We start from the raw sequence: 54720 nt of genomic DNA, 5'->3' as shown, positions 1-54720 counted from the left end.
TCCGTTACGCCGGGCGGCGCAGGCCGTTGCGAGCCTGGTCGAGGCGGACCGGCTGGTCGGGAATGGTGACGGCGAATGTGGTGCGGCCGCCGATGCTTTCGACCAGCTCCACCATGCCGCCATGGGCGCGGATCAACTCGTGGGCGATCGCCAGGCCAAGGCCGGTGCCGCCGCTGCGGGCCGAGCCGCGAAATGCCGCGAACAGGTTTTCGCGCGCTTTTGGCGGCAGGCCCGGGCCGGTGTCGGTGACAGTGATGCGGCTGACGCTGCCGATGCGCTCGGCCGACACGGTCAGCCGGCGCACCACGGCGCTCTCGGTGTCCGCCGCCATCGCCTGCACGGCGTTGCGGCTAAGGTTGGTGAGCACACGGAACAGCTGGTCGGAATCAGCGTCGACCTCGAGCACCGGATCGACGGCATTGACGAATTCGATGCCGCAGTCGATGTCGAGCAGGCCCTGGACGTCTTCGACCAGCTGGCGCAGCCTCAGCCTGCGGCGCGACGGCGGCGGCTCCTGCGTTCGGCCATAGGCAAGCACGCCCTCCGAGTAGGACACGGCGCGGTCGAGCGCGCGCAGCAGCTTCGGCGCGAAGGCCTGCACGGTCGGGTCCTTGACCTGGCGCAGGCGGTCCGACATCAGCTGCGCCGAGGCGAGGATGTTGCGCATGTCGTGGTTGATCTTCGACACGGCGAGGCCGAGATCGGCCAGGTGCTTCTGCTCGGACAGCATCTTCTGCAGCCGCTCCTGCATCTGCGACAGCTCGCGTTCGGCGACGCCGATCTCGTCGGCCCGGGCGGCAGGATGAATGATGCGGCCGGGGTCGTCCGGCGCCTCGGAGAAGGCCAGCATCGAGCGTGTCATCGTCCTGATCGGCCCGATCATGATCAGGTCTATCGCGGCATAGACCAGCATGGCGGTGAACAGCGAGATCAGCAGCGAGACGAAGGCGACGTTGCGCGAATAGATCAGCATGGCATTGCGCAGGCGGTGGTCGGGCATGATCAGCTCGAACTCCTTGTCGCTGTCGCCGACCGGCCCGAAAACGCGCAGCATCCGCTTGCCGCCGAAAAACAGCGTGTCCAGCGCGCCGGTCATGCCCTTGATCATGCCGACATTGGCGATATCGATATGGTCGTCGACCTGCGGCGGCATTTCGGCCACGACCAGAAGGCGTGAGACGCCGCCGTCACGCACGGCGATCGCCTTGGCGCCGATCGCCATCAGCACGTCGTTCTGGGCGGCACGCGACAGCGAGGCAGGCTCGCCCTGCACCAGGACGATCGAGACCGCAGCGGCAGTGCTCAGCCTCTCCTTCAGCCAACTCAGCCGGTAGCTGGCGATCCAGGGGACGAAGATGAGAATTTCGGCCAACAGCACGAAGACGATGGTGAGCAGCAGAAGTTTGGTCGACAGGCCACGCGCCAGCGGCACCCTGCGGGTGGCGGCCTGCGCCTGGGCGACGCTATCGTCCATGGGAGGGACTTCACTCATGCTTGTCGTCACGGCTGCCTGTCTTCGGCTGCTTGTCTTCACGGCCGCTTGTCTTAGCGGCTGCCCGTCTTAGCCGCTGCTTGTGTTCACGATCGCTTGATCGGGTGAGATTAGGCGATTGCGGCTTTTTTGCCAAATTCATCCTTGGTCGGAATCGTACAAAGGGCCGCAAGACTTCCCTGCCAGTCGGACAACGCCGGCCCGACACGCTGGATTGACTTCCAAAACCCTTCTTTCTATAAGCCCGCTCACGCTCGGGCCATTCGTCCCGGCGCGGTTTCGATCGCGCCAAAACCGGCCCGGCAAAGCTCCTGTTACAAAGTGACAGAATCAAGAAGGGCCGCACCCCGCGGTATTTAAACAAATGAAGCGTACTTACCAGCCGTCCAAACTCGTCCGCAAACGCAGGCACGGTTTCCGTGCTCGCATGGCCACCAAGGGTGGCCGCGGCGTCGTCGCAGCCCGCCGCAACCGCGGCCGCAAGCGTCTCAGCGCCTGAGCACCAAGCGAGAGACAAGATCGTTGCCCGCAACCGGCAAGCCAACGGGCCCCCATCCCAAGCGGCTTCTGAAGCGCGCGGAATTCCTGGCCGTCCGCCGTGGCGAAAAGCGCCGTGGGCGGCTTTTCCTCGTCGAGGTTCTAGATCGCAGTGACAGCGAGGCGCCGCGCGTCGGCTATACGGTCACCAAGAAGGTCGGCAATGCCGTCGTTCGCAACCGCGTCCGGCGGCGGCTGAGAGAGGCCGTGCGCACGCATGCCGCGGATGACATGGCGCCCGGCAATGATTATGTCATCGTCGGGCGTGAAGACGTGCTTACCACTCCGTTCGGCCAGTTGAAGGCCGAACTCTCCCGCAGATTGCGTGGAACACGATAGGCCAAGGGCTTCGATGGAAAACAACCGCAACTTCTTCATCACCATCGCACTGTCGGTGCTGATCCTGGCGCTTTGGCAATATTTCTATGTGATGCCACGCAGCGAGATGCAGCGCGAAGCCGCCCGCATCGAAGAACAGCGCGTGGCCGAGCAGAAGAAGGCAGCCGAGGGCGCCACTCCCGGCGCCAGCGAAACGCCGGTGCAACCGGGCGCCATTCCGAACGCGCCCGGCGGCGACGCCGTGACGCCGGCCGGCCGCGACCAGGCACTTGCCTCGACCACGCGCGTGAAGATCGACACACCGAGCCTCGAAGGCTCGATCAACCTCACCGGCGCCCGCCTCGACGACCTCCGGCTCAAGCACTACAGGGAGACGGTCGACAAGACCTCGCCCGAGATCGCGTTGCTCAACCCAGCGTCCCTGCCGAACGGCTATTTCGCCGAGATCGGCTTTTCCGGCACGCCGGATGTGGGCAGGCTGCCGGGGCCCGACACGGTCTGGCAGACCGACGGCAATGCGGCGCTGACCCCGGCGACGCCGGTCACCCTGACCTTCACCAACGACAAGGGCCTGACCTTCAAACGCACCTTCTCGGTCGACAGACAATATATGTTCACCGTGTCCGACACGGTCCAGAACGGCGGCTCGGCGCCGGCGACGTTATCGAACTATGGCCGCGTCACCCGTTTCGACAAGCCGGCTATCGCCAGTACCTATGTGCTGCATGAAGGCCTGATCGGCGTTACCGGAAGCGAGGGCCTGCAAGAATACAAATACTCCAGCGTCGAATCGAACAAGGAATACAAACCAGGCAAGTCGACCGACGGCTGGCTCGGCATCACCGATAAATACTGGGCGGTGACCCTGGTGCCGCCGGGCGGCCGCGAATTTCAACCCAAATTCTCTTACTTTGAGTTCAAAAGCGGACCTCACCCGCACAGCTACCAGTCCGATTTCCTGTCCGATCCGGTCACAATCGCTCCCGGGCAGTCGACGACCGTCGAGTCGGAGATATTCGCCGGCGCCAAGGAAGTCTCGACGATCAACGCCTATGAGAAGGACCGTCATATTCGCCAGTTCGACCTGCTGATCGACTGGGGGTGGTTCTATTTCATCACCAAGCCGATGTTCTGGCTGATCGACACGCTCTACAAATTCTTCGGCAATTTCGGTCTGGCGATCCTCGCCACCACCGTCATCGTCAAAGCGCTGTTCTTCCCGCTCGCCAACAAGTCCTATGCGTCGATGGCGAATATGAAGAAGGTGCAGCCCAAGATGCTCGAGATCCGCGAGAAATACGCGGACGACAAGATGAAGCAGCAGCAGGCGATGATGGAGCTCTACAAGACCGAGAAGATCAATCCGCTTGCCGGCTGCTGGCCGGTGGCGTTGCAGATCCCGGTGTTCTTCTCGCTTTACAAGGTGCTCTACATCACCATCGAGATGCGGCACGCGCCGTTCTTCGGCTGGATCCAGGATCTGGCGGCGCCGGATCCGACATCGATCTTCAACCTGTTCGGGCTGGTCCCCATCACCTTGCCGCATATGCTGATGATCGGCGTCTGGCCGCTGATCATGGGCGTGACGATGTTCCTGCAGATGCGCATGAACCCGACGCCGCCCGACCCGACGCAAGCTGCGATCTTCACCTGGATGCCTGTGATCTTCACCTTCATGATGGCGGGTTTTCCGGCCGGCCTCGTCATCTACTGGGCCTGGAACAACACGCTGTCGATCCTCCAGCAGGGCGTGATCATGAAGCGCCAGGGCGCCAAGATCGAATTGTGGGACAATCTGGTCGCGCTGTTCCGCAAGAAACCGTCGCCGGCAGAATAGCCGGCGCTCCGATAATGCGAAACCAAAAAGCCCCGGTTCGTCCGGGGCTTTTGCACAAGCTGCCCGCCTAGACCAAGCGAGCCTGGACTAAGCGATTGGTACCGCGGACGGATCGCGCTATTTTGACCTGCCTGGCAGTTGCTCGACGGACCTCGATATGACCGGACCCAATCCATCGATCAAGCATCCGATCCCGTTGCACACACGCGTCGGCTTTCTGAAACCGCTGGTGACGGCGCCGAACATCGAGATCGGCGACTTTACCTATTATGACGATCCGGACGGGCCCGACAAATTCGCCGAAAAATGCGTGCTGCATCATTATCCGTTCATCGGCGACAGGCTGGTCATCGGCAAGTTCTGCGCCATTGCCGAGGGCGCGCGCTTCATCATGAACGGCGCCAATCACGCCATGTCCGGCTTTTCGACCTATCCGTTCAACATCTTCGGTCATGGCTGGGAAGAGGGTTTCGACCCGGCGACATGGTCGAAGGAATTGCGCGGCGACACAATCGTCGGCAACGACGTCTGGATCGGCATGGAAGCGGTGATGCTGCCCGGCGTGAAGATCGGCGACGGCGCCATCGTCGCGGCAAAGTCGGTGGTGACGCACGATGTGCCAGCCTATGCGATCGTCGCCGGCAATCCGGCCAAGGTGGTAAAGATGCGCTTCGACGACAGGACCATCCGGCGGCTCCTGGCGCTGGCGTGGTGGCACTGGCCGGTGGAAAAAATCAGCCGCAATCTCGATGCCATTCGTGGCAGCAACATTTTTCTTCTGGAGGCAGCGGTTTGAACGCGTTGAACAAGACCACGATCGGCATCGAATTGTTCACGCGAGCCTGGATTTTCATCCGCGGCGTGCCGGCGATGAAATTCCTTCCGCCGGAAGGACCGCCCGAGATCGCCTTTGCCGGCCGCTCCAATGTCGGCAAATCGTCGCTGATCAATGCGCTGGTCAACCAGAAGGGACTGGCGCGCACCTCCAACACGCCGGGGCGGACGCAAGAGCTCAACTATTTCGTGCCGGGCGGATTTTCGGGAGAAGGCGCCGACCTGCCGCCGATGGCGCTGGTCGACATGCCGGGCTATGGCTACGCCACGGCGCCCAAGGAAAAGGTCGACGAGTGGACAAAGCTCGTCTTCGACTATCTCAAGGGCCGGGTGACGCTGAAGCGCGTCTACGTGCTGATCGATGCCCGTCATGGCATCAAGGCCAAGGACGACGAGGTGCTGTCGTTGCTCGACAAGGCGGCGGTGTCGTATCAGATCGTGCTGACCAAGACCGACAAGATCAAGGCTGCCGGGGTGCCGCGGCTGATCGAAGAAACGCTGGCGAAAATCAAGAAACGCCCGGCGGCCTTTCCCTTCGTGCTCGCCACGTCGTCAGAAAAGAGCGAGGGCCTCGAGGAACTGCGTGCGGCGATCGTGCTCGCCGCCAACGGCGGATAAGGTCTTTACGCGTCCAGGCAGGACGCACGGCACTGTCGCGTCAGGCGGATTTTGAAGCGCTTTCTTCGGCGGCAAGCTGTTCGGTGCCGTAGGCCTTCAGGAACACGTCGACGCCCGACCTGACGATATGCTCGATCTCGGCCGCACTTGGCGCCTTGGTGCGATAGGCGAATATGCATTGGCGGAAAAGGCCGGCCAAGCATAGCTCGGTGAACTGATAGGCGGCAAGCTCGACGTCATCGATCTTCAGCAGGCCGCGTTCGATAGCCATGTTGAGGAAAACCACAACCTTGTCATGGCCACGCTTCGGGCCGCGTTCGTAAAACCGCGCGCCAAGCTCCGGGATTCGTTCCGACGCGCCGATGACCGTACGCTGCGCCAGGATGACCCTGGCCGAGGTGATCTTCACGGACAGCACAATGCCGAACTTCACCAGCGTCGCGCGAAGATCGCCGATCTGGTCGAGCACTTCGTACATGTTCTTGAAGATCGTGCCGCGCTCTTCCTCGATCAGCGCTTCAAACAGTTCTTCCTTATTGGCGAAATAGACATAGATGGTGCCCTTGGACACGCCTGCCTCGCGGGTGATGTCGTTCATCGACGCCGCTTCGAAGCCCTTGTCGATGAAGACACGGCGCGCGCCGTCGATGATCTGGCTGCGCTTGACCGGGTCCTGGCCCGCAGCCGGGCGGCCGCGGGGCAGACTGTCCAGCAGGTCGCACTGATCCTTGCCAGTGCTGGGCAATAGGCCTGAATCAGGCAAAGGAGCGGCCTTGGGGGCTTCGGCCATAATGTCACACCTCGTAAAATAATTCGAACCATCCGGTTCGATTGCTCTTGATATGGGCCTCTTTAAGCGCTAAGTCAACGTCAAGATCGAACCGAACGGTTCAGTCTGACAAAATTCAGCGCCAGTTAATTTAGAGAGATATCATGTCCTCGAACGCGCCCACCAGTGCCGAAGTCCGCCCGTTCCCCAGTGCCAAGGTCCAGCCTGCGATCGAAGCGCCGGAAGCCCCTGCCAACCCCGCCGACGTCACCCCGCTGGCTCCCGCCAAGAAGAAGCGCTCGATGCGCTCGATGTTGCTGCCCATCATCGGCCTGACCCTGCTGGGCGCCGGCGCCTGGTATGGCTATGATTATTGGACCGACGGGCGCTTCATGATCACGACCGACGACGCCTATGTTCAGGCCGACACGGCGTTCATCTCGCCAAAAATCTCGGGCTATGTCGATCAGGTCAAGGTGACCGAGAACCAGCAGGTGAAGGCCGGCGACCCGCTGCTGGTGGTCGATGACGGCGACTACAAGATTGCCGTTGCCCAGGCCGCGGCGCAGATCGCCACGTTGACCAAGACGCTCGACCGCATCGATGCCCAGACCGAGGCGGCGCGCGCTTCGCTCAAGCAGGCGCAGGCACAGAAGACCGCCGACCAGGCCGCGGCCGACAATGCGAAGCGGGTTCAGGTCCGTGCCGCCCAGTTGCTCAAGACTCGCGTCGGTACCCAGGCCCAGTTGGACGATGCCCAGACGGCGGTCGAGCAAGCCAATGCCGCACTAGCCGGCGCCGACGCGCAGATCGCGGCGGCCCAGGCCAATATCGGCGTGCTCCAGGCGCAGCGGGCGGAATCGGCCAGCACGCTGGCCTCGCTGCAGCTTGCCCACGACAAGGCGGTGCGGGATCTGTCCTTCACCGTGCTGCGCGCACCCTATGACGGCGTGGTCGGCAACCGCTCGGTCGAGCAGGGCGACCTGATCAGCCCCGGACAGAAGCTCGCCGTCATCGTGCCAATGGACAAGCTCTACATAGTCGCCAATTTCAAGGAGACGCAACTTGCCCGGCTGGTGCCTGGTGAAAAGGTCAGGGTGTCGGTCGACGCGATCGATGGCCAGGACTTCGAGGGTACCGTGTCGTCGCTGGCGCCGGCTTCCGGAGCAGTGTTCTCGCTGCTGCCGCCGGAAAACGCCACCGGCAACTTTACCAAGGTCGTGCAGCGCGTCCCGGTTCGCATCGACGTCCCAGCGGAGGTGCTGAAGACGGGCAGGCTGCGCGCCGGCTTGAGTGTCGTCGTCGCCGTCGACAGCCGCACCGCGCCTTCGGCGTCGAAGTAACCGGGACCATCGGAGCAACGTCATGGCGACCGCAACCGTGACTGCAGGATCGGCGCCGGCGCCAGCCATTCGGGCGCCGGTCGACCACATCTCGACGCGCCGCGTCATCGCCTTCCTGGCGATGGTGTTCGGCATGTTCATGGCGATTTTGGACATCCAGATCGTCTCGGCCTCGCTGGCCGAGATCCAGGCGGGCTTGAGCGCCAGTTCCGACGAGATCCCGTGGGTGCAGACGGCCTATCTGATTGCCGAGGTGGTGATGATCCCGCTGTCCGGCTTTCTCAGCCGTATGCTGTCGACGCGCGTGCTGTTCACGATTTCGGCGGCGGGGTTCACCGCGGCCAGCGCACTGGCGGCGACCGCAACCAACATCGACCAGATGATCGTCTACCGCGCCGTGCAGGGCTTCATCGGCGGCGGCATGATCCCGAGCGTCTTTGCAGCCGCCTTCACCATCTTCCCGCCGTCGCGTCGCGCCATCGTCTCGCCGATGATCGGCCTGGTGGCGACGCTGGCGCCGACCATCGGCCCGACCGTCGGCGGCTCTATCAGCCATGCCATGTCCTGGCACTGGCTGTTCCTGGTCAACGTCGTGCCCGGCATTCTGGTGACGACGGCCGCCTGGTCGCTGATCGACTTCGACAAACCCAATCTCAAGCTGTTCAGCAAGTTCGACTGGTGGGGGCTTGCCGGCATGGCCGCCTTCCTGGGCTGCATGGAATATGTGCTGGAGGAAGGTCCGAACAATGACTGGCTGCAGGATCAGGCGGTGTTCATCTGCGCCATCATCATGACCTTCGGCGCAGTGCTGTTCTTCTGGCGCGTGTTCACCGCCGAGGAGCCGATTGTCGATCTGAGGGCCTTCAGCAATATCAATTTTGCCTTCGGCTCGCTGTTCTCCTTCGTCGTCGGCATCGGCCTCTACGGTCTGACCTATCTTTATCCCGTGTTCCTCGGGCGCATCCGCGGCTACGATTCGATGATGATCGGCGAGGCGCTGTTCGTCAGCGGCCTGGCCATGTTCTTCACCGCGCCGATCTCCGGCATCCTGTCGAACAAGATGGACCCGCGCATCATGATGATGATCGGCTTCTTCGGCTTCGCCACGGGCACCTGGTGGATGACGCATCTCACCGCCGACTGGGATTTCTATGAGCTGCTGATCCCGCAGATCCTGCGCGGCTGTTCGATGATGCTGTGCATGGTGCCGATCAATAACATTGCGCTCGGAACCCTGCCGCCGGAGCGGTTGAAGAACGCGTCGGGCCTGTTCAACCTGACCCGCAATCTCGGCGGCGCCGTCGGCCTGGCCGTCATCAACACGGTGCTGATCGACCGCAATGCCTTCCACTACGCCAGGCTCTCCGAGCACGTGCAATGGGGCAGTGCCGCGGCGCAGCAGAAGCTGCAGAACATGACGCTCAACTTCGAGCAGACTGCCGGGCTCGACGCCTCCAAGGCGGCCATCTCCAAACTGTCAGGCATGGTCCAGCAGCAGGCATCGCTGCTGTCGTTCATGGACGTATTCTTCATGCTGACGGTTTTGTTCGCGACGCTTGGGCTCTTCACCCTGGTGATCCGCAAGCCAGTCGCTCAGGGCGGCGGTGGCGGACACTGATTCGCAAACGTGGCAGCGGTTTCGGGGACGTTCCTCCAGTCCAAGCCCGGAAAGCTCTGACCACGCAAAAACTCCGGGCCGCAAGCCCGGAGTTTTTTCGTATGCTAGTTGGTTCGTATGCTGGTTGGATTTGTCAGGCCGTCGCCGGCTTGAAGGTCAAGGCGACGCCGTTGATGCAGTGCCGCAAGCCGGTCGGCGGCGGACCGTCGTCGAAGACATGGCCGAGATGGCCGCCGCAGCGGCGACAGTGGACCTCGGTGCGGGCCATGCCCAGAGACCTGTCCACGGTCTTGCCGATGGCGTTGGGGATTTCCTGCCAGAAGCTCGGCCAGCCGGTACCGGAATCGAACTTCGTTTCGGAGGAATAGACCGGCAGGTCGCAGCCGGCGCAAGCGAAGATGCCCTTGCGGTGCTCGTTGAGCAGCGGACTGGTGCCTGGATATTCGGTGCCCTCCTTGCGCAACACATTGAAGGCGGCGTCGGACAGGATGGCGCGCCACTCGGCCTCGGTCTTGGTGACCTCGAAGGTCTCGGCCGCGCTCGCATCCTGGGCTCCGCCCATGCGCAGCGCGGTGGCGCCTGCGACAACGCCAATGGCTGCCGCTCCACTCAAAAGAAGCTCGCGACGGTTCATGGCCATTCCTCCTGTCATTGCTTGTGCCAAATTCGACCGCCACATGGAAATCAAAAGCCGGTGACGATCGCTGTCCTCAAAGCGGGAACTCCGCGCCTTTCCACGTCTGGCGTGAACGGCGCGGAGTGTGCGCAGGGAGGCCTTAGCGATATCTTCGCTGGTCGCGCCCGTTTTGTTACATCTTCGGCAGGAGAACCTTGTCGACGACGTGGATGACGCCGTTCGACTGCTCGACATCGGCAATGGTCACATTGGCGATATTGCCGTTCTCGTCGGTCACGGTGACCTTGCCGCCGTCGGTCTTGAGCGACAGTTCGCAACCGCCGACCGTCTTGACCTTGTGCGCGCCGCCGTCGGCCTTGACCATCTTAGCGACGTCGGTCGCCGTCGCCTTGGCGCCGATGACGTGACAGGTCAGGATCTTGACCAGCTTGTCCTTGTTTTCAGGCTTGAGCAGCGTCTCGACCGTGCCGGCTGGAAGTGCCGCAAAGGCCTCGTTGGTCGGCGCGAACACGGTGAAGGGGCCGGCGCTCTGCAGCGTGTCGACCAGGCCGCCAGCCTTGACGGCGGCGACCAGCGTCGTGTGGTCCTTCGAGTTGACGGCATTCTCGACGATGTTCTTCTTCGCATACATGGCGGCGCCGCCGACCATCGGATTTTCGGCATAGGCAGCAGTGGCGAGCGCGGAAATGACGATCGTACCGGCAAGCAAAAGGGTGGCTAATTTACGCATGGTGTCAGACTCCTCTGGTTGTCTTTCCCATCTTTGGGGAACGCAAGGAGATACGGGGCAGAAATGCGGGAGTTTCGCTCCCTTCGGAAAAAACATTGTCTTGTTGAAATTTGTTCAGCGCAAATCGCTCGCCGCCAACAAGCTTTGCAAGCCTTTCATCACAAGATGATGGACTTCATTTCTTCTTTTCCAAAGAGACCCAATGCGAAAAGTGATCAGATGCTCTTCAGATCGCCCGCTGCGACCACCGGTCCAGTCGGCTGGCCGGTCGGTGAACCGCCGGCAGGCTCGACGCTGACCGCAAGCACGGCGCCTTGCGCCAATTTCTCCTGGACGGCCGGCGGGATGGCCAGATGCGCGGTCGCACCGGCCGGGATGACGCCCATCGATACCGGCGCATTCTTGCCTTCGATCATCCACAGCTCGAAGTCCTTGCCGGCGGCCCGCTCGCCGGAGACGTGGGAAAGGCCGACATCGTGACGGGCGGCGTCGTAGACGACGAGGTATTTGACGTCGCTGCCTTCGGCTGCCAGCGAGGCGACAAGCCGAGCCTGCGGCTCGACGACCGGTGGATTGACGTAAGGCAGGGCAATATAGATTGCCAGGGCCGCAACGGCGGCAGCGGCAAGGCCGCGCCAGAAGCCAAGGCTCGACCAGAGGCCGGCGCGCGGCCCTGCCGCGAACAGCCGGCGGTCCAATGCTTCCTTGACCCTGATCGGAGGCTCTGTCGACGGATAGGCCGCGGCCATCGGCGAAAGATGCGCCTCCCAGCTGTCGACAAGGCGCGCAAAGGCGGCGTCCGCATCGATGCGGCGTGACGCGATCTCGCGTTCGTCCGCGGCCAGCACGCCAAGGACGTATTCGGCGGCGAACAGGTCGTCGCCCCCACGTTCCGGTCCGTTGTCGTCAGCCAGCGTCATCTTTCCAGGCATTCTCTCAGTTTCAACAAGCTGCGCCGCAGCCAGGTCCGCATCGTGTTCAGCGGCACGCCATGGCGCTCCGCCAGTTCGGCATAGCTTTTGCCATCCAGATAGGCGCCCCGGACGGCCGCCGCCCGGTCCTTTTCCAATTCACCGAGACAATGGTAGATGCGTTCGGACTCACCGCCCGTCACGGCCATGGCCTCCGGTCCCGGCGCTGGATCGGCCACGTCGAGCGCGGCATCGATATAGGCGGCAGGCTCTCGCCGCGCCCTGATGCGATCGATCGCATGATTGCGCGCAATGGCCACCAGCCAGGAAATCGGGCTCAGATCCGAGACGGCGAAACGGTCCGCCTTGGTCCATATCTTGACGAAGACCTCCTGAAGCGCCTCTTCTGCGTCTCCCCGGTCCTTCAATACACGAAGGCAGGCGCCGAAAAGTTTCGCGCTGGTCTGCCGGTAGAGCAGATCGAACGCAGCCCGGTCCTTCATCGAAGTCCGGACAATCAGGTTGCTGATGTCCTGCGGCGTCATCGGGTGCCAAATTAGGCAATTGCAATGTATTTGCAACGACTGAAATGGTCTTGCGCACCGGCAACACCAGCGTCGATTGCCAAGGAAATCGCCGCCCGCTAGCTTGCCATGAGCGGGGGAGCGACCATGTCGATTGAACGGGTTCTGTGGGAGCATGACGCAATCGGCCTGGCCGCACTCGTGCACAAGGGAGAGATCACACCGCAAGATCTTGTCGATGCGGCGATCGCCCGGGCCGAGGCCACCCGCCCGGAGATCAACGCCATCGCCGAACCACTTTATGAGGCGGCGCGGGCGCGGGCGAAAACCGTTGATCGCAAGCTGCCGTTTGCCGGAGTGCCCTTTGCGCTGAAGGATCTTGGCATCGCCATGAAGGGGGTGCCGACGCATGGCGGCAGCCGTATCCCAGCCTTCACCCCCGATTTCAACTCGGTGATGACGGAACGCTATCTGGCCGCGGGGCTCATTCCGATCGCCACCAGCACCGCACCCGAACACGGGCTGAGGCTGGTGACCGAATCGGCGGCATTCGGCGTCACCCGCAACCCATGGGACACCGCACATACGACTGGCGGTTCCTCGGGCGGTGCGGCTGCGCTGGTCGCAGCCGGCGTCGTGCCGATGGCGCATGCGTCGGATGGCGGCGGCTCGATCAGGGTGCCTGCGGCTTGTACCGGGCTGGTCGGGCTGAAAACCTCGCGCGGCCGTGTTCCCTTGACGCCGCTGATCACCGAAAGCTGGTACGGCTTCGTCGTCGACCATGCGGTGGCCCGCTCGGTGCGCGATACGGCCCTGCTGCTCGACCTGACCCACGGGCCCGACCCGCTGTCGCCCTACGCGGCACCGCCGCCGAAAGGCAGTTTCGCCACCGCAGCCGGGCGCGATCCGGGCAAGCTCAAGCTCGCCGCCTACCGAAAATCGCCGCTCGGCCTGCCGATATCGGAAGAGACGCTGAAAGCTCTGGATACGGCGATTGGGCTTGCGCGCGACGGCGGGCACAGCGTCGAGGAGATCGATCTGCCCTATATCGATCGCGATTTCATCGCCGATTTTGCCAGAACCGTCGCTGCGGCGGTGGCCGGCACGATGCGCGGCGAAGCGTTGCGCGTCGGCCGCTCCATCTCAGGCGACATCGAGCGCGCCACGCGTGTGATGAGCCGCTTCGGCGAAATCGTCTCGGCCGGCGAGATCTATGCCGGCCTGCAGCGGCTGCACGCCGCCTCGCGCCGGCTTATCACCGAGACTGCGCGCTATGATGCGGTGCTGATGCCAGTTATTGCGCACCCGCCGCTCGCCTGCGGCGTCATGGACCCGAAAGGCGCCGACGAATTCATCGAGAACGTACTGGACAGACTGCGCCTCGCCGGCCTGCTGAAGTTCAAGCCGCTATTCGGCCAGCTGATGGACAAGAGCCTGTGGTTCACCCATTGGCCGGCGATCCAGAACGTCAGCGGACAACCGTCGATCGCGCTGCCGGTCTACGTCACCGATACCGGCCTGCCGCTCGGCATCCAGGCCGCCGGGCGCCCCGGCGACGAGGAAACGCTTTTGTCGTTCGCCGCGCAGATGGAAAAGATCTCGGGATGGCTGACGAGGCGGGCGCCGCTGCAGGTGCCGGCATAGAAGATGATTTGATCGATGATGAGGGCAAAGCCGTTTGCGGCCTGCTGCAATTCCCGCTAAGACGCCGCCGTTCATGCCAAGCTGGGAACCACGCCGATGACGGACGTCGCCGCCACCGCCGAAATGCAGGCCGCGCTGCTTTCAAGGGCGCTGCCCTATATGCAGCGCTACGAGAACAAGACGGTCGTGGTGAAATATGGCGGCCACGCGATGGGCGACATTGCGCTCGGCAAGGCCTTCGCCCGCGACATCGCGCTGCTCAAGCAGTCCGGCGTCAACCCGATCGTCGTGCATGGCGGTGGGCCGCAGATCGGTGCCATGCTCAGCAAGATGGGAATCGAATCCAAATTCGAGGGCGGCTTGCGCGTCACCGACCAGAAGACCGTCGAGATCGTCGAGATGGTGCTGGCCGGGTCGATCAACAAGGAGATCGTCGCACTGATCAATGCCGAGGGCGAATGGGCGATCGGCCTGTGTGGCAAGGACGGCAACATGGTTTTCGCCGAAAAGGCGCGCAAGACCATGATCGATCCGGATTCCAACATCGAGCGCGTGCTCGATCTGGGCTTCGTCGGTGAGCCGGTAGAGGTCGACCGCACATTGCTCGACCTCCTGGCGCGATCCGAAATGATCCCGGTGCTGGCGCCGGTCGCGCCCGGGCGCGACGGCCATACCTACAACATCAACGCCGACACTTTTGCCGGCGCCATCGCCGGCGCCTGTCAGGCGACGCGCCTGCTGTTCCTCACCGACGTGCCTGGCGTGCTCGACAAGAACAAGAAGCTGATCGACGAACTGACCGTGGCCGAGGCCAAGGCCCTGATCAAGGACGGCACGGTCTCGGGCGGCATGATCCCCAAAGTCGAGACCTGCATCGAGGCAATCGAGCGCGGCGTCGAAGGCGTCGTCATCCTGAACGGCAAGACGCCGCATGCGGTGCTGCTCGAGCTGTTCACCGAACACGGCGCCGGCACGCTGATCGTGCCGTGAGTGGCCCCAGTCTGTCCAACGCTGCGATAGCCCGGATGACCGTCAGATCATCATCGCAGCGCTTGTCGAGACAGGCGGGCGGTGAACGATCGATTTAGGCAATCTCCGCCTTCGTCGCTCGCCGCCAGTCGATCATCCGGGCCGAGGAAGCCGCGCGATGACCTTTATTTCAAAATCGAAGCCCGCCAGCCAATTCACCCCCACCGCGGTCCAGTTCGGGTAGGGCGGTTCACCGATCGCCTTAAGTCGAACGGCGTCAATCGCCTCCCACTGCGTGGCCGGGTCGGTGTGGAAAGTGGTCACGTCAACGATGTCGTCGAACGTGCAACCGGCGGCCTTCAACACCGCCGCGAGATTGTCGAAGGCAAGCTGGACCTGCTTTTCGAAGGCTGGCTCGGGCGATCCGTCCTCGCGGCTGCCGACTTGGCCCGAAACGAACAGAAAGTCGCCTGAGCGGATCGCCGCCGAATAGCGGTTGATCTCGTAGAGGGCCTGCCGACCGGCAGGGAAGATCGCATCGCGTTTGGTCATTGTTTCACTCCATTCGGACAAGGCAGGCCGGCCAGACCTCGCGACCATCGCGATGTGGCTTCACCGGGAAGGGCGAGAGCCGCTCGCAAGACTTCAGGGTTTTGGATCGCTGCGCTCCACTTTACGGGGCGGTCATTGATATACGTCCCGTATGCCTGAAGTGGGTACATACATTCCGTATGTCAATACACATACGTTGCGTATGTTTGTTAAGAGATTGCCCGGAGCCGGTCAGGCCGCGGCGAAATCGTGATCCCAGGCGGTGTCAGCCTGCGCGCCGGGTGCGCGACCACCATCGATTCCTCTTCCTCGTCCTGCGGCGCGCCCCAGAATTCGGCCAGCGTCGGCCCATTTTTCAGGCGGCGGTCGCGGACCAGAAAGCCCCAGACTTCGCGGAACCAGACGCGGCGGCCCATTTTTGTGTACCAGCGCATCGAATGCCGTTGCTCCGGATCCTTGTGGAACAGGATACGCGCCAGAGCCTTTGGCCGCGACTGTACTGCCAGTTCGATCAGCTTGACGGCGAAGAACAATATCCACGGCTTGAGCCGGGTCATCTGCAGCACCTGATGCTTGTAGTCCCACAGGCGGGCATCCAGCTGGATCACCTTGCGATCCCTGGCAATCCTGAAGAACGGCGTCCAGCGGTGCGGCGTGACGTAGAGCGCCTGGATCTGGTCGGGGTCATAGGCGATCAGCTGGCGGAAGCCGCGCCAGAGGTCACGGAGGCTTTCGTCCTCGAAACCGGCCACCCAGGTCGCCATCGACAAGATGCCGTTGAGGCGCAGCAGCCGTATCGCCTCGCGGTCGGATGAGGTGCTGCCGCCCTTGCGGATCAACTGGAGCGTCTGCTCGTCGGTGTTTTCCATGCCAAGCAGCCAGCGGATGACGCCGGCCTTGCGATAGAGATGCAGGCTGTCGGCATCGCGGACGATGTCGTCGGCGCGGGTCGAGCCGACGATCAGCACCGGCACATTCTCGGCGATCATCGCATCGAGAAAGGCGCGCCAGGCTTTTTTGGAGGATGTCGGGTTCTCGTCGGCGAGGTTGATCAGCTCGACGCCATGCTGCCGGTACAGCCAGGCGATCTCTTGCGCGAATTTCACGGGGTCGCGATGCCGCCAGCGCGTCCAGAAGCCACGCTGGCCGCAATAGTTGCACAGATGCGGGCAGCCTCGCGAGAACTGCATGACCACCGCACGCTTGCCTCCCCAATAGCTATAGCGGCGATGATCGATCAGTTCCCAGCCGACGCGGTAGTCGTCGAGGTTGGCGATCGTCCTTGCCGGCTTGGTGGCGAAGGGCCGCCGCAAATCGTCAGGAAAGGCGATGCCCGCCACGTCCGACAGCGGCTTGCGTTTCTCCAGCGCCTCGACCAGCGCCACGATTGTCGCCTCGCCCTCGCGGCGCACGATGAAGTCGAAGGCATCCGTTTCGGCCAGTATGTCGCGCCAGTGATAGGTGGGGAACACGCCGCCATAGATCAGGATTGTCGCCGGATCGATGTGCTTGACCATGCCGGCGATCAGCAGGGCTATCGGATGCGCAGAGGTCGAGCCGGAATGGCCGATCAGAATGCAGTCGGGATGGTCGCTCAAGGCGTCCCGGACCAGCGTGGCAAGCGGCATCGGCCCGAATTCGGCGTCGACAAGCCGCACTTCATGTCCCGCGTCGATCAGCGGACCGCCCAGTGCCAGCAGACCGAGCGGCGGCAGGTGGTCGTCCGGCACACGGCTGCCGATAGCTGTATGCGGCGGGTTGATCAGGACGATTTTCATGGCGGACCTTATGCAATGGCGGTCCGCATGTCGTAGTCGGCGATCTAGCTCCGGAGATTGGCTCGCTTCAGCAGTTTGTGTGCAGCTTTTCCGCAGAAATGCCTATCGTCTGAGATGTGCAAGCGGGACATGGCCAGGCCCCTTGATGTTCTGCAGCACAAGCTGGGTGTGGACGTCGCGCACGCCTTCGAGCCGCATCAGCCGGTGCATGACGAAGGCATTGAGCTCGTCGACCGACGGCACCATCACATGCAGCAGGAAATCATGGTCGCCGGTCATGGTCCAGCATGAGGACACCTCGTCCATGCGCTGAACGGCGGCGATGAAGCTTTCGGGCGAGCCGTCGCTGTGGCTGGTCAAGCGCACCTGGATGAACACCTCGACCATCAGCCCGACGGCGCGACGGCTGAGCACCGCGGCGAAGCCCTTAATGATGCCCGCCTGCTGAAGAGCCTCGAAGCGCCGCGCGCAAGGTGTCGTCGACAGGCCGATCTCCTGCGCCAGCTCCGATACCGGCTTGCGCCCGTCGCGCTGCAGGATGTCGAGCATCTTGATCTCGAATTCGTCAAACTGAGGCATTTTCACTCTCCCGAAGCTCGATCGTGGAGTCTTTTACCTCCAAGCCCGCATTTGGGCCACCATCAAAGCTGATTTGCCTCGCGCCCTCCGGCTAGAATTTCCGGCAATCCGCTAATCATGATTTGTAGGGAGAGCAAACCAATGACGATGAACGTTGCCGACTATGCCCGCGAATGCGCGGCGCGAGGCCTTCGCGGCGATTATTCGGTCTGCCGTGCCGATTTCACCGTGGCGCAGGGCTATAACTATACCGACGAAGAACAGGCGGTGTGGCGCACGCTGTGCGACCGCCAGACGAAGCTGACCAGGAAGCTGGCCCACCACTCCTACCTCGATGGCGTCGCGGCGCTCGGCCTTCTCGACAAGATCCCGGACTTCGGTGCGGTCAGCGAGAAGCTGCGCAAGCTCACCGGCTGGGAGATCGTCGCTGTGCCGGGGCTCATTCCCGCCACGCCGTTCTTCGACCACCTCGCCAACCGCCGGTTCCCGGTCACCAACTGGCTGCGAACCCAAAAGGAGCTCGACTACATTGTCGAGCCCGACATGTTCCACGATTTCTTCGGTCACGTGCCGATCCTGACGCAGCCGGTCTTTGCCGACTTCATGCAGATGTATGGCAAGAAGGCCGACAGCGTGATTGCGCTCGGCGGCGACGAGATGATCACCCGGCTTTACTGGTACACCGTCGAATACGGGCTGATGCGCGAGGCGGGCCAGCCGCTGAAGGCTTTCGGCGCCGGGCTGATGTCATCCTTCACGGAGCTTCAGTTCGCCGTTGAAGGCGGCGAGGCGCACCATGTCCCCTTCGACCTGGAAACCGTAATGCGCACCGGCTACGAGATCGACAAGTTCCAGCGCGCCTATTTCGTACTGCCATCCTTCGACGTCCTGCGTGATGCTTTCGAGACTGCCGATCTTGCGGCGATCGTCGCGCGCCGCAAAGGCGAGCCGGCGCTCGACCCGGCAAAGATCTAAAAGGTTAGTTCTTCTTAACGACCGCCAAGGCTCACGCCGCTTCGGAAATGTCCCTGTCGAGGACCGACAGATTGCGGCCGCGATGCTTGGCCTCGTAGAGCCGCCGATCGGCGGCTCGCATCAGATCCGACACGTCGATTTCCTCGCCGCAGGTGATGCCGCCAATACTGACGGTCAGCGGAACCGTTCGTTCGTCGACGGGGCGGAAACGGATACACTCGACTTCACGGCGGATGCGCTCGGCGACGCGCCTGGCTTCGTGTTCGGTGGCGCCGATCAGGAAGGCGCAGAATTCCTCGCCGCCGATGCGGCCAAGCATGTCGCCGCTACGCACGCCGCGCTCTATTGCATTTGCGATCAGAAGCAGCGCGTCGTCGCCGATCAGATGGCCGTAACTGTCGTTGATGGTCTTGAAATGGTCGGCATCGATGATCAGCAATGCGCCGCGATCGGATTTGCGCCGGGAGCCGTCGAGGGCGCCAAAGAAACTTTCGCGGTTGAGCATGCCGGTCATGTCGTCGCGGCTCGCCTTTTCCGCCAGGCGCCGATGCGCGGCGGCAAGCTGGGCATGATTGCGAGCAAGGTCGCGGTGCGCGTTTTTCAACCTTTCGCTCTGCCAGAACGAATAGGCGCCGGCGCCCCAGGCCAGAGCGAGCGGGCATAGGGTCGACGTCAGCCAGATGGTGCGATTGATCGAAAACCCCATTGCCGGAACAACGATCAGCGTCAACAGAAGTGAGGCGGCGACGGAGGCGAAAGCGATGGCGGCAGACTTTAGAAATATGCGATTCATCGCTTGCTCCCACTGGTCCGTCTTCGTGTCAGCAAGCGCTGAATGTCACCTTTCGGCGATGCGTAAGATTTTAATCGTGTCGCGTTTTTTACCACTCTTAGCGCGCATAGGTTGTGGATAAACCCCCTGCTAGAAAGATCGTTTCGTGCCATAAGGACGGTATGACCGCGCTTCCCGATCCCGCCCGCTTTGCCCATGTCACCGACTGGGTGTTCGATCTCGACAACACGCTCTATCCGCACCATTCGAATCTGTTCTCGCAGATCGATGTGAAGATGACCGCCTATGTCGGAGAGTTGCTGACGCTGCCGCGCGAGGAAGCACGCAAGCTGCAAAAGGAGCTCTACCGGGAATACGGCACGACACTGAACGGATTGATGACGCGCCACGGCATCGACCCCGACGATTTTCTCGAGAAAGTGCACGACATCGATTATTCCTGGCTGGTGCCCGATCCTGTCCTTGGCACGGCCATACGCCAGCTTCCCGGCCGTAAATTCATCTTCACCAATGGCGATCGCCGGCATGCCGAACGCACCGCGCGGCAGCTCGGTATCCTCGAGCATTTCGACGACATTTTCGACATTGTCGCAGCCGGGCTCAATCCCAAGCCGGCACGGCAGTCCTACGAGAAATTTGCCGAACTCCACGCTGTTACCGGGCAAAATGCGGTGATGTTCGAAGATCTCGCCCGCAACCTGTCGGTGCCGAAATCGCTGGGCATGACCACGGTGCTGGTGGTGCCGCGCAATTTCGAGCCGACCTTCTCGGAAATCTGGGAGCGCGACCCGGCCAATGAGGACGACGTGGACTTCGTCACCGACGACCTCGCCAGCTTTCTCACGGCGATCGTCGAAGTCACCGCTTGATCGCGGCGGCGCGGTTCAAACCTTTGTTTCCTATGCATCAGAGCTTGTAGAAGCGGCTGACGATCCCCCAGGCCTCGTCGGCGGTGTCGACGAAATCGATGATGTCCTGGTCGCCGGGCGTGATCGTGCCTTGCTCGGCGAGGAAATCGAGGTCGATCGCCCTTGCCCAGAAAGCCTTGCCGAACAGGATGACCGGCACGCGTTCCATGCGGCCGGTCTGGATCAGGGTCAGCGTCTCGAAGAATTCGTCCATCGTGCCGAAGCCGCCGGGAAACACCGCAACGGCCTTGGCACGCATGACGAAATGCATCTTGCGGACCGCGAAATAGTGGAAATTGAAGCAGAGCTCCGGCGTCACGTAAGCGTTTGGCGCCTGTTCGTGCGGCAGCACGATGTTGAGCCCGATCGATGGCGCGCCGACATCATCGGCGCCGCGATTGCCGGCCTCCATGACACCAGGCCCGCCGCCAGTCACCACGACGAATTCGCGATAGTACGAGGTGGCCGACTGCTGCGAGCAGAGGCGGGCGAATTTGCGCGCCTCCTCATAATATTTGCTGTTTTGCTCGAGGTTCTTCTTCTGCGTCTCGTTCTTGGCCGCCCAGGCCTCACCGCCGGGTTCGGGGATGCGGGCGCCGCCGAACAGGATGACGGTCGATTGAATGCCGCGCTCGGCCAGGATCATCTCCGGCTTCAGCAGTTCGAGCTGCAGCCTGACCGCGCGCAACTCGCGCCGCGTCATGAAATCGGGGTCGTTCCAGGCCAGCCGATACGTCTCCGCGCGCGTTTGCGGCGTGTCCGGCACGCTTTTCGACCGCTCCAGGTCCTCGTCCGAATGCGGCAGCGGCGTCCACCCCGCCTTTTCCATAGGAGTCATTTCAGCTTTACCCGTCCAATCATTCACTTGCGCCGTCCCGTGACGCTGCCGCGATTGACCCTCCCCAAGCCTTCACATAGGGTCCGCGCGACTTTCAAACAGGTTAAGGCGCCGGCCCTTAACAGCTTGGTAATGGAGCGAATTCATGTCGAAGCCCGATCTCGCGAGTCTCGAGAAGATCATCGAGAACGCCTTCGAGGAACGCGACACGATTTCGACCGCAACCCGCGGCGAGACGCGTGAGGCCATCCAGTCGGCGCTCGACCTGCTCGACCGGGGTGTCGCCCGCGTCGCCGAGCACCAGGCCGACGGCAAATGGCACGTCAACCAGTGGCTGAAGAAAGCGGTGCTGCTGTCCTTCCGGCTCAATCCGATGGAGATCATCAAGGGTGGTCCCGGTCAGGCGGTATGGTGGGACAAGGTGCCCTCGAAGTTCGACGGCTGGAGCGCCGTCGATTTCGAGAAGGCCGGCTTCCGCGCCGTGCCGTCGTCGATCGTGCGCCGCTCCGCCTATGTCGCGCCGGGCGTCGTGCTGATGCCGTCCTTCGTCAATGTCGGCGCCTATGTCGACAGCGGCACCATGGTCGACACCTGGGCGTCGGTCGGCTCCTGCGCCCAGATCGGCAAGAACGTCCATCTGTCGGGCGGCGTCGGCATCGGCGGCGTGCTGGAGCCGATGCAGGCCGGCCCCACCATCATCGAGGACAATTGCTTCATCGGCGCGCGCTCGGAAGTGGTCGAGGGCTGCATCGTGCGCGAAGGCTCCGTGCTCGGCATGGGCGTCTTCATCGGCCAGTCGACCAAAATCGTCGACCGTGCCACCGGCGAGATCTTCTACGGCGAAGTGCCGGCCAATTCCGTCGTCGTCGCCGGCTCCCTGCCGGGCAAGCCCTTGCCGAACGGCGAGCCCGGCCCCAGCCTCTACTGCGCCGTCATCGTCAAGCGGGTCGACGCCAGGACCCGGTCCAAGACCTCGATCAACGAATTGCTTCGCGATTGATCTTTCCCCACGAATACGAACGGGATTCGCTTGCCTGACAGATCAGACCTCATCTGGCTTTTCTTTAGAACTTCGGGCCGCGTCAGCCGCGCGGTCTATTTTCTGGGAGGACTGCTGGTGGCCATCATACAGGCCTTCCCGCTCTATCGTTTCACGCTGGTGCCGGAAGGCACTACCGAGAGCAACATGTGGTCGTTCATTTTCTTCATCGCCTTCATTGCCTCGCTTTGGTCGAACGTGGTGCTGGCGGTGAAGCGGTTGCATGACCTCGACAAGCCGGGTGTTGCGGCACTGGTGTTGTTCGTGCCGGTTGTCTCGATCATCGCTTTTCTCGTGCTTTGCCTATTTCCCGGGCAGCCGGGCCCCAACCGCTACGGCAAGCGCACCAATGCACCGGCCGAACCCTGAGCGCCGGTCGGACATTTCGTCATGCGCTACCGCTCGCTTGATTCGAAACTGATCCTCGAAACCGCCGAACGGCTGGAAGAGCGCATCGCCGAGCGCTTTCCCGATGCAGGCTTGCACGGTGTCGCCGCCGAGCTCGTGTCGCTGTCGCGCGATCTGGCAAAAGCCGCCAAGGCGCTAGAGGCGCCGATCTGGTGGCTGCGCGGCCTCATCATCGCCGCCTTCGCCGTCGGAGCGCTGATGTTCCTGTTCGTCGGCACGATCCTGCCGCTCGGCCGCATTTCGGGAAACCACGACGCCTTCCAGTCGGTGCAAGGCATCGAAGCCTCACTCAACATGATCATCCTCGCCGTGCTGGGCTTCCTGGCCCTGATCCGCTCCGAGGAGCGGATCAAGCGCAAGCGGGTGTTTCGCCAGCTCCACGGGTTGCGTTCGCTGATCCATGTCATCGACATGCACCAGCTGACCAAGGATCCGGCAGCGCTTTCAGCCAGTTTCAAGCCGACGCCGCATTCGCCAGCCCGCATCACCAATGCCGCCGACCTTGCCCGCTATCTCGACTACTGCTCCGAAATGCTGTCGATCACCGGCAAGATCGCCGCGCTGTTTGCGCAGTCGGTCAATGACACCGTGGTCATCGACGGCGTCAACGACATCGAGAACCTGGCTTCGAACCTGTCGCGAAAGATCTGGCAGAAGATCACGCTGATCGAAACCCCTCATGGGCAGCCGGCACGTGCGGGGAAGACCGATCCCGAGCCAGGTCCGCCGCGTCGGCCTGCGGTCCGCAAACGACCGGGGCCGGCAAGTTAAAACCCGCGACCCGGCGGCAGGTCCTCTAGAGCGGCGGAGCCGCGGATTTTCCGAAAGCCCGGTTTGGGCCGGATGCTCTAAGCGAATGTTAATCACCCTGGCCCAGCATGCCGGCGAAGACTGTGTCGACCGGCACGGAGCGCTCGACTGGCAAGCGACCTATCCCTGACGACCACGGAGCCACGCAAAACGTGGAGCGTCGGCGCTCGCCTGTTTGCCTGGTTCTCTTCGCCGATGAAATTGGAACCGGAAGCTGTCCGTGCACGGCTTCTCGACACCACCTTCGATCGCAAATTCGCAGTCCTGTTCGGTACCGTCAGCGTTCTGTTGGTTGCGGTCAGCACCGCACTTGCCACCGGGGATTGGTGGCCCTACGCCTGGATCGCAGCCGACCTGATGCTTTTCGCCGTCCGCGTTTTGCTGATGCGGGAATGCGAGCAGGCCCGCAGGCGCGGCTCGAAGGGGCCGCTGGCGGGCCTGATGGCAGCCAGTGGCGTATGGTCGGTTGTTTTCGGCCTTGGCTGCTATGGCTGTGTTGCCAGTGGGAATATGGCGCTTTCCGTACTGGCCGCCTTGAATGTCGCCGGTGTCGTTGGCGTGGTGTCGTCACGCAACGCGGCGACCCCGCGCTTCGCCATATTCGTCATGTTGGCCGTAAGCCTGCCTTACGTGGTTGGCGCACTGTTTTCTGCGGCGCCCGGAATGTCGATCGTCGGAATTCAAACGCCGTTCTATGTGGCCGGCGTCATCATCGTGCTGCTTCAGAACCACGCGATCAATGCCCGCATGATCCGCGCCGAGCTGGACAATCGCGACCTGGCCATCAAGGACGCGCTGACCGGCCTGCCAAACCGCATCTTCCTGCAGGAGAAATTGCGCGACATGTGCCGCGACCTTGCGGCGCCGGCCGCCAATGGTGGCAAGCCGTTTGCAGTGCTCAGCATGGATCTCGACGGCTTCAAACAGGTCAACGACCGTTTTGGCCACGCGGTCGGCGACGTGCTGCTGCGCAAGGTCGCCGAACGATTGAAGCGCGGCTTCCGGCCGGGCGACGTGGTCTTCCGTATCGGCGGCGACGAATTTGTCATCCTTTTGCCCGCAACCTCGGAGATCGAGGCCACCTATCTGGCAAAGCGGGCCATCGAAAAGGTTTCGGTGCCTTTCGACCTCGGGGTCGGTTCTGCCATCCATGTCGGCTTGAGCGTCGGCAGTGCCTTCGCACCCGCCGACGGGGGCGATCCGGAAATCCTGCTCACCTGTTCCGACCATGCGCTCTACGAAGCCAAGCGCACCGGCAAGGGCCGTTACTGGGCGCCTCTGCGGGCTACGATCTGACAGTCGCCGCGACGGCTTCCGGCGTCAAGCAGGGCGATCCGCGCCTCTCCTGCTCGGCCGCGCGGACCAGTGCCGTGACACGCTTCAGCAAAGCCGCCGGCGTGCCGGCCTTTTCGGCCAGGCGCAGGACCGCGCCTTGCAGTTCGCCGATCTCCGTCGGCCGGCGGCGCTGCAGGTCATCCCACATCGACGAACGCGCGTCCGGATCGATCGCAAGCATCCGCCGCGCCAAGAGCTTGAACAGCCAGTCGGGCAGGCGAAGCATTTTCGGCAACAGTGCGGGACGCAGGCCGCAGATGCGAGCGGGTTCGGTGCCTGTCGCCGTCATTGCCGCCAATGCTTCGTCGATCTGGCCGGCCAGGACCAGCCGCCAGCGGCGATCGGCAAGCTCTGCCGCCAGCGGCAGGCCGGAAAGCGCCACCAGCGCGTTGTTGAGGTTGAGCAGCAGCTTGCCCCACAACACCGCTTTGATGTCGCCATGCGTGGTGACGGCAAACCCCTCGACGTCAAGCAGTTCATCGAGGCCTGTCGGACTCTCGTCGATCATCACTTTGCCGCCGCTGGCGCGATGCAGGCGAAGCGGCAATTCGCCCTCCGGCGATTGGACCACATTGAACGGCACCATGCCCGCGAGCACCGGCCGGGGGGCGAGATGGGCTCGCAATTTATCGGCATTGTCGACGCCGTTCTGCAGGCTGAGTATCACCGCGTCCGGTCGGGCATGGGCGGCAATCAGCCCGGCCATGTCTTGCGTCGCGCCGCTCTTGACCGTCACCACGATGATATCGGCAACGGAGAATGCGGCTGCCGGGTCCGCCGTGACCGACAATGCGTCGGGCTTGATCGAGCGGTCGCGGCCGTCAGGGTCGGTGATGCGCAATCCACCTTTTTGCAGAGCCTTCTCGATGCGCGGTCGCGCCAGCAGAACCACCTTTCGCCCGGCAAGTATCAGGCAGCCGCCGGCATAGCAGCCGATACTGCCGGCACCGGCGATTACGATCGTCTTGCCACGCGTGACCATGCGATAGCCCTGTCCTGATCGAGAGGCCTTGCCGCAATTATACGACATGAAAACCATAATGTCGGCGGCATGGCTGGCCCTCACGTCTGGCCGTGACAGGCCTTGCGCTTTCGACTATCGCTTTTGCCATGACGCTGCCTACCGATCCGGCCAGAAACGTCGCTGCTCTCATCCGCTGCGCTTCGGTGACGCCCGCCGAAGGCGGTGCGCTGAGCGCGCTGGAGGCGATGCTGAAGCCGCTCGGCTTTGCGGTCGAGCGCCCGGTGTTTTCCGAAGCCGGCACTCCGGACATCGAGAACCTTTATGCGCGGCGTTCCGGCAATGGCCCGCACCTGATGTTTGCCGGCCATACCGATGTGGTACCGGCGGGCGACGAAGCAGCCTGGACGCACCCGCCCTTTGCCGCAGAGATCGCCAATGGCGAGATGTTCGGCCGCGGCGCCGTCGACATGAAGGGCGGCATCGCCTGTTTCGTGGCGGCGGTGGCGCGACATGTTGAGCAGAAGGGCGGCCCGAGGGGATCGGTCTCGCTGCTGATAACCGGTGATGAGGAAGGGCCGGCGATCAACGGCACGACGAAGCTGCTCGAATGGGCGGCTGCCAAGGGCGAGAAATGGGATGCCTCGATCGTCGGCGAGCCAACCAATCCCGACGCGCTTGGCGATATGATCAAGATCGGTCGGCGCGGCTCGCTGTCGGGCACGGTCGTCGTCAACGGCCGTCAGGGCCACGCCGCCTATCCGCAGCTAGCCGACAACCCGGTGCGCGGCCTGATGACGCTGGTCGACGCCTTGCTGCACCCCGTCTTCGACAACGGAACAAGGGATTTCCAGCCGACCAATCTTGAAGTGACCTCCATCGATGTCGGCAATCCTGCCACCAACGTCATCCCGGCGAAGGCGGCGGCTACCTTCAATATCCGCTTCAACGACACATGGACTGCCGAGACGATCCAGGCTGAGATCCACAACCGCCTCGACCGGGCGGCGAAACGCAAGAAATACCGCGCCGGCAAGAAGACACCGGTCGACTACGAGATCGTCTGGCGCGACGGGCCGAGCCATGTTTTCCTGACACGCGACGACAGGTTGATCGAGACGCTTGGCGGTTCGGTCAAGGCGGTGACCGGCAGGAAGCCTGCGCTCTCCACCTCCGGCGGCACCTCCGATGCCCGCTTCATCAAGGATTATTGTCCGGTGGTCGAATTCGGCCTGGTCGGCAAGACCATGCACATGGTCGACGAACGCGTGGCGATTGCCGACCTTGAGACGCTGACGCAGATTTACCTGCGCTTCGTTGAAGATTGGTTTGCGCAGGACATATCCTAGTGATGCTTTCAGCGGACGAAACCTATGCTTCGCTTGCCGGCGCCTGGCGGCTGATGCTCGGCAAGGCCGACGGATTTCGCCAGCTCGACCTTTCGGCAGACGGTTTCTGGAATTCCTTTTTTGCCATCGTCGTCGCGGCGCCGGCAATGATCGTCGGCTGGGTGGGCCTTGCCAACGAGATCGGCGATCCCGATGCGTTCGCCGGACGTTTCAGCATATTAATCCGCCTGGCCGCCGTTGACATCGGTGCCTGGGTGCTGCCGCTCATCGCCCTCGCTCTGGTCGCGCCTCGGGTCGGTGTGGGCGGCCGTTATGTGCATTATGTAGTGGCCAGCAACTGGGCCTCGGCGATTATCGCCTGGATGATGCTGCCGTCAGCGTTGATCCGGCTTTTTCTGTCGTCCGCCGACGAAGTCTCCGGGCTGGTGTCGCTGCTGTTGTTCGCGCTGTCGATGGTGCTGACCTGGCGGATGACCAACGTTGCCATCGGCAAGGGTGCGGCTGCCGGCACCGCTGTTTTTGCCGGCATGTTCGTGGCGTCGCTGATCGTGCTGTTCGGCCTGCAGGCGCTGCTCGGGATCAGCATGCCTGACGGTGTCTAGATATTTCCGGCAGCCGGATAATCCACGCGCACGAGAAAAAGCCCGTCGGGCGGCGCCACCTGGCCGCAGGCGGCACGGTCGCGCGCCTCGAGCGCCGCCTTCAGGTCGGCAATAGTCCAGCCGCCTTCGCCGACGCGCTTGAGCGAACCGACCATCGAGCGCACCTGATTGTGCAGGAAGGACCGCGCCGAAGCGTGAACTTCGATCAAATCGCCGGTGCGGCTGACGTCCAGCCGGTCGAGCGTGCGGACCGGGCTGGCGGCCTGGCATTGGGTCGAGCGGAAGGTGGTGAAATCATGCCGGCCAAGTAGCACCTTTGCCGCTTCGTGCATGGCCCCGGCATCCAGCTGCTTCGGTACCCACCAGATCTTGCCCTTGTCGAGCGCCGCCGGCGCGCGCCGGTTGACGATGCGGTAGCGGTAGTGGCGGCCGATCGCCGAGAAACGCGCATCGAACCCATCCGGCACAACGGCCGCCTCGAGAATGGCGATGCGCGCCTTGGCCGCCTGCAGATGGGCGTTGACCGCATCGCGCACCTTGTCGCCGGGCCATGCCTTGATCAGATCGACATGCGCGACCTGAGCGGTCGCGTGGACGCCGGCATCGGTGCGGCCGGCGGCGCGAAGCGAAACCTGCTCGCCGCAGAATTTCTCGATCGCCTGCTCGATTGCCTGCTGCACCGAAGGCTGGTTGGCCTGTCGTTGCCAGCCGGCATAAAGACTGCCGTCATATTCGATGTCGAGGCGAAAACGCGGCATTCCCGGATCAAGACGAAATCAGGCGGCGAGGGCTGAGCCGAAGGCCGAGGCGTAGACCAGCCTGCCGGTCTCCGGCGCCTCGCCCCAGGCAAGCGCCTGCAGGGCTTCGCCCTGATAGTCGCTGTCGAATTTGGCGGCACGGGCACGGCCGTAGCCGAAACGGCCATAATAGGCCGGATCGCCGAGCACCACGGCGAGCGTCTCGCCGGCAGCCCTCAGGCGGATATGCGCCTCGCGGACCAGCGCACCGCCGATGCCCGTGCCGTGGAACGACGGCTCGACCGCCAGAGGCGCCAGCGCCACCGCCGGGAAGCTCTTGCCGCCATTCTGCACGAAGAGCCGTGAAAAGAGGATATGGCCGACCACTTGCCCGTCTTCGTCCGCCACCAGTTCGACGACGGCATCACCACCGGTGACCAGCGCGTCGACCAGTCCGGCCTCCGCCTGCTGGCCGAATGCGTGTTCTTCGACAAGGCGGATCGCCTCGCGGTCCCGCGGCGTCGCCGCGCGTATGGACATCATGCTCATGACAATTTCATTCCTTTTTCGAGCTTGGCCCCGCGCAGAAACTCCTGCGCGGCAATGGGCTTTCCGCCCGCACGTTGAACTTCGACCAGCCTGATCGCGCCTGACCCGCAGGCAACCGTCAGCCGATCGTCGAGAATTCCTCCCGGTTCGCCGGCGCCTTGCGAGAGCGTCGAGCGAAGCAGTTTCAGCCGTTCCATGCGGCTGCCGATTTCGGCCTCGCACCATGTACCGGGAAAGGGCGACAGGCCGCGAATCTGGTTGTGCACGTCGCCGGCAGGCCGCAGCCAATCTATGCGAGTCTCCGATTTATCGATTTTCTTGGCGTAGGTCACCCCCACCTCTGCCTGTGTGGTAAATGTCAACGTATTCCGTTCCAGCCGTTCGAGTGCTTCCACGATCAGCGCAGCACCCGCGACCATCAGCCGGTGTTGCAGATCGCCGGACGTCATGTCGGGTCCAATGGCACATTTTTCAACCATTGCCACAGGGCCGGTGTCGAGGCCTTCGTCCATGCGCATCACCATCATGCCCGTCTCGGCGTCGCCGGCCATGATGGCGCGCTGGATGGGGGCAGCGCCGCGCCAACGCGGCAACAGCGATGCGTGGCCGTTGAGGCAACCGAGCCGCGGCGCCTCGAGAATGGGTTTGGGTAGAAGCAGCCCGTAGGCGACCACCACGGCGACGTCGGCGCGCAAAGCGCGGAACGCGTCCTGCTCCGCCTCGCCTTTCAGCGACACCGGCGACCGCACGTCGACGCCCAGCCGCTCGGCCTCGCGCTGCACCGGCGACGGCGTCAGCTCAAGCCCGCGCCTGCCCGCGGCGCGCGGCGGCTGCGTGTAGACGGCTGCCAATTCATGCCCGGCCTCGGCAATCGCCCGCAGCGTCGGCACCGAGAATTCAGGCGTACCCATGAAGATGACGCGCAGGGGCATTTTGTTCCGGGATCCGTCTTGATCGGGCCGCTAAATCGGCTCAGGCACCCGCTTCAAACGGGTTTACGAGCTTCAGGTCAAGCCCGTCGAAGTCGCGGACGTTGCGGGTCGCAAGCGTGGCGTCATGCGCCAGGCAGATTGCGGCGATCATCGCGTCAGGGAGGCTGATCGGGCGGCCATGTTGCTCCCGTGCGGCGCGAAGCTTTCCGGCCAGGCGAGGGACCGAGCCGGAAAAATCCACGACGCGGCCGGCAAACTGCTGCGAAATCAGGTGGTCGAGCACGCGAACATAACGGTCCGATCCTGTCCTGTTCAAAAATTTTTCCGCGCCCAAAGACTGCTCCATGATGACGGGGCCACACATGTAGAGCTCAAGAAAATTCTGTTTGCGAAACCATGCGGAGACATTCGAATCGGGCGCGGGTTTGCTGGCTTCCGAGACAATGTTGGTATCGAGGACAATCACTCGAAATCCTTGACCGGGCGACCGAAGTCGCGTTTCCGTTCCGCTTCGATTTCGTCCATTATTTCTGCGAATTCGTCGCCAATTGCGTTTTCGGCAGCGAATGCTCCGCGGATGGCGTCCCACGCGGAAACGCCCGGCTCCGGCCTGCTCTCTTTTTCGGCGATCATACCTTTCCGCAAAAGGTCGATCGCCTTGCGTGACAAGCTCTGGCCGCCCCTCTGCGCCGCCTGTTCGATTTCATGCTTCAACGGTTCGGGAATATTTCTGATCAGCATATCGCCCATCGCCGCCTCCATTTGATATCAATGATATCATCGCGAAGAGAGTTGCTCAAGGAGAATTAAAGTCTGGCTGTAACGTTTGGCGGATTATCGAGTGAGCTACCCCACCATCTTGCCCGGCATCTTATCCTTGGCGAGCTTCTTGAACTTCTTGACCACCATGTCGCGCTTCAGCTTGGAGATATAATCGATGAACAGCACGCCATTGAGATGGTCGATCTCATGCTGCAGGCAAGTCGCCATCAGCCCCTCGGCCTCGATCTCCTGCAGCTTGCCGTCGCGATCGAGATATTTCACCCGCACCGCCGCGGGGCGCTCGACCTCGGCATAGTAGTCCGGGATCGACAGGCAGCCTTCCTCGTAGACCGAACGCTGGTCGGAGCTTTCGAGGATTTCTGGATTGATGAAGACGTGCGGCGCCGGCGTCTCGTCCTCCTTGGCCAGGTCGATCACCAGCACGCGCAAAGGTTCGCCGACCTGGATCGCCGCCAGTCCGATACCGGGCGCGTCATACATGGTGTCCAGCATGTCGCCGGCCAGTTTGCGCAGATCGCCGTCGACACGCTCGACCGGTTTCGAAACCTGACGCAGGACGGGATCGGGAAGGATGATAAGCGGCTTGATCGACATGGCGTCTCACCTAAGACGTCGCACGAAAAGCGTCAACCGGGGCGCCTCCGGGCCGTTCACGTTTTGATCTGTGCCGGCGTCCCGAATCATCTATGCTGTCGGCATGAACGAACTGGCCGCCATCCTGTCCGAACCTGTCGCCCGGCTCGGCGCCACCACGATCACGCTCGGCCATGCCCTGGCGTTCGGCGCAATGCTGTTCCTCGGGCTGTTCGTGGCGCTTGTCGTCGCGCTGTGGCGATCGGCCAAGGCGCGTGCGGTGGCGGCCGCGGAATCCGCCGACCACGCCCGCGACGCCGAGGCGCGGATGGCCGGCATCTTGGCAAGCCAGGCGGAAATGCAGGGCCGCATGGGTGCCATCGCCGAAGTGTTCGGGGCGCGGCAGGCGGAACTCACGCAGTCGATCGGCCAGCGCCTCGACGCCATGACCGGCCGTCTTGGCCAGACCATGACCGAGCAGACGAGATCGACGCATGAGAGCCTTGCCAAGCTGCAGGAGCGGCTCGCGGTCATCGATACCGCGCAAGGCAACATCCAGTCGCTCGCTAGCCAGGTCGTGCAACTTCAGGCGATCCTCTCCAACAAGCAAACGCGCGGCGCCTTCGGCCAGTCGCGCATGGAGGCGATCGTCGCCGACGGCCTGCCGCACGGTGCCTATGAATTCCAAGCGACCTTGTCGAATGGCAGCCGGCCCGACTGCCTGGTGAAAATGCCGAATGGCGCGCCCGCACTTGCCATCGACGCAAAGTTTCCGCTCGAAGCCTGGAATGCCATCCGTGCCGCCGAAGGCGCCGACCTGCAGAAGTCCGCCGCACAGGCTTTCCGCCGCGACATCGAGGTACATGTCCGTGATATTTCCGAAAAATACCTGATCCAAGGTGAGACGCAGGACACCGCCTTCATGTTTGTACCCTCGGAATCGGTATTCGCCGAGATCCATGAGAACTTCGAAGCGGTTGTCCACAAGGCGCACCGCGCCCGCATCGTCATCGTCTCGCCGTCGCTTTTGATGCTGTCGATCCAGGTCATCCAGGCAATCCTCAAGGATGCTCGCATGCGCGAGCAGGCGCACCTGATCCAGGGCGAAGTCATCCGGCTGATGGAAGACGTCTCACGGCTCGATGAGCGGGTGCGCAAATTGCAGACGCATTTCGGCCAATCGGCCAAGGACATCGATGACATCCTCGTCTCGACATCCAAGGTGACCAGGCGCGGGCAAAAGATCGAGGCACTGGAGTTTGGCGCGCAACCGGCGGAGGACACCGCTGGTTCGAATGGCGGCGGAGCAAAAGCGGAAAGCAGCCCGCGTGTCGCCGATTCGAAAACCGGGCAATTGAGACTGAGGGTCGTCGAAGGCGACGATTGAGAGCTATGCTGGAACCCGGAGACGAGAGCCTGGCCCGGCTCCGGCGCTACTGCTCCTCGATGACGGTCGTGCCTTCGAATTCCGGCAGCCAATGCAGTGCCGAGCGGTGCCAGATCTGCTTTCTCGGCACCAGTTGATCACGTTGCCGCGCTGTGCCGACCCTGATGCCGTAAACCTTCGGTCCGTCACCCACCGAGGTGGCGTAGAGGTGCGAACCGCACTCGCCGCAAAAAGCCTGGGCACGCTTGGCGCCGCTCGAAGCGGTCTTGATGTAGATCTTCGGCGTGCCCTTGATGATCCTGTAATTGTCCTCGGACGCCGGCACGGTCACGCGAAAGGCCGTTCCGGTTAATTGCTGACAATCGATGCAGTGGCAAATGCTGGTCTTTTCCGGATCGACCTCGGCCTCGTAAGTGATGGCGCCGCAATGGCACCCGCCGTCGATTTTCATCTTCGTTCCTCCCGAGCTGTTCCTGCTGATTATAGCTGGGAGCGTCCGGTGGCGCATCCGTTTCGTCAGCCCGGTTCTTCTCCGGACGCCGCCGCCATGGCCTTGCTCCGCTGTTCCCAGGTGCCGCTGGTCTGCGGCTTGACGAACAGCCGCGTGATCTCCGGCATTTCCGTTTGCAGCCGCGCCTCCATGCGCTCGACGCAGTTTTCGATTTCGGGCGCCGATAGATGGTCCTCGAATTCGACGCTCAGGGCGGCGACGATCTCCTGCGGACCCATATGCAGCGTCAGCACGCCGTTGGCCCGCTGCACCGCCGGATCCAGCTGGACGATGGCCAGCACCTTTGTCTGCACCTCGGGCGAGGCCGGCTCGCCCAGCAGCAGGCTCTTGCTTTCGCGCGCCAGGAAGATCGCGGTCGCGCCCAGGATCAGCGCGATGCCGATCGACGCGGCGCCGTCGAGCTCCGGCATCTCCAGCAGCTCCGCCGCCGATATGCCGGCGAAGGCAACAACAAGCCCGAGAAGTGCCGCACTGTCCTCGAAAAGCACGGTGTAGACACTCGGATCCTTGCTGAGCTGCACCGCCTCGAGCCAGCCGTGGCTGCCCTTTTGCCGGCGGAATTCCTTCAGCGCCACCAGCCAGGTGCTTCCTTCGAACAGAAAGGAAAGGCCAAGTACAAAATAGTTCACCTTGGCGCTGGCGATCGGCTCTGGCGCCATGATGTGCATCACGCCTTCGTAGAACGATATACCGGCGCCCAGCGCAAAGACGAGGAGCGCGACGATGAAGCTCCAGAAATACAGCTCGCGGCCATGGCCGAGCGGATGCGTGCGATCGGCCGGGCGGGCGGCACGGTGCATGCCGTAAAGCAGCAGGCTGCCATTGCCGGTATCGACGAGCGAGTGGACGCCTTCCGAGAGCATCGCCGAGCTGCCGGTGAACAAGGCAGCGGCGAATTTGGTCAGTGCGATCGCGAGATTGCCGGCGAGCGCCGCGTAGATCACTTTTTTCGACCCGCCATGCGCCGCCATGGTGTGCTGCCTTGGTTGATGCACCGAGATTAGCGGAGCATCCGCCCAAGCTCCACAGCTGTCACAACGCCCGAAGCGTCGAGTTGTTCAAAAGGGCAGCGCGAGGGGCTATTCCACGACCTCCTCCGTCCAGACCTTGAAGTCAGCCAGCGCGCCCGGTCCAAAAATGTGGGTGAGCGGCACATCGGCGGCATCGCGTCCGGAGGCAATCAGGATGCGGCCGATGCGCGGCGCGTTATTGCGCGGGTCGAACGCGTGCCAGCGGCCGCCGAGATAAACCTCCATCCAGGCGGCGAAATCCATCTCCGACCACGGCTTTGGCAGGCCGATATCGCTGATATACCCGGTGCAGTAGCGGGTCGGAATGTTCAGGGCGCGGCAGAAGGCGACGGCGAGGTGGGCAAAGTCGCGGCACACACCACTCTGCTCGCGATAGGCTTCGGCGGCGGTGCGTGTCGGCCGTGCATTGAAATAGTTGAAGACGATATGGTTATGGACGAAGTCGCAGACCGCCTGGACGCGCGGAATACCGAGCGGGGTGTTGCCGAACAGCCGCCACGCTTCGCTCGCCAGCACATCGCTTTCGCAGTAGCGGCTGGGCAGCAAGAACAGCAGCGTCTCCGACGGCAGATCGCGCACCTCGTGCTGCCAGGCCGTCAGGTCGCGCGTCTCGAAGGAACCGGGGTCGCGGATCACCGCGTCCGTGCCGAACGCAAAGCGCCCGGCCGGCGCAACAAGACGGTTGCACCAATTGCCGAAACTGTCGCGGTAGCTTTCGATCGGCACCGGCGGGTTCGACGTCAGGAAGTCCGGCCGCTCGAGATCGGATGCGCGCGAATAATGGACGTTTAGCATCGCGATCAGCGGTGTTTCCTGCGGGAAGTCGAAGCTCATCTGGCAACCGATGTGGATCCGCATTGTCGTCCTGACCGGCCTGCCCGATCATCAGCCGGCGAAACGCAGGGCTGATGCTGCAGTGCGAAGAAGACCATCGCACGGACCGCCGCGGTTTGCGAGGGAATTAGAAACCGGTTGACAGCCATCGGCCAAGGCGCTCGCATGGCAACGGCCTCTTGCAGTCGAACGTTTCTCTTGTTTCACTTCGCCAGACGTCAACCGGAGGAACGAATCATGGCTAAAGGTGCGATGAAGGCAGGCAAGGAAGCCCGCAAACCGAAGAAGGACGCGAAGAAACCCGCTCCGGCGCCGGCCCTGAAGGCACCGCCGGTGAAGGCGATGAAGCTCAAGGACAAGTAGGGCCGCGCTATCGTTTTGGCTTATTTCCACCGGCCGAAAATGCGGCCGGTGTTATTGTTCATTAAGCGCACGAGCATCCCATATGGATGCAGCGAAGATAGTTTTTGCGCTTCTCAAGAAATCGGCCGGGAGCCATCGAAACGGAGCGATCCGATGTCGTGGATTTTCCTGTTCTTCGCCGGCCTGTTCGAAATCGGCTGGGCGATCGGCCTCAAATACACCGACGGATTCTCGAAGCCGCTGCCGACCGTCCTGACGGTAGCCTCGATGATCGTCAGCCTGACCTTGCTCGGCCTGGCGCTGAAGGCACTGCCGGTCGGCACCGCCTATGCGGTGTGGACCGGCATCGGCACCGTCGGCACGGCACTGCTCGGGATATGGCTGCTCGGCGAGCCGGCGACCGCGATCAGGCTGGCCTGCATCGCGCTTATCGTCTGCGGCATTATGGGACTGAAGCTCGCGGCTTAGTCGATTCCGACAGACCAACGCGTTCGGGGCCGCTGCAAGGCGGCCCTGATTCTTGCTTTCAGCTGATCAGCGCCGGAAGGCGCTATCGCGCGGAGAAGCCAGGCGGCGTCCTGCCGGTGCGCTGCTTGCGCGCCGCATAGCGTGCGTCACGCTTGGCCTTGCGTTCGGCCTCGTCGGCAAGAAAACGGGCGATGCGCTCGTTCTCTTCAGCTTCCCGGATCTTCGCTTCGGCCTGTGCGGCTTCTTCCGCGGCGATGCGTGCTGCTTCGGCAGCTGCCTCGCGCTCGGCCTTTTCGGCCGCTTCGCGCGCCAGTTTTTCCTGCTTCAGCCTCGCCTTTTCGGCCTCGCGTATAGCGCGGGCCTCGAGGATCGCCTTGCGCTCGGCCTGTCGTGCCAGCACCGCAGGATCATCTGCCGCCGGCTTTGACTTGAAGCGCTCCAGAAGCGCCTTCTTTGCCTCATTTGCGGCATTGCGCCGCTCGAAAACGTCTTTTTCCCTGTAGATAGCCAAGTCCACTTCCCTGGAGTCAATTTGCGAGGCTTACATACGCGTGAAAACCGAGAGTTCAAGCGCCAAAACGGTATGCCAGCCATGAAATTCTGATCTGTTGCAGCCGGGAGACGCCTTTTCGATTGAATTCGGCTGAAAGCCACCTGCACTGTTCACCATCCAGGCCTCTGGCGGTGCGACGGACTGACCGCTACCTGTAGCGCGAAGACAAAACGCTGGGATGACATACTATGGAACTCGGTCTCTACACCTTCGCCGACGTCAGCCCGGAGCCGGGTCCCGGTGCGATTGGTGCGCATGAGCGGCTGCGCAACCTGATTGAGGAGATCGAGCTCGCCGATCAGGTCGGGCTGGACGTCTTTGGTCTCGGCGAGCACCACCGTCCCGACTACGCTGCCTCCGCTCCGGTGGTGGCGTTGGCGGCGGCTGCCGAACGAACCGAGCGCATAAGGCTGACCAGCGCGGTCACCGTGCTGTCCTCCGACGATCCGGTCCGTGTCTTCCAGCAGTTTGCGACCCTCGACCTTCTGTCCGGCGGCCGGGCCGAGATCATGGCCGGGCGTGGCTCATTCATCGAATCCTTTCCGCTGTTCGGCTACAATCTCGAAGATTATGACGAGCTCTTTGCCGAGAAGCTCGACCTGCTGCTCGCCATCCGCGACAGCGTCAAGGTGACCTGGTCGGGCAGTCTGCGCGCGCCGATCAACGATCGCGGCGTATATCCCCGGCCCTTACAGGACCAATTGCCGATCTGGATCGCGATCGGCGGCACGCCGCAATCGGCGGCGCGGGCGGGCGTGCTCGGGCTGCCGCTGGCGCTGGCGATCATCGGCGGCGAGCCGGCGCGGTTCGCACCGCTGTTCGACACCTATAGGGATGCAGCCAGGCGGGCCGGCAGCGATCCGGCGAGCCTTGCCACCAGCCTCAACGTGCACGGCTTCATCGCCGAGACCACCGATCAGGCAGCCAACGATTTCTACGGTCCACAGGCCGAGGTAATGAACCGCATCGGCCGCGAGCGTGGCTGGGGGCCGACATCGCGGGCGCATTTCGACCAATCGCGCGGCCCGAACGGCGCGCTGTTCGTCGGCAATCCGGAACAGGTGGCCGAAAAGATCATCGCCCAGCACAGGCTTTTCGGTAACGACCGCTTCCTGCTGCAGATGGCGATCGGCATCATGCCGCACGCCAAGATCATGAAGGCTATCGAGCTCTACGGCACCAAGGTGGCGCCGATCGTGCGCAAGGAAACGGCGAAGGCCGTTCCTGCCGTGGCGGCGCCGGTCGCCTGATTCCCAGTCACCTGATTCATTGGCAAGGCCGCACGGCCTTGCCGGTGACGCCGGCTAACGGAACTTTGAAGCCACGAAGGCGTTTTCGCCAACGGTCAACACCAATACCAATCGCGGTGTGCCGCCGAGGGTCAGAATGAAAGCCGAACCCGCCGCTTCGGGCGCAAGCGCTACCGAAAGCCCGGATCCGCGCGTCGAGGCGCGGACGGATACGCGTCTGATGCGTTCGCTGCTCGTCGGCATCTTCATCCTTATGGCGATCTTCGCACTCTACTTCGCCCGTGCCTTCTTCATGCCGGTCATTCTGGCTTTCCTGCTGGCGCTGACGCTGACGCCGATCGTTCGCTTCCTGCGCAAGCATGGCATGCCCGATGTCATGTCGGCGACATTGCTGGTGCTGCTTTCGTTCTGCCTCGTAGCCGTCGCGGGATATCTGCTCAGTGGCCCGGTTATCGACGTCATCAACAACACCTCGTCGATCGGCCAGCAGCTTACCGAACGTCTGGCACAACTGCGCCGTCCGTTCGAAAGGATCGTGGAGATTTCACGTCAGATAGAGGGACTGACGCAGACATCCCAAGAGCCGGGCGTTCAGAGGGTGGCGATGGCGCCATCCGGTATTCTCTCGCAGGCCGCCGGCAATGTACTGTCGGCCGGCACCAGCGTCACCATCGTCTTCGTGCTGTCGCTGTTCCTGCTCGCCTCCGGCACGATGTTCTATGAAAAGATCGTACAGTCCTTCCCCAGTCTCAGCGAAAAGAAGCGGGCACTGCGTGTCGTCTATGACGTCGAACGTGAAATCTCGCACTATCTGCTTACTGTCACGGTCATCAATACATGTCTGGGCGTGGTCATCGGGCTCGGCCTGTGGGCACTCGGCGTGCCCAACGCGCAGGTCTGGGGCGCGGCAGCGGCTCTGCTCAATTTCCTGCCCTATATCGGAGCGTTGATCACCATCACGCTGGTCACCGTCATCGCGCTGATCAGCTTCGAGACGATCTCCTACGCGCTGCTGGCGCCGGCCTTCGTCATTCTATGCGACATCATCGAAGGCCAGTTCGTGACGCCGACGGTGGTCGGCCGCCGCCTCGAGATCAATGCCGTGGCGATCCTCATCGCCATCGCCTTCTGGTCCTGGCTGTGGGGTTTCGTCGGCGCGCTGCTGGCGGTGCCGCTGCTGGTCGTCATCAAGGTGTTCTGCGATCATTTCGACGGCCTCAGCCATGTCGGCAATTTCCTGGCGGCGCAGCATACGGCGGTGATCGAGGATGAGGAGATTTCCGAGGCAAAAAAGTAGCGGCTTAAGAGGCCAAAAGCGTCCACTGATTGGTGTGCAGATCAACGACCTTGCATCGGTTGCGCGTCCGTTGGGCGCCATCAACATTTTGAATTTGCCGCTTCGGCAATGGCTTCCTACATCCGTCCGGTCCACAGGAATCCCGCGCCGATGACCGCTCTTTCCGTTCTCGACCTGTCGCCGATCGTCGAAGGCAGCAGCGCTTCGCAGTCGCTCGCCAACTCACTCGACCTTGCCCGCCATGCCGAGCGGCTGGGTTACCAGCGGTATTGGCTGGCAGAGCACCACAATATGCCCGGCATCGCCAGCGCCGCCACCTCGGTCGTCATCGCTCACGTTGCCGGCGGCACCAAGACGATACGCGTCGGCGCCGGCGGCATCATGCTGCCCAATCATTCGCCGCTTGTCATCGCCGAGCAGTTCGGCACGCTTAACGCTCTGCATCCCGGTCGCATCGACCTCGGCCTCGGCCGGGCGCCGGGCACCGACATGGCGACGGCGCGGGCGCTGCGCCGCAACCTCGAGGCCGGCGCCGACAATTTCCCGCAAGATGTCGTGGAACTGATGGGTTATTTCCAGCCGGCCGAGGAGAGCCAACGCATCCGCGCGGTGCCCGGCGAAGGCGAAAAGGTGCCGATCTGGATCCTGGGCTCCAGCCTCTACGGCGCGCAGCTTGCTGCCATGCTCGGCCTCCCCTACGCCTTCGCTTCGCATTTTGCGCCGGCCGAGCTCGATCATGCGCTGGAGATCTACCGCTCGCGCTTCCAGCCGTCGGAGCAGCTCGACCAGCCTTATGTAATGCTCGGCCTCAATGTCTTTGCCGCCCCTTCCGATGCCGAAGCGCGGCTGTTGTTCACCTCGCTGCAGCAGGCTTTCGTCAATTTGCGCACCGGCCGGCCCGGCCGATTGCCGCCGCCGGTCGAAGGATATGAGCGCGACCTCGACGCAATGGCCAAGACCATGCTCGGCCAGGCGCTTTCCTGCGCCGTCGTCGGCTCCCCCGAAACGGTCAGGCAAGGCATCGAGGCGTTCGTGCGCCGTACAGGCGCCGACGAACTGATGGTCACAGCGCAGATTTTCGACCATGCGGCGCGGGTGCGCTCGTTCGAGATCCTGGCCGAGGCTCACAAATCGCTATCGCAAGCAGCCTGAAATTTTGCTCCTTGCCGCTCGGCATTTTTGCCGACGCTCGCGGAGCGGCCCAAGAGCCGTTCTGCGGCGATCCTTCGCGCTCCCCTCCGCCTGCGACGTGGTGATTGACCAAGCCGCGACGAGGGCCAATCTCCCCTTTCTTGGACTCGGGGACATCGCGAACGCGGCGTCTAAATAACAATCACCTTGGTGCCGATTGTGGAGCGGTCATAGAGATCGATGATGTCCTGGTTCATGAGGCGAATGCAGCCCGCAGACACGGCTTTGCCGATGGACCACCATTCGGGGCTACCGTGCAGGCGATATCCAGTGTCACCCTTCTCGTTGAAAAGATAAAGCGCCCGTGCACCGAGCGGGTTCACGAGTCCGCCCTCCATATGGGCCGGTATGATGCGGCCTCGCTTCTGCTCGCGCACAATCATGGCGGACGGCGCGCTCCAATCCGGCCATTCGCGCTTCCTCGCAACGTGAGCAGTGCCATGCCACTCGAAGCCCGCCTTGCCGACGCCGATGCCGTAGCGCAGTGCCTGACCGTCTCCCAGCACGTAGTAGAGGAACTTCGCTCCTGTATCGACAATGATGGTGCCAGGCTCCTCGTCAGTTGCATAAGGCACTGTCTGCCGATGGAACTTTTGGTCGACCTTGTAGATCGGAACCGGCGGAATGCGGAAACCGGCGTCGGTGAGGCCGCCATAGGCCGAGGGAAAGGTCTGTAATGCTCCGCCGGTGGTGCAGCCGGAGAATGCGACCATCCCAGCAAGTCCCAGCCCGATTAGGATCGATTTCACGCGCATGACTCAAGCCTGCGCCTATATCGGTGATCAGCCGCATCTCATTATATTCCTAATCCGGTATGCCTCGATTGCCAAGCTTTCCGTCTTGTCGGTCGACTGATTGTTGGCCGCTTCGCTCGGTCGGCGCCGCGCCTTAACTAAAAGTAGCAAATAGCCCGCACACAACGCCTCATTCCTCACCGGCCATATGCGACCCGCTTTGCCGCAATGCGATGACGGCCACCCTCGTGCGGGCGGCAGCGAAGGGCCGGGTCCGGTGGGACAGAGGGCGCGCTGTGCCGCCGGCATCTGAAAGTTTCTGAACAGAGGAGCCCAAGCGCTACACGCTGACGCTTTGTGCGATCGCGCCAAGTGGCCGGCATGAATTGCGGATCATCAGGCGTCCCTTGAGTGTCAGCTTGCGCGGCGGCGCATCTCTGTTTCCGGCGAGCCGGTCGAGCAGCAGATTGGCCGTCTGTTCGCCGATCGCCTGCACGGGCTGTGCGACCGTGGTCAATTGTGGCCGGAACACATCCGACCATGGAAAATCGTCGAAGCAGGCGACGGAAATATCCTCCGGACAGGATAGGCCGATATCGCGAATGGCCTTCATCGTGCCGATCACCATCGGGTTGTTGGCCGAAAAGATGGCGCTCGGCCGGTCGTGCAGCGAAAGCAGCTGCATGGTGGCGTTGTAGCCATCGACTTCGTGGAAATTGCCGAAGCGGACGAGCTCGGGCTCGGCCGGCAGGCCGGCGGCCTGGAGGGCTTCCCGATATCCCGCCATGCGGTCATGCATCGGCGAGATATCGAACGAGCCGGAGATGTAGCCGATGCGCCGATGGCCGAGATCGATCAGATAGGTGATGGCGTCGAACACCGCGCGCTGATTGTCGAGAACGACGGTATCGGTGTCGACTCCCTGGCAAACACGGTCGAGCAGCACGACCGGCACGTTGGCGTCGTCGACAATCTCTTTGAGGATCGCGCCGTCGCCGACACGCGCGACGATCAGCCCGTCGACCATCCGGTCGAGCAACAGCCTGATCTGGTCGTCCTGCGTGTTCAGATGCTCGTCGGTGCAGCACAGCATGACGGCGTAGCCGGCCCTGTCGAAAGCCTGCTGGATCACCGAAACCACGTCGGTAAAGAACGGATTGGTGATATGGGGGACGGTAAGCCCAATGGTGCGGGTGGTGCCCATCTTCAGGCTGCGGGCGATGGCGTTGCGCTTATAGCCGATGTCGCGGATCGCCTGCTCGATGCGGCGGCTGAGCTCGGGGCTGACGGTCGCGGTGCGGTTGATCAGCGCCGATACGGTGGCCACGGAAACACGGGCCGCTTCGGCCACATGAAGCATGGTCGGTGCAGTGGATTTGCGCTGCTTTTTTCGTCCTGACGCTGTCATTTTCGAAACGTTTCACCACTCCGCGGCAGCAATACGTACGGAATCTTATGATTTTGCGCAAGAATTGAAATGGAACAATCTTAGGTTCCAGATATTGGCTTGACATGATCGAAACGTTTAGATTAGCGTTTGGGGCGTTCGGTGACGACGGAGGGAGGCCGTCCTTGTCATGCAGCACGGCAATTCCATCCCTGCGGAAGGCGCTATGGCGGACGGCTCGGCTGTCGTGCTGAGCGCCGAGCGCATCTCCAAGTCCTTCGGCGGTATCGCCGCGCTTGTCGATGTCGGCTTCGAGCTGCGGCGCGGCGAGGTCCATGCCCTGATGGGGGAGAACGGCGCCGGCAAGTCGACGCTGATGAAAATCCTGTCCGGCGTCTACACGGATTATAACGGCACGGTCAGTATCGATGGCCACCCGGTGCGCTTTACCGGCGTCCGCGAAGCCGAGCGTGCCGGCATCGCCATCATCCACCAGGAGCTGAACCTCGTCCCCGAACTGAGCGTCGCCGATAACATTTTTCTCGGCCGCGAGAAGCTGATTGCCGGACTGATCGTCGACCGCAAGGCGAGCAGCCGCGCCGCCGGCACGCTCTTGCAGAGGCTCGGCATCGAGCTCGACCCGGATGCGCGCGTCGGGGCCTTGCGCGTCGGCGAACAGCAACTGGTCGAGATCGCCAAGGCGCTGTCGATGTCGGCACGCATTCTGATCATGGACGAGCCGACCTCCGCCCTTTCGCCAGCCGAATGCCAGCGGCTGTTCCGCATCATCCGCCAGCTCGCCAATAGCGGCGTGGCGATCATCTACATTTCGCACCGCATCGACGAGGTCATGCATCTGGCCAGCCGCGTCACCGTGTTTCGCGATGGACGCCACGTCCTGACGCAGGCGATGGACAAGCTCGACGAAGACGCCATAATTTCGGCGATGGTCGGGCGAAACCTGCTTGCTTCCTCCCAGGAGCACCGCATCCCGGATGGCAACACCGTCCTTTCCGTAAGCGAGCTGTCGCTGTCAAAGCCCAATCGCCATGGCTGGCGCACCGTGCTCGACGGCGTCAGCTTCGACCTTGCCGCCGGAGAAATCCTCGGTATCGGCGGGTTGCTGGGCTCGGGCCGTACCGAAATCCTGGAAACGATCTTCGGGTCCAGTGGCGGACGTGCCGGCGGTGAGATCAGGCTCGATGGCGAGGCAGTAGAAATCCGTTCGCCGCGCGATGCACGCCGGCTCGGCATCGCCCTGGTCACAGAAGACCGCAAGACGCAAGGCCTGCACCTCGAGGCCTCGATCACCGACAATGTCGCGCTGCCGCTGGTCGGCGCGCTGGCGCGGTTCGGCCTCCGCTCGCTGGCCGGCGAGCAAGGGCTGGCACGGGACGCCGTCAAGGCGCTCGGCATTCGCTGCGAGACCATCGAGCAGCCGGCCGGCACGCTGTCCGGCGGCAACCAGCAGAAGGTCGTCATCGGCAAGTGGCTGGCGACGAGGCCGCGGGTGCTGCTGCTCGACGAGCCGACCCGCGGCATCGATGTCGGCGCCAAGCGGGAAATCTACGATCTCATCTTCAAGCTGGCGCGAGACGGGCTGGCGATCGCCGTCATCAGCTCGGAATTGCCGGAGCTGCTGCATCTTTCTGACCGTATCCTGGTCATGGCCGACGGCCGCCAGACGGGAATCCTGTCCCGCGCGCAAGCCAGCGAGGAGGCCATCATGCGGCTTGCAGCGCCGCGACGGACCATGACGAGGCCTGCCGCATGACCATTTTGCATATCCTGTCCCGGACGAAGCTCTATTGGGGCCTGATCGCCATCTTCCTGATCGGCGTGCTCGGCTCGCCGATCAGTTCCAAGGGCAACAACATCTTCCTGTCCTACGGCAATCTGCTCGATGTGCTCCGCCAGGTGTCGACCACCGGCCTGATTGCCACCGGCATGACGGCGGTGATCATCACCGGCGGTATCGACCTTTCCGTCGGCTCGCTGATGGCGATCTGCACGGTGGTCTGTGCCATGCTGCTGACGGTCCCCGGCGTGACGCCGGCGGTGGTGGTGGGGGTGCCGACAGTTGCCGTGGCAGCCCTTTGCCTCGGCATTCTCGTCACTCGTTTCATCCTGCTGAACATCGAAAAATCCCGCGCCGGCCCGCAGGCCACGCACGACATCAGGTTGGATAGCGTTCGTGGGCTGGTCACGCCCGGCATTGTCGGGGTGATCCTGTGCAGTCTGGTGCTGTGGTTCCTGCTGCCGCAGGTAGGCTCAAAATTCGGCGTGCTCGGCGTGTTGCTGGTGGCGCCTTGCGTTGGCCTGCTGTTCGGCGCGCTCAACGGCTTCATCATCGTCGCCGGGCGGCTGCAGCCCTTCATCGTCACGCTGGCAATGATGGTCACGGCGCTCGGTATCGCCCGGCTGACCGCCGGCCAGAACAACGCGGTGCTGCCGGTCTATACCGGGTCGAACGCCACCGCCGATTTCGAAATGCTGCGCTCGCTGGTGTTCGGCGTGATCCCGATGCCGGGCCTGTTCTTCCTCGGCGCCATCCTGATCTACGGCGCCGTGCTGCGCTTCACGCCGTTCGGCCGCTATGTCTATGCAATCGGCGGCAATGAAGAGGCGGCACGGCTGTCCGGCATCGCCGCCGGCCGCGTGAAGATCGCCACCTACGCGGTTTCGGGGCTGCTGGCCGGCATCGCGGCTGTGCTCTATGTCGCGCAGTACCGGCAAGGCAAGCCGGACGCCGGCGCCGGGCTGGAGCTCGACGCGATTGCCGCCGTGGTCATCGGCGGCACCAGCCTGATGGGCGGGCGCGGCAGCTTGATCGGGACATTCTGCGGCGTGCTGATCTTCGGCCTGCTCTCGAACATCCTGCAGCTGCACAATATCAATTCGAACCTTCAGCTGGTGCTGAAGGGGATGATCATCATCGGCACGGTGCTCGTGCAGGAGCGCAACGCCGGCGATCTTCTCTTCTATCTGCGCTTGCCCGGTGGGCAAGCGCACAAGGAAACGGCCGCGGCAAAGCGGCCGTCGCAAGAGACCGCGTCTCTAAATGTTGGAGGAAACAAGAAATGAAACGACGTGAATTGTTGAAGCTTGCCGCGCTGACAGCGGCACTCCTGACCACGACCGCCATGCTTGCCGGCGGTAGCGCCCACGCACAGGACAAGAAGTGGAAGATCGGCTTCTCGCAGGTGACGACGATCGAACCCTGGCGCGCCCAGTTCAACAAGGACATCCTGGCCGAAGCGGCCAAGCATCCGGAAGTCGAGCTGATCGTCACCGACGGCGAGGACAAGACTGAGAAGCAGGTCGCCGATGTCGAGAACCTGATCCGTCAGGAGGTCGATGCGCTGCTGGTATCACCGAAGGAATCCGCCGGCCTGACCGGCGTCGTGCAGCAGGCGATCGATGCCAAAATCCCGGTCTTCGTGCTCGACCGCAACGTCGAAACCAACGACTACACGCAGTTCGTCGGCGGTGACAACAAGCTGATCGGCCGGGCTGCGGGCGAATATGCCGTGGAGCTGCTCGGCGGCAAGGGCAAGGCCGCCGGCAACGTCGTCGAAATCTGGGGCGGCATGGGCACCCAGCCGGCGCACGACCGCCACGATGGCTTCCATGAGTTCACCGACAAGGAGCCGGGCATCAAAAACCTGCTCGACCAGCAGTCGGGCGACTGGAAACAGGACCAGGCCTACAACATCATGGCCACGGCACTGCGCAACAACGAGAAGATCGACCTCGTCTATGGTCATAATGATCCGATGGCGTATGGCGCCTATCTTGCCGCCAAGGATGCCGGACGCGAGAAGGACATCAAGTTCATCGGGATCGATGGTCTGCCCAATGAAGGCGTAACGCTGGTCAACAATGGCGAACTGACGGCGACCTTCACCTATGTGACGCCCGGCGCCGAAGGACTGCGGCAGGCGATCAAGTTCCTGAACGGCGAGAAGGTGGAAAAGACCATCACCTTGCCGACGGAGAAGATCACCAAGGAAAACTCCGCCCAGGTCCTGAAGGACAACGGCCTCTGAGACAAGGCTTCCTGCCGGGCGTTCTGCGCCCGGCAAGAATAACAACTAAACGGTCGGCAGGTGGCAGCTCAAGCCAGCTTGGCAAGCAGCTTCATGAATATGGCCGCCTCCTTGGCGGAAAGCGGTGCCAGCGTTTCCTGCGTAATCTCGCGGGCAAGCGGAATCAGCCGCTCGATTGCGTCACGGCCTTCGGCGGTCAGATTGACCAGCAGGCGTCGTTTGTCGACTTCGTGTTTGCTAAGTTCGACAAAGCCACGCGCTTTCAGCCGGTCGATGACACCCTTCACCGTCGCCGCATCCATGGCGATCAGGCTGCCAAGCTGGTTCTGCGAGGTCTCGCCGACGTCGCGCAATTTGGCCAAAGCGGCAAATTGCGGCGGCGTCAGATCGGCGATGTGTGCGGCGAAGATCGAGACATGGCGCTGGTGCGCCTTGCGCAGGATGAAGCCGACCTGCTCCTGTAAGCGATAGTCATTTTCGTCAGGCTCCTCGGCCTCGACCAGCTTGAGCAGATTGTCTTCGGCGCTCACCGCAGCCCGTCCCATGCCTTGATGTCCTTGGCCGCTAGGCCGCCCATCCGATCGTGTACGCGCGGACCGCAGGTCATGGCGAGGCAGAACAGGATCTCGTCGGGACGCGGGCCGTCGCTGATGCCAATTTCCATGGCATCGAAATGGCTGCGGACATAGGCGGCGTTGATGTGGCCGAGCGGCACATCGAGCCGCGCACCGAAGGCGCCGACCTTTTTTGCCGAGGGCACGATCGCCTTGGCGTCGCCGAGCCGTTCGCGCATGGCATAGCCGCCCGGCACATGCCAAAGCGCGCCATGTTCCAGCTCGCCCGCCATGCCGACAATGGCGCCCTTGCCGTAGCCGTCGATCTGTTTCACGTCGCCGCCCAACGCGGCGATGAGCCTGTCGGAGAGCAGCAGCCCGAGCGGCTTCAAATCTTCCATGGCGCTCTGCAGCTCTTCCACGTATCGGCCGGCGAACGGATTCTTGACCAGTGCCATGGCCGCGGCGCGGCGCCGCGGCACCTTCGCCACCGGTCCGCCTTCGTGAAATATCTCTTCGGTCAGCACCGCGATCTTGCGGATCGGAAACTCAGGCATGGGCGATTTCCCTCTCTAAAGCTTTATTGGCGAGCGCCATCGGACTTGCGATGCGCGCCTGACCGCCAAGGAAAAGCGCCGAGGCGACAATCAGGCCGCGCTGCCGGAAGTCCTCGGCGACGGCAAACCCGCAGTCCAGCGCAACAGCGATTTCGGCGGCGGAGAGCGGCCCTACGCCTTGCGTTACCAGGCGATCGCCGAGATCATTGTCCGGTGCGAGATCGCGCGCCGGCACGCGTGTGACGGCCGGATGGCCGGGTAGCTCGACGGCATTGGCGATCAGCGTCGCGGCGGCGTCGGCTTCAGCACCCGTCCGCGCCAGCACGGTGACGGCATCGGCAATGCCGAGCGAAAACGACCGGCCGCGCCAGCCGCTGGTCGCAACACCGCGAACCTCGTCCCCCGCGTGAACCATGATGCGGTCGGAAAGACCGTGACCGCTGCCGGCAATAGCCAGCGTCATCGACTGATCGCTGCCGAGATGGATCGCGATGTCGCCGCCATTGTTGACATAGGCGCGCTCGAGCCGGCGCCCGGCCAGCAGCGCGCCAAGTATCTCGTCGGCTACCGAACCGGCGACGGCAGCCATTGGCGTGATGAATTGTTTCGCCAGCGGAACGACCGCCGCTTCCATTCGACGCGCCGTCGGGCCGACAAACATGCGGGGGCGCAGCGACGCCGGGCGACGCAGCTCGGACAACTCTTCGACCAGTTCGGGCAGGATTGTCTGGAAGCGCGCCACTGCCTGGCGATAGGCGGCGCTGCATTCACTCGCCTCGCCGAATGCCTCGACGATCAGATCGATCGGCCCATGATTGAGGTGAAGCCTTCGGCCGTCCTCGAGCCAATGCGCCTGTGGGCCCTTCATCACCCCGCCCCATTTGTCGTCGCGCGCCGCAACTGCGCCAGCGGCGGCCACGGATTGTCGCTGGCTGCGGCCGTGTCGCGGCGCGGATTGAGATATTGGCCGCCCTTGGCCAGTATATCGTCGACGCTGCGGATTTCGGCCTCATAGCCGCCGAGCCTGACATAATCGTCGCGACGCATGGTGAATTCGATCGGCGCCACCAGCGCCGGGGTCGGCACATAGCCGAAGGCACCTTCCGGCACGCGGGTGACGTCGACCATCAGCGTGATGCCGCCGCCCGGCCAGACATAGACCGGCGCACCACCGACGGTCACATAAGTCTTCAGGCCTTGCACCGAGCGGGTCAAATTGACCGGGTTCTCGGTGACGCCGGCGCGCAGCGAGCCGCCGGCGCCGCCGACGAACAGCACGGTGCAGAGCGCCGGCTCGCAATTGTCCTCGATCAATTCGACCGATTTCTGCAGCCGCTCCGGGAACGGTTTCCGCACCGGCTTCAAGTCGTCGTCGAGTTCGTAATAGGCAAACTGCTCGCCGGTGGTCGAGACCATCAGCAGCGACAGGCCGGGGCGCGCACCCTTTTTAGCATTCCACTCACCAAGGATCGACAGCGGGTCGGAGATGCTGGTGCCGCCCCAACCGAGACCGGGCTCCGACACCTTGAAATAGCGGCCCGGCGTCGAACGGCGGCCGATGATCTTGATGCCGGTATCCTGCCAGCCAAGCACCTTGCCGGCCTGATGCTCCGAGACGACGCCGGTGATGTGGTCGTCGACCACCACCACCTCGTCGACAAGGCCGCGCCACTGGGTGGCGAACATGCCGATCGTCGCCGAACCGCAGCCAACGCGCATGCGCTGCTCGAGCTTCCCGTCAATGACCGGCGGCTTGCCAGCTTCGACGATGACGGTGGCGCCGCCGTCGATGACGAGCTCGACCGGCTTGCGGTTGCACAGGCTGAGCATCGCGTCACAGGTGGCGCGCCCTTCAGCTTTCGAGCCGCCGGTCAAATGATGCACGCCGCCCAGCGACAGCATCTGCGAGCCGTATTCGCCGGTGGTGACATGGCCGATCGCCTCGCCTTCGGCACGAACCGTTGCCGTTTCGGGGCCGATATGACGGTCGGTGTCGATCTTCACCTTGACGCCGCAATAGGAGAAGATGCCCTCGGTGACGACAGTGACCAGATCGACGCCTTCGACCTCCTGGCTGACGATGAAAGGCGCCGGCTTATAGTCGGGATAGGTGGTACCGGCGCCGATCGCGGTGACGAAGCGGCGGCCGGTGTTGACCAGTTCGCCGCCCCAGGCCTCGCCTTCTCCGGCAAAGGGCACGATTGCGGCGCCGGTCTCCGCCGCATGGTCGAGGATGGTCAGCGGATCCATCCGCACGATCCTGCCGCCGACATTGCCGTAGCGGTCGCAGGCGCCGGTGCGGCCATCGGCGATGTAGCACATGACCGGACAGGCATCGCAGCGGATCTTCTCCGCCACCAGCTTCTCGCCGGGATCATGCGTCTCGAAGCGTTCGGCAAGCTCGCTCATCGGCGCGCCTCCTTGTCGCGGATCGCGGCGCGAATGCGGCTCGGCGTCGCCGGAATTTTGGTGACAAGCACGCCGGTGGCGTGGCGGATGGCGTTGAGGATCGCCGGCGCCGTCGGGATCAGCACATGCTCGCCCAAACCCTTGGCGCCAAAGGGTCCTTCCGGATCCGGAACTTCTACCAGGATAGTCTCGATCGGCGGCACGTCGCCAATGGTCGGGATCAGGTAATCGTGCAGGTTTTCGGTGCGGCCGGGGATGTATTCCTCCATCAGCGCCATGCCGATGCCCTGGGCGATGCCACCCTCGATCTGGCCTTCGGCAAGCAAGGGGTTGATGGCCTTGCCGACATCGTGCGCGGCGGTGATCTTTACAAGCTTCACTGTGCCAAGCTTGAGATCGACCTCGAGCTCGGCAATCTGGGCGCCATAGCCGTAGACGGCGTAAGGCTTGCCCTGGCCCTTGGCATCGAGCGGCAGCGTCGGCGGATCATAGCTTTCCTCGGCACGGAAGACGAAGCCGTCGGCGTCCGCCTTCAGTGCCGAAAGATCGATGCGGCGCATCGCTTCGCCTTCCCTGATGCTCAGGCTTGTGCCGTCCAGCGCAATCGCCGCCTTTTCCGAGACATTAGCGAAGCGCAGTATGGTCTCGCGCAAGGCGCGGCCGGCCTTTTCGGCGGCCTTGCCGGTGACGAAGGTCTGGCGCGAGGCCGAGGTCTTGCCGGCGTCGGGGGTGATCGCCGTGTCGGCGCCTTTCAGCCGCAACTTTTCGAGCGGAAGACCCAACGCGTCGGCGCAGATCTGCGCGATGACGGTGTTCGAGCCCTGCCCGATATCGACGGCACCCTGATGCAGAACGATTTCGCCCGAAGCCGAGATGCCGACCTTGATGGTCGACGGATTGGGCAGCGAGGTGTTGCCGCAGCCGTACCAGCAGGAGGCGATGCCGACGCCGCGTTTTCTTGCGTTGTTGCCGGCGTTGAACGCCTCGGCGTCAGTTAGCGCGCGCTGCCAATGCGAGCGAAGGGCCTCCAGGCAGTCGGCGATGCCGACACCGGATTCGAGTCGCTGACCCGTAACCGTTTCGGATCCGTTCCGAAGGCAGTTATTCACGCGAAAGTCGAGCCGATCCATGCCGAGCTTTTCCGCCAGCTCATCGTAGAGGGTCTCCTGCATGATCGTCGCCTGCGGCACGCCGAAGCCGCGAAAGGCGCCGGCGATCGGGCCATTGGTGTGGATGGCGCGGCCTTCGGCGCGATAGTTCGGTGTTGCATAGGGACCGGAGGCATGCACCGGCACGCGGTTGGCGACCGTCGGCCCCCAGCTGGCATAGGCGCCTGTGTTGAAATCGCCCGTGAAGACCATGCCGGTGACCCGGCCGTCGGCATCGGCGCCGATGCTCGCTCTCATCCGAGCGGGATGACGCTTGGTGGTCGAGATCATCGATTCGTTGCGGCTGTAGGCGAGGGCCGCCGGCCGGCCGGTTTTCATGGCGACGAGGCCGATGAGCGGTTGCAGCGAGACGTCGAGCTTGGAGCCGAAGCCGCCGCCGGTGGCAGTTGGAACGATGCGCACCTTGTCGACGGCAAGGCCGAGCACTTTTGCCGTGTCGTCGCGGTCCATATAGGGCGCCTGCGTGCAGGCGACGACGACCAGCGTATCGCCGTCCATGAAGGCATAGCCGGCTTCCGGTTCAATATAGGCGTGCTCGACATAGGACGTGTCGATAGCGCCGGAAACGACGAAAGCCGCATCCGCAAGTGCGGTTTCGGGATCGCCACGCTCGACGAAGCCGGAGGTGAGCAGGTTCGACGGCCGGTTTTCATGGATCAGCTGCGCGCCGCCGGCCTGCGCTTCGTAAGTTTCCAGAAAATGCGGCAATTCAGTCCAGCGGATAGGGAAATCGGCAAGGTCGAGATCGAGGATAGCCTCGCGTTCGCCGGCAACCAGCGCCACCGCCTCGCCGCGAAAGCGCGAAAACCCTTCGGCCAGGGCCGGCTGGTCGGCAAAGGGCGTAATGACGCCGAAACAATTTCTTCCCGGGATGTCGGCGGCGGTAAAGACTCCGGCAATGCCGGGGCAGGATTTCACCCAGGCGTCGAGATCGCCGAAGCTGAAGGCGGCATGATAGTGCGGCGAGCGGACCACCAGCACCGATAGCGCATCGGCCGGGAAGGAATCGCCGCCGAATTTTTCGCCGCCGGTGACTTTCGGCACGCCGTCGAGGCGGATCGGGGAGGAGCCGACGGCATGGCCGGATCGTGGCATGCGCCGATCGAGGCCGTCGGCATGGCGCGAAGCATCCATCACCGCGGCGACGATCTTGCGGTAGCCGGTGCAGCGGCACAGCACACCGCCGAGCGCGTCCTGCGTCTCAACCTCGGTGGGGCAAGGCGTCCTGTTAAGAAGAGCCGTTGCCGCGACGAGCAGGCCGGGCGTGCAGGCGCCGCATTGTGCTGCGCCGTGGCTGAGGAACGAGGCCTGCAGCGCCGACAGCCTGCCGTTGCCAAGACCTTCGACGGTCGTCACCACGGTGCCGGAAGCGGAAGCCGCCGGCATCAGGCAGGCGCAGACCGGCTCGCCATCAACCAGCACCGTGCAGGCACCGCAATCGCCGGCATCGCAGCCGATCTTGGTGCCGGTCAGCCGCAGCTCGTCGCGCAGCACCGCCGACAGGCGTCGCACCGGCGGCACCGACAGCCTGACGGCGGCGCCGTTGACTTCGAAGGCAATCTCGGCGCGCTCCATGCCCATCAGGCTGCCGCCCTTTCGCCGGGAATAGCGCCCACAGCACCAAGCACAGCACGGGCGACGATCTCGCGCGCGGCATCCAGCCGGTATTCGGCGCTGCCGCGCACGTCGCCGATCGGCGAAAGCTCGTCCATCGGCGCGGACCGGATTGCAGCGGCCAGCGCGTGGCCGACCGGCAGGCCGCGCAGCGCCGCCTCGACGCTCGCCAGGCGCCTGGCGACAACCGAGCAGGAACCGACGGCGACGGCCGCGTTCCTGACGATGCCATCTTCGACGACCAGGCGGGCGGCCGCCATGGCGATGGAGATGACGAGATAACGGCGTGCGCCGAGCTTCACGAAGGCAGAGCTGCCGGCGGTCGCGGGTTTGGGAATGCGGATTGCCGTGACCATTTCGCCGGGCTGCAGAGCGGTGCGGCGGTTGCCGAGGATGAATTCTGCAAGGGGCAAATGCCGGATCGCTGCCGCTGACCGCAGTTCGATTTCTGCATCGAGCACCAGCAGCGCCGGCACACCGTCGGCGGCCGGCGAGGCATTGCAGAGATTGCCTGCAATCGAGGCGACATTCTGGATCTGCACCGAGCCGATTTCCCGCGCCGCCTGCTTCAGCGCGTCGAAAGCCGCAGGCAGCGGATGGCGGACGAGATCGGTCCAGGTGGTGCGGGCGCCGATGAGCCAATGGTTCTCGGCTTCGGCTATGCCGCGCAATGCCGCCAAGCCATTGATGTCGAGGACATTGTCGCGGAAAGGCTTGCTGCCCTGTGCCGGATAGAAATCGGTGCCACCGGCAAGGATGCGCCATTGGCCTTCGCCCAGCAGAGCGAGGGCATCGTCGACCGTGGTGGGTTTTGCGTAACGGATCACGCTTTGCCTTCCCAGAATGGGCCCTCCCGAGAGGGGATCTTGCCGAAAGATTTTCCCGAGCATGCAAGGCAGGAAATTCATTCGTATGCAAATGATATCAAGCCAGCGGGAATTGTCAAAGCCAGACTTGCTCTGCCATTCGCACCAGCACGTCCCGGAACGCATTTGTATGCCATGAGAGGTTGACGCAGCCGGCCATCTGGTCGAGTTTCTGCGTCCGGTCGCATTTTCAATGGAGCCTAAGCTCAAGACCAAGAAGACAGGAGGCTCCATGGCCGACGAAGCGCTTGTTGTCATCGACCTGCAGAACGATTTCTGCCCGGGCGGCGCGCTGGCGGTGGCCGGCGGCGACGAGATCGTGCCGTTGGTCAACGACCTGATCCGGCGGTTCGAGCACGTCCTGCTGACGCAGGACTGGCACCCTGCCGGCCATTCGAGCTTTGCCTCCAGCTATCCCGGCAAGCAACCGTTCGAAACGATCGATATGCCATATGGCGAGCAAACGCTGTGGCCTGACCACTGCATCCAGGGCAGCCTGGGTTCGGATTTCCACTCGGGCCTCGCCTGGAGCAAGGCCGAGCTGGTGATCCGCAAGGGATTCCGGCCTGCAATCGACAGCTATTCGGCATTCTTCGAGAACGACCGCACGACGCCGACCGGCCTTGCCGGCTATCTCCGGGAGCGCGGCATCGATACGCTGACGCTGGTCGGCCTGGCGACCGATTTCTGCGTCGCGTTTTCGGCAGTCGACGCGGTCAAGCTCGGCTTTACGACGTCCGTCCGGCTCGACGCCTGCCGCGGCATCGATCTCAACGGCTCCATGGAGACGATGCTGGGCCGGATGCGCGATGCCGGCGTGATACTGATTTGAACGTCACCGAGCCGAACCTGACAGATTTTTGAGGGGCTTCATGCGGTTTGCGGCGGCGTTGACGGCAGGTGCTGCACTTATTGCCGCAATCCTTTCTCCGGGAACGGCTCTTGCGGCCGAAGCGCACGAACTGCCGGGTGCCGCCATGTCGCTGTGGTGGGTGCTGCCGTTTGCCGGGCTCTTGCTTTGCATCGCGACCGGGCCGTTGCTCTTCCATCATGCCTGGGAGCACCATTACGGCAAGATTGCCGCGTTCTGGGCAGCATTGGTGATCGGGCCGCTGGCAATCGCCTTCGGCATCCCGTCGGCGACGCAGGCGGTGCTGCACGCGCTGCTCACCGAGTACATGTCGTTCATCATC

Annotated in this window: 58 protein-coding genes (1 of these 58 cut by a window edge); 28 read left to right on the top strand and 30 right to left on the bottom strand. The window is 63.1% G+C overall.

Annotated features, from left to right (window positions below; genetic code table 11):
• Positions 1-4: 4 nt before the first annotated feature.
• Complete coding sequence (locus NKJ94_RS14755) at positions 5-1492, bottom strand: ATP-binding protein (RefSeq protein ID WP_352525944.1); 1488 nt, start codon at positions 1490-1492, stop codon at positions 5-7.
• 364 nt (positions 1493-1856) lie between these two features.
• Between NKJ94_RS14755 and rpmH the strand changes: the two genes are divergently transcribed.
• The 5 genes from rpmH to yihA all read left to right on the top strand — a co-directional run bounded on the left by rpmH (position 1857) and on the right by yihA (position 5657).
• Positions 1857-1991, top strand: coding sequence for a 50S ribosomal protein L34 (gene rpmH, locus NKJ94_RS14750; RefSeq protein ID WP_008833937.1), 135 nt, complete (start codon positions 1857-1859; stop codon positions 1989-1991).
• A gap of 23 nt (positions 1992-2014) precedes the next feature.
• Positions 2015-2368, top strand: coding sequence for a ribonuclease P protein component (rnpA, locus tag NKJ94_RS14745; protein WP_352525942.1), 354 nt, complete (start codon positions 2015-2017; stop codon positions 2366-2368).
• A 13-nt stretch (positions 2369-2381) separates the two neighbouring features.
• Entirely contained in the window at positions 2382-4205 is a 1824-nt protein-coding gene (yidC, locus tag NKJ94_RS14740) for a membrane protein insertase YidC (protein ID WP_352525940.1), read from the top strand.
• 157 nt (positions 4206-4362) lie between these two features.
• Positions 4363-5001: a CatB-related O-acetyltransferase gene (locus tag NKJ94_RS14735; protein ID WP_352525938.1), complete on the top strand. Its 639-nt coding sequence runs from the start codon at positions 4363-4365 to the stop codon at positions 4999-5001.
• The gene (gene yihA / locus NKJ94_RS14730; RefSeq protein ID WP_352464742.1) at positions 4998-5657 is read left to right on the top strand and encodes a ribosome biogenesis GTP-binding protein YihA/YsxC; all 660 of its coding nucleotides are present in this window, start codon (positions 4998-5000) and stop codon (positions 5655-5657) included. The genes NKJ94_RS14735 and yihA overlap by 4 nt, the downstream gene beginning before the upstream one ends.
• 40 nt (positions 5658-5697) lie before the next feature.
• On the opposite strand, the gene NKJ94_RS14725 is transcribed toward yihA, so the two are convergent.
• Complete coding sequence (locus NKJ94_RS14725; protein WP_352525936.1) at positions 5698-6447, bottom strand: TetR/AcrR family transcriptional regulator; 750 nt, start codon at positions 6445-6447, stop codon at positions 5698-5700.
• Positions 6448-6590: 143 nt separating this feature from the next.
• On the opposite strand from NKJ94_RS14725, the gene NKJ94_RS14720 reads away from it, so the two are divergent.
• Both NKJ94_RS14720 and NKJ94_RS14715 read left to right on the top strand, forming a co-directional pair.
• On the top strand, positions 6591-7769 hold the full coding sequence (locus NKJ94_RS14720) for an HlyD family secretion protein (RefSeq protein ID WP_352525934.1): 1179 nt from the start codon (positions 6591-6593) through the stop codon (positions 7767-7769).
• A 22-nt stretch (positions 7770-7791) separates the two neighbouring features.
• On the top strand, positions 7792-9387 hold the full coding sequence (locus NKJ94_RS14715) for a DHA2 family efflux MFS transporter permease subunit (protein ID WP_352525932.1): 1596 nt from the start codon (positions 7792-7794) through the stop codon (positions 9385-9387).
• Between the two features lie 133 nt (positions 9388-9520).
• Here NKJ94_RS14715 and msrB read toward each other — a convergent pair whose 3' ends face one another.
• The 4 genes from msrB to NKJ94_RS14695 form a co-directional block, all read right to left on the bottom strand.
• Positions 9521-10021, bottom strand: a complete 501-nt coding sequence (msrB, locus tag NKJ94_RS14710) for a peptide-methionine (R)-S-oxide reductase MsrB (RefSeq protein WP_352525930.1) — start codon at positions 10019-10021, stop codon at positions 9521-9523.
• Positions 10022-10196: 175 nt separating this feature from the next.
• Complete coding sequence (locus tag NKJ94_RS14705; protein ID WP_352525928.1) at positions 10197-10754, bottom strand: fasciclin domain-containing protein; 558 nt, start codon at positions 10752-10754, stop codon at positions 10197-10199.
• Between the two features lie 215 nt (positions 10755-10969).
• Positions 10970-11674: an anti-sigma factor gene (locus tag NKJ94_RS14700; RefSeq protein WP_352525976.1), complete on the bottom strand. Its 705-nt coding sequence runs from the start codon at positions 11672-11674 to the stop codon at positions 10970-10972.
• Positions 11671-12210: a sigma-70 family RNA polymerase sigma factor gene (locus tag NKJ94_RS14695; RefSeq protein ID WP_352525926.1), complete on the bottom strand. Its 540-nt coding sequence runs from the start codon at positions 12208-12210 to the stop codon at positions 11671-11673. Before NKJ94_RS14695 ends, NKJ94_RS14700 begins: the two co-directional genes overlap by 4 nt.
• 126 nt (positions 12211-12336) lie before the next feature.
• On the opposite strand from NKJ94_RS14695, the gene NKJ94_RS14690 reads away from it, so the two are divergent.
• Positions 12337-13833, top strand: a complete 1497-nt coding sequence (locus NKJ94_RS14690) for an amidase (RefSeq protein ID WP_352525924.1) — start codon at positions 12337-12339, stop codon at positions 13831-13833.
• 96 nt (positions 13834-13929) lie between these two features.
• A complete protein-coding gene (gene argB, locus NKJ94_RS14685; protein ID WP_352525921.1) occupies positions 13930-14823 on the top strand; it encodes an acetylglutamate kinase in 894 nt (297 codons plus the stop codon).
• A gap of 132 nt (positions 14824-14955) precedes the next feature.
• On the opposite strand, the gene NKJ94_RS14680 is transcribed toward argB, so the two are convergent.
• From NKJ94_RS14680 to NKJ94_RS14670, 3 genes are all read right to left on the bottom strand, one after another.
• Complete coding sequence (locus NKJ94_RS14680; RefSeq protein WP_352525918.1) at positions 14956-15354, bottom strand: RidA family protein; 399 nt, start codon at positions 15352-15354, stop codon at positions 14956-14958.
• A 209-nt stretch (positions 15355-15563) separates the two neighbouring features.
• The gene (bchE, locus tag NKJ94_RS14675; protein ID WP_352525915.1) at positions 15564-17132 is read right to left on the bottom strand and encodes a magnesium-protoporphyrin IX monomethyl ester anaerobic oxidative cyclase; all 1569 of its coding nucleotides are present in this window, start codon (positions 17130-17132) and stop codon (positions 15564-15566) included.
• A gap of 102 nt (positions 17133-17234) precedes the next feature.
• Entirely contained in the window at positions 17235-17711 is a 477-nt protein-coding gene (locus NKJ94_RS14670) for an Lrp/AsnC family transcriptional regulator (protein ID WP_352525913.1), read from the bottom strand.
• Positions 17712-17852: 141 nt separating this feature from the next.
• On the opposite strand from NKJ94_RS14670, the gene phhA reads away from it, so the two are divergent.
• Complete coding sequence (gene phhA, locus NKJ94_RS14665) at positions 17853-18686, top strand: phenylalanine 4-monooxygenase (RefSeq protein ID WP_352525911.1); 834 nt, start codon at positions 17853-17855, stop codon at positions 18684-18686.
• 31 nt (positions 18687-18717) lie between these two features.
• Here the strand turns inward: phhA and NKJ94_RS14660 are convergent, their stop codons facing one another.
• Complete coding sequence (locus NKJ94_RS14660; protein ID WP_352525909.1) at positions 18718-19479, bottom strand: GGDEF domain-containing protein; 762 nt, start codon at positions 19477-19479, stop codon at positions 18718-18720.
• Positions 19480-19640: 161 nt separating this feature from the next.
• On the opposite strand from NKJ94_RS14660, the gene NKJ94_RS14655 reads away from it, so the two are divergent.
• On the top strand, positions 19641-20348 hold the full coding sequence (locus NKJ94_RS14655; protein ID WP_352525907.1) for a pyrimidine 5'-nucleotidase: 708 nt from the start codon (positions 19641-19643) through the stop codon (positions 20346-20348).
• A gap of 37 nt (positions 20349-20385) precedes the next feature.
• Here NKJ94_RS14655 and NKJ94_RS14650 read toward each other — a convergent pair whose 3' ends face one another.
• Positions 20386-21225, bottom strand: coding sequence for an LOG family protein (locus NKJ94_RS14650; protein WP_023718198.1), 840 nt, complete (start codon positions 21223-21225; stop codon positions 20386-20388).
• A gap of 145 nt (positions 21226-21370) precedes the next feature.
• On the opposite strand from NKJ94_RS14650, the gene dapD reads away from it, so the two are divergent.
• The 4 genes from dapD to NKJ94_RS14630 all read left to right on the top strand — a co-directional run bounded on the left by dapD (position 21371) and on the right by NKJ94_RS14630 (position 24778).
• On the top strand, positions 21371-22225 hold the full coding sequence (gene dapD, locus NKJ94_RS14645) for a 2,3,4,5-tetrahydropyridine-2,6-dicarboxylate N-succinyltransferase (protein WP_352525906.1): 855 nt from the start codon (positions 21371-21373) through the stop codon (positions 22223-22225).
• A gap of 30 nt (positions 22226-22255) precedes the next feature.
• Positions 22256-22633 carry a DUF805 domain-containing protein gene (locus NKJ94_RS14640; RefSeq protein WP_352525904.1) on the top strand — a complete coding sequence of 126 codons (378 nt, stop codon included), beginning with the start codon at positions 22256-22258 and terminating at the stop codon, positions 22631-22633.
• 21 nt (positions 22634-22654) lie between these two features.
• Complete coding sequence (locus NKJ94_RS14635; protein ID WP_352525902.1) at positions 22655-23443, top strand: hypothetical protein; 789 nt, start codon at positions 22655-22657, stop codon at positions 23441-23443.
• Between the two features lie 234 nt (positions 23444-23677).
• A complete protein-coding gene (locus NKJ94_RS14630; protein WP_352525900.1) occupies positions 23678-24778 on the top strand; it encodes a GGDEF domain-containing protein in 1101 nt (366 codons plus the stop codon).
• On the opposite strand, the gene NKJ94_RS14625 is transcribed toward NKJ94_RS14630, so the two are convergent.
• Positions 24768-25799, bottom strand: coding sequence for a 2-dehydropantoate 2-reductase (locus NKJ94_RS14625; protein WP_352525899.1), 1032 nt, complete (start codon positions 25797-25799; stop codon positions 24768-24770). The two genes, NKJ94_RS14630 and NKJ94_RS14625, sit on opposite strands and share 11 nt — an antisense overlap.
• Positions 25800-25927: 128 nt before the next feature.
• Here NKJ94_RS14625 and dapE point away from each other — a divergent pair, with 128 nt between their 5' ends.
• Positions 25928-27127 (top strand): succinyl-diaminopimelate desuccinylase, encoded by a 1200-nt coding sequence (dapE, locus tag NKJ94_RS14620; RefSeq protein ID WP_352525898.1) that lies wholly within the window; start codon positions 25928-25930, stop codon positions 27125-27127.
• A 2-nt stretch (positions 27128-27129) separates the two neighbouring features.
• Positions 27130-27729 (top strand): transporter, encoded by a 600-nt coding sequence (locus tag NKJ94_RS14615; protein WP_352525974.1) that lies wholly within the window; start codon positions 27130-27132, stop codon positions 27727-27729.
• Here the strand turns inward: NKJ94_RS14615 and truA are convergent.
• From truA to def, 6 genes are all read right to left on the bottom strand, one after another.
• Entirely contained in the window at positions 27726-28487 is a 762-nt protein-coding gene (truA, locus tag NKJ94_RS14610; RefSeq protein WP_352525896.1) for a tRNA pseudouridine(38-40) synthase TruA, read from the bottom strand. The genes NKJ94_RS14615 and truA overlap by 4 nt on opposite strands.
• 18 nt (positions 28488-28505) lie before the next feature.
• Entirely contained in the window at positions 28506-29015 is a 510-nt protein-coding gene (locus tag NKJ94_RS14605) for a GNAT family N-acetyltransferase (RefSeq protein WP_352525894.1), read from the bottom strand.
• On the bottom strand, positions 29012-29941 hold the full coding sequence (gene fmt / locus NKJ94_RS14600) for a methionyl-tRNA formyltransferase (RefSeq protein ID WP_352525972.1): 930 nt from the start codon (positions 29939-29941) through the stop codon (positions 29012-29014). Before fmt ends, NKJ94_RS14605 begins: the two co-directional genes overlap by 4 nt.
• Before the next feature lie 46 nt (positions 29942-29987).
• Positions 29988-30413 carry a type II toxin-antitoxin system VapC family toxin gene (locus tag NKJ94_RS14595; protein ID WP_352525893.1) on the bottom strand — a complete coding sequence of 142 codons (426 nt, stop codon included), beginning with the start codon at positions 30411-30413 and terminating at the stop codon, positions 29988-29990.
• Positions 30410-30697, bottom strand: a complete 288-nt coding sequence (locus tag NKJ94_RS14590; protein ID WP_352525971.1) for a plasmid stabilization protein — start codon at positions 30695-30697, stop codon at positions 30410-30412. Before NKJ94_RS14590 ends, NKJ94_RS14595 begins: the two co-directional genes overlap by 4 nt.
• 96 nt (positions 30698-30793) lie before the next feature.
• Entirely contained in the window at positions 30794-31324 is a 531-nt protein-coding gene (gene def / locus NKJ94_RS14585) for a peptide deformylase (protein WP_352525891.1), read from the bottom strand.
• Positions 31325-31427: 103 nt separating this feature from the next.
• Between def and NKJ94_RS14580 the strand changes: the two genes are divergently transcribed.
• On the top strand, positions 31428-32690 hold the full coding sequence (locus tag NKJ94_RS14580) for a DNA recombination protein RmuC (RefSeq protein WP_352525889.1): 1263 nt from the start codon (positions 31428-31430) through the stop codon (positions 32688-32690).
• 46 nt (positions 32691-32736) lie between these two features.
• Here NKJ94_RS14580 and NKJ94_RS14575 read toward each other — a convergent pair whose 3' ends face one another.
• The 3 genes from NKJ94_RS14575 to NKJ94_RS14565 form a co-directional block, all read right to left on the bottom strand.
• Positions 32737-33141: a GFA family protein gene (locus tag NKJ94_RS14575; protein WP_352525888.1), complete on the bottom strand. Its 405-nt coding sequence runs from the start codon at positions 33139-33141 to the stop codon at positions 32737-32739.
• A 65-nt stretch (positions 33142-33206) separates the two neighbouring features.
• Positions 33207-34172: a cation diffusion facilitator family transporter gene (locus NKJ94_RS14570; protein ID WP_352525887.1), complete on the bottom strand. Its 966-nt coding sequence runs from the start codon at positions 34170-34172 to the stop codon at positions 33207-33209.
• Between the two features lie 108 nt (positions 34173-34280).
• Complete coding sequence (locus NKJ94_RS14565; protein WP_352525885.1) at positions 34281-35090, bottom strand: transglutaminase-like domain-containing protein; 810 nt, start codon at positions 35088-35090, stop codon at positions 34281-34283.
• Positions 35091-35303: 213 nt separating this feature from the next.
• Between NKJ94_RS14565 and NKJ94_RS14560 the strand changes: the two genes are divergently transcribed.
• Together NKJ94_RS14560 and sugE are read left to right on the top strand one after the other, a co-directional pair.
• On the top strand, positions 35304-35429 hold the full coding sequence (locus NKJ94_RS14560; protein WP_013528464.1) for a hypothetical protein: 126 nt from the start codon (positions 35304-35306) through the stop codon (positions 35427-35429).
• A gap of 153 nt (positions 35430-35582) precedes the next feature.
• Positions 35583-35897 (top strand): quaternary ammonium compound efflux SMR transporter SugE, encoded by a 315-nt coding sequence (sugE, locus tag NKJ94_RS14555; protein ID WP_352484330.1) that lies wholly within the window; start codon positions 35583-35585, stop codon positions 35895-35897.
• 82 nt (positions 35898-35979) lie between these two features.
• Here sugE and NKJ94_RS14550 read toward each other — a convergent pair whose 3' ends face one another.
• Positions 35980-36408, bottom strand: a complete 429-nt coding sequence (locus NKJ94_RS14550; RefSeq protein WP_352525883.1) for a DUF6481 family protein — start codon at positions 36406-36408, stop codon at positions 35980-35982.
• Positions 36409-36638: 230 nt separating this feature from the next.
• Between NKJ94_RS14550 and NKJ94_RS14545 the strand changes: the two genes are divergently transcribed.
• The 3 genes from NKJ94_RS14545 (at position 36639) to NKJ94_RS14535 (ending at position 40149) form a co-directional block, all read left to right on the top strand.
• Positions 36639-37700, top strand: coding sequence for an LLM class flavin-dependent oxidoreductase (locus NKJ94_RS14545; protein WP_352525881.1), 1062 nt, complete (start codon positions 36639-36641; stop codon positions 37698-37700).
• A 136-nt stretch (positions 37701-37836) separates the two neighbouring features.
• The gene (locus tag NKJ94_RS14540) at positions 37837-38997 is read left to right on the top strand and encodes an AI-2E family transporter (protein WP_352525880.1); all 1161 of its coding nucleotides are present in this window, start codon (positions 37837-37839) and stop codon (positions 38995-38997) included.
• A gap of 150 nt (positions 38998-39147) precedes the next feature.
• A complete protein-coding gene (locus NKJ94_RS14535) occupies positions 39148-40149 on the top strand; it encodes an LLM class flavin-dependent oxidoreductase (protein ID WP_352525878.1) in 1002 nt (333 codons plus the stop codon).
• 170 nt (positions 40150-40319) lie between these two features.
• Here the strand turns inward: NKJ94_RS14535 and NKJ94_RS14530 are convergent, their stop codons facing one another.
• A complete protein-coding gene (locus NKJ94_RS14530; RefSeq protein WP_352525877.1) occupies positions 40320-40943 on the bottom strand; it encodes a L,D-transpeptidase in 624 nt (207 codons plus the stop codon).
• Between the two features lie 319 nt (positions 40944-41262).
• The gene (locus NKJ94_RS14525; protein ID WP_352525876.1) at positions 41263-42282 is read right to left on the bottom strand and encodes a LacI family DNA-binding transcriptional regulator; all 1020 of its coding nucleotides are present in this window, start codon (positions 42280-42282) and stop codon (positions 41263-41265) included.
• A gap of 253 nt (positions 42283-42535) precedes the next feature.
• Here NKJ94_RS14525 and NKJ94_RS14520 point away from each other — a divergent pair, with 253 nt between their 5' ends.
• From NKJ94_RS14520 to NKJ94_RS14510, 3 genes are read left to right on the top strand one after another with little or no spacing between them, the layout of a single operon-like run.
• A complete protein-coding gene (locus NKJ94_RS14520) occupies positions 42536-44083 on the top strand; it encodes a sugar ABC transporter ATP-binding protein (RefSeq protein ID WP_352525874.1) in 1548 nt (515 codons plus the stop codon).
• Complete coding sequence (locus NKJ94_RS14515) at positions 44080-45393, top strand: ABC transporter permease (protein WP_352525872.1); 1314 nt, start codon at positions 44080-44082, stop codon at positions 45391-45393. The genes NKJ94_RS14520 and NKJ94_RS14515 overlap by 4 nt, the downstream gene beginning before the upstream one ends.
• Positions 45390-46358: a substrate-binding domain-containing protein gene (locus tag NKJ94_RS14510; RefSeq protein WP_352525870.1), complete on the top strand. Its 969-nt coding sequence runs from the start codon at positions 45390-45392 to the stop codon at positions 46356-46358. The genes NKJ94_RS14515 and NKJ94_RS14510 overlap by 4 nt, the downstream gene beginning before the upstream one ends.
• A 68-nt stretch (positions 46359-46426) precedes the next feature.
• Here NKJ94_RS14510 and NKJ94_RS14505 read toward each other — a convergent pair whose 3' ends face one another.
• Genes NKJ94_RS14505 through NKJ94_RS14480 form a run of 6 tightly spaced genes read right to left on the bottom strand, consistent with a single transcriptional unit; the run spans position 46427 to position 53488 of the window.
• Entirely contained in the window at positions 46427-46888 is a 462-nt protein-coding gene (locus NKJ94_RS14505; protein WP_023718174.1) for a MarR family winged helix-turn-helix transcriptional regulator, read from the bottom strand.
• Complete coding sequence (locus tag NKJ94_RS14500; RefSeq protein ID WP_352525869.1) at positions 46885-47469, bottom strand: amino acid synthesis family protein; 585 nt, start codon at positions 47467-47469, stop codon at positions 46885-46887. The genes NKJ94_RS14505 and NKJ94_RS14500 overlap by 4 nt, the downstream gene beginning before the upstream one ends.
• Entirely contained in the window at positions 47462-48337 is an 876-nt protein-coding gene (locus NKJ94_RS14495; protein ID WP_352525969.1) for a UPF0280 family protein, read from the bottom strand. The genes NKJ94_RS14500 and NKJ94_RS14495 overlap by 8 nt, the downstream gene beginning before the upstream one ends.
• Positions 48337-49878, bottom strand: a complete 1542-nt coding sequence (locus NKJ94_RS14490; protein WP_352525868.1) for a 6-hydroxynicotinate reductase — start codon at positions 49876-49878, stop codon at positions 48337-48339. The genes NKJ94_RS14495 and NKJ94_RS14490 overlap by 1 nt, the downstream gene beginning before the upstream one ends.
• Positions 49875-52628, bottom strand: a complete 2754-nt coding sequence (locus NKJ94_RS14485) for a molybdopterin-dependent oxidoreductase (RefSeq protein WP_352525866.1) — start codon at positions 52626-52628, stop codon at positions 49875-49877. Before NKJ94_RS14485 ends, NKJ94_RS14490 begins: the two co-directional genes overlap by 4 nt.
• Positions 52628-53488, bottom strand: a complete 861-nt coding sequence (locus tag NKJ94_RS14480; protein WP_352525865.1) for an FAD binding domain-containing protein — start codon at positions 53486-53488, stop codon at positions 52628-52630. Before NKJ94_RS14480 ends, NKJ94_RS14485 begins: the two co-directional genes overlap by 1 nt.
• Positions 53489-53759: 271 nt before the next feature.
• Between NKJ94_RS14480 and pncA the strand changes: the two genes are divergently transcribed.
• Both pncA and NKJ94_RS14470 read left to right on the top strand, forming a co-directional pair.
• Positions 53760-54359: a bifunctional nicotinamidase/pyrazinamidase gene (gene pncA / locus NKJ94_RS14475; RefSeq protein ID WP_352525864.1), complete on the top strand. Its 600-nt coding sequence runs from the start codon at positions 53760-53762 to the stop codon at positions 54357-54359.
• A 40-nt stretch (positions 54360-54399) separates the two neighbouring features.
• Positions 54400-54720 carry the beginning of a sodium:proton antiporter gene (locus tag NKJ94_RS14470; RefSeq protein WP_352525862.1) on the top strand. 1110 nt of this gene lie beyond the right edge of the window, so 321 of the gene's 1431 nt are visible here — the first part of the coding sequence; it begins with the start codon at positions 54400-54402; its stop codon lies off the right edge, out of view.

This window comes from Mesorhizobium sp. M0060 (assembly GCF_040323155.1).
Classification (GTDB): Bacteria; Pseudomonadota; Alphaproteobacteria; order Rhizobiales; family Rhizobiaceae; genus Mesorhizobium.
This window is presented reverse-complemented; position numbering and strand designations above follow the sequence as displayed.

Bases quoted from the DNA above. Each gene is read 5' to 3' on its own strand.
- NKJ94_RS14755 (WP_352525944.1), bottom strand. From the start codon at position 1,492: ATGAGTGAAGTCCCTCCCATGGACGATAGCGTCGCCCAGGCGCAGGCC.
- rpmH (WP_008833937.1), top strand. From the start codon at position 1,857: ATGAAGCGTACTTACCAGCCGTCCAAACTCGTCCGCAAACGCAGGCAC.
- yidC (WP_352525940.1), top strand. From the start codon at position 2,382: ATGGAAAACAACCGCAACTTCTTCATCACCATCGCACTGTCGGTGCTG.
- NKJ94_RS14735 (WP_352525938.1), top strand. From the start codon at position 4,363: ATGACCGGACCCAATCCATCGATCAAGCATCCGATCCCGTTGCACACA.
- NKJ94_RS14725 (WP_352525936.1), bottom strand. From the start codon at position 6,447: ATGGCCGAAGCCCCCAAGGCCGCTCCTTTGCCTGATTCAGGCCTATTG.
- NKJ94_RS14720 (WP_352525934.1), top strand. From the start codon at position 6,591: ATGTCCTCGAACGCGCCCACCAGTGCCGAAGTCCGCCCGTTCCCCAGT.
- NKJ94_RS14715 (WP_352525932.1), top strand. From the start codon at position 7,792: ATGGCGACCGCAACCGTGACTGCAGGATCGGCGCCGGCGCCAGCCATT.
- msrB (WP_352525930.1), bottom strand. From the start codon at position 10,021: ATGAACCGTCGCGAGCTTCTTTTGAGTGGAGCGGCAGCCATTGGCGTT.
- NKJ94_RS14705 (WP_352525928.1), bottom strand. From the start codon at position 10,754: ATGCGTAAATTAGCCACCCTTTTGCTTGCCGGTACGATCGTCATTTCC.
- NKJ94_RS14700 (WP_352525976.1), bottom strand. From the start codon at position 11,674: ATGACGCTGGCTGACGACAACGGACCGGAACGTGGGGGCGACGACCTG.
- NKJ94_RS14695 (WP_352525926.1), bottom strand. From the start codon at position 12,210: ATGACGCCGCAGGACATCAGCAACCTGATTGTCCGGACTTCGATGAAG.
- NKJ94_RS14690 (WP_352525924.1), top strand. From the start codon at position 12,337: ATGTCGATTGAACGGGTTCTGTGGGAGCATGACGCAATCGGCCTGGCC.
- argB (WP_352525921.1), top strand. From the start codon at position 13,930: ATGACGGACGTCGCCGCCACCGCCGAAATGCAGGCCGCGCTGCTTTCA.
- NKJ94_RS14680 (WP_352525918.1), bottom strand. From the start codon at position 15,354: ATGACCAAACGCGATGCGATCTTCCCTGCCGGTCGGCAGGCCCTCTAC.
- bchE (WP_352525915.1), bottom strand. From the start codon at position 17,132: ATGAAAATCGTCCTGATCAACCCGCCGCATACAGCTATCGGCAGCCGT.
- NKJ94_RS14670 (WP_352525913.1), bottom strand. From the start codon at position 17,711: ATGCCTCAGTTTGACGAATTCGAGATCAAGATGCTCGACATCCTGCAG.
- phhA (WP_352525911.1), top strand. From the start codon at position 17,853: ATGACGATGAACGTTGCCGACTATGCCCGCGAATGCGCGGCGCGAGGC.
- NKJ94_RS14660 (WP_352525909.1), bottom strand. From the start codon at position 19,479: ATGAATCGCATATTTCTAAAGTCTGCCGCCATCGCTTTCGCCTCCGTC.
- NKJ94_RS14655 (WP_352525907.1), top strand. From the start codon at position 19,641: ATGACCGCGCTTCCCGATCCCGCCCGCTTTGCCCATGTCACCGACTGG.
- NKJ94_RS14650 (WP_023718198.1), bottom strand. From the start codon at position 21,225: ATGACTCCTATGGAAAAGGCGGGGTGGACGCCGCTGCCGCATTCGGAC.
- dapD (WP_352525906.1), top strand. From the start codon at position 21,371: ATGTCGAAGCCCGATCTCGCGAGTCTCGAGAAGATCATCGAGAACGCC.
- NKJ94_RS14635 (WP_352525902.1), top strand. From the start codon at position 22,655: ATGCGCTACCGCTCGCTTGATTCGAAACTGATCCTCGAAACCGCCGAA.
- NKJ94_RS14630 (WP_352525900.1), top strand. From the start codon at position 23,678: ATGAAATTGGAACCGGAAGCTGTCCGTGCACGGCTTCTCGACACCACC.
- NKJ94_RS14625 (WP_352525899.1), bottom strand. From the start codon at position 25,799: ATGGTCACGCGTGGCAAGACGATCGTAATCGCCGGTGCCGGCAGTATC.
- dapE (WP_352525898.1), top strand. From the start codon at position 25,928: ATGACGCTGCCTACCGATCCGGCCAGAAACGTCGCTGCTCTCATCCGC.
- NKJ94_RS14615 (WP_352525974.1), top strand. From the start codon at position 27,130: ATGCTTTCAGCGGACGAAACCTATGCTTCGCTTGCCGGCGCCTGGCGG.
- truA (WP_352525896.1), bottom strand. From the start codon at position 28,487: ATGCCGCGTTTTCGCCTCGACATCGAATATGACGGCAGTCTTTATGCC.
- NKJ94_RS14605 (WP_352525894.1), bottom strand. From the start codon at position 29,015: ATGAGCATGATGTCCATACGCGCGGCGACGCCGCGGGACCGCGAGGCG.
- NKJ94_RS14590 (WP_352525971.1), bottom strand. From the start codon at position 30,697: ATGGGCGATATGCTGATCAGAAATATTCCCGAACCGTTGAAGCATGAA.
- def (WP_352525891.1), bottom strand. From the start codon at position 31,324: ATGTCGATCAAGCCGCTTATCATCCTTCCCGATCCCGTCCTGCGTCAG.
- NKJ94_RS14580 (WP_352525889.1), top strand. From the start codon at position 31,428: ATGAACGAACTGGCCGCCATCCTGTCCGAACCTGTCGCCCGGCTCGGC.
- NKJ94_RS14575 (WP_352525888.1), bottom strand. From the start codon at position 33,141: ATGAAAATCGACGGCGGGTGCCATTGCGGCGCCATCACTTACGAGGCC.
- NKJ94_RS14570 (WP_352525887.1), bottom strand. From the start codon at position 34,172: ATGGCGGCGCATGGCGGGTCGAAAAAAGTGATCTACGCGGCGCTCGCC.
- NKJ94_RS14565 (WP_352525885.1), bottom strand. From the start codon at position 35,090: ATGCGGATCCACATCGGTTGCCAGATGAGCTTCGACTTCCCGCAGGAA.
- NKJ94_RS14560 (WP_013528464.1), top strand. From the start codon at position 35,304: ATGGCTAAAGGTGCGATGAAGGCAGGCAAGGAAGCCCGCAAACCGAAG.
- sugE (WP_352484330.1), top strand. From the start codon at position 35,583: ATGTCGTGGATTTTCCTGTTCTTCGCCGGCCTGTTCGAAATCGGCTGG.
- NKJ94_RS14545 (WP_352525881.1), top strand. From the start codon at position 36,639: ATGGAACTCGGTCTCTACACCTTCGCCGACGTCAGCCCGGAGCCGGGT.
- NKJ94_RS14540 (WP_352525880.1), top strand. From the start codon at position 37,837: ATGAAAGCCGAACCCGCCGCTTCGGGCGCAAGCGCTACCGAAAGCCCG.
- NKJ94_RS14535 (WP_352525878.1), top strand. From the start codon at position 39,148: ATGACCGCTCTTTCCGTTCTCGACCTGTCGCCGATCGTCGAAGGCAGC.
- NKJ94_RS14530 (WP_352525877.1), bottom strand. From the start codon at position 40,943: ATGCGCGTGAAATCGATCCTAATCGGGCTGGGACTTGCTGGGATGGTC.
- NKJ94_RS14525 (WP_352525876.1), bottom strand. From the start codon at position 42,282: ATGCTTCATGTGGCCGAAGCGGCCCGTGTTTCCGTGGCCACCGTATCG.
- NKJ94_RS14520 (WP_352525874.1), top strand. From the start codon at position 42,536: ATGGCGGACGGCTCGGCTGTCGTGCTGAGCGCCGAGCGCATCTCCAAG.
- NKJ94_RS14515 (WP_352525872.1), top strand. From the start codon at position 44,080: ATGACCATTTTGCATATCCTGTCCCGGACGAAGCTCTATTGGGGCCTG.
- NKJ94_RS14510 (WP_352525870.1), top strand. From the start codon at position 45,390: ATGAAACGACGTGAATTGTTGAAGCTTGCCGCGCTGACAGCGGCACTC.
- NKJ94_RS14500 (WP_352525869.1), bottom strand. From the start codon at position 47,469: ATGCCTGAGTTTCCGATCCGCAAGATCGCGGTGCTGACCGAAGAGATA.
- NKJ94_RS14495 (WP_352525969.1), bottom strand. From the start codon at position 48,337: ATGAAGGGCCCACAGGCGCATTGGCTCGAGGACGGCCGAAGGCTTCAC.
- NKJ94_RS14490 (WP_352525868.1), bottom strand. From the start codon at position 49,878: ATGAGCGAGCTTGCCGAACGCTTCGAGACGCATGATCCCGGCGAGAAG.
- NKJ94_RS14485 (WP_352525866.1), bottom strand. From the start codon at position 52,628: ATGGGCATGGAGCGCGCCGAGATTGCCTTCGAAGTCAACGGCGCCGCC.
- pncA (WP_352525864.1), top strand. From the start codon at position 53,760: ATGGCCGACGAAGCGCTTGTTGTCATCGACCTGCAGAACGATTTCTGC.